The organism is Gilliamella sp. B2824 (assembly GCF_026536245.1).
Classification (GTDB): domain Bacteria; phylum Pseudomonadota; class Gammaproteobacteria; order Enterobacterales; family Orbaceae; genus Gilliamella.
This window is the reverse complement of sequence record NZ_JAFNON010000005.1, coordinates 57,672-115,342: the sequence shown is the minus strand read 5'-3', so window position 1 is coordinate 115,342 and position 57,671 is coordinate 57,672. Positions and strand designations below refer to the sequence as shown.

42 protein-coding genes, 1 tRNA gene and 1 pseudogene are annotated in these 57,671 nt (G+C 33.9%); 32 read left to right on the top strand and 12 right to left on the bottom strand.

The window, feature by feature from the left end:
* Positions 1-225 precede the first annotated feature (225 nt).
* On the bottom strand, positions 226-777 hold the full coding sequence (gene apt, locus J3U56_RS06465; RefSeq protein WP_267367115.1) for an adenine phosphoribosyltransferase: 552 nt from the start codon (positions 775-777) through the stop codon (positions 226-228).
* 1,271 nt (positions 778-2,048) lie between these two features.
* Between apt and J3U56_RS06460 the strand changes: the two genes are divergently transcribed.
* From J3U56_RS06460 to J3U56_RS06445, 4 genes are all read left to right on the top strand, one after another.
* On the top strand, positions 2,049-3,494 hold the full coding sequence (locus J3U56_RS06460; RefSeq protein WP_267367114.1) for a sensor histidine kinase: 1,446 nt from the start codon (positions 2,049-2,051) through the stop codon (positions 3,492-3,494).
* 2 nt (positions 3,495-3,496) lie between these two features.
* Complete coding sequence (locus J3U56_RS06455) at positions 3,497-4,180, top strand: response regulator transcription factor (protein WP_267344070.1); 684 nt, start codon at positions 3,497-3,499, stop codon at positions 4,178-4,180.
* 714 nt (positions 4,181-4,894) lie between these two features.
* Complete coding sequence (locus tag J3U56_RS06450) at positions 4,895-5,662, top strand: transporter substrate-binding domain-containing protein (protein ID WP_267344071.1); 768 nt, start codon at positions 4,895-4,897, stop codon at positions 5,660-5,662.
* A 140-nt stretch (positions 5,663-5,802) separates the two neighbouring features.
* The gene (locus tag J3U56_RS06445) at positions 5,803-6,453 is read left to right on the top strand and encodes a DUF421 domain-containing protein (protein WP_065634602.1); all 651 of its coding nucleotides are present in this window, start codon (positions 5,803-5,805) and stop codon (positions 6,451-6,453) included.
* A 104-nt stretch (positions 6,454-6,557) separates the two neighbouring features.
* Here the strand turns inward: J3U56_RS06445 and ispE are convergent, their stop codons facing one another.
* Positions 6,558-7,397 (bottom strand): 4-(cytidine 5'-diphospho)-2-C-methyl-D-erythritol kinase, encoded by an 840-nt coding sequence (ispE, locus tag J3U56_RS06440; RefSeq protein WP_416380304.1) that lies wholly within the window; start codon positions 7,395-7,397, stop codon positions 6,558-6,560.
* Between the two features lie 9 nt (positions 7,398-7,406).
* Positions 7,407-8,027, bottom strand: a complete 621-nt coding sequence (gene lolB, locus J3U56_RS06435; protein WP_267334257.1) for a lipoprotein insertase outer membrane protein LolB — start codon at positions 8,025-8,027, stop codon at positions 7,407-7,409.
* A gap of 161 nt (positions 8,028-8,188) precedes the next feature.
* On the opposite strand from lolB, the gene hemA reads away from it, so the two are divergent.
* The 8 genes from hemA (at position 8,189) to J3U56_RS06395 (ending at position 22,732) form a co-directional block, all read left to right on the top strand.
* On the top strand, positions 8,189-9,460 hold the full coding sequence (gene hemA, locus J3U56_RS06430; RefSeq protein ID WP_267334258.1) for a glutamyl-tRNA reductase: 1,272 nt from the start codon (positions 8,189-8,191) through the stop codon (positions 9,458-9,460).
* A gap of 396 nt (positions 9,461-9,856) precedes the next feature.
* A complete protein-coding gene (locus J3U56_RS06425) occupies positions 9,857-10,096 on the top strand; it encodes a zinc ribbon domain-containing protein (protein WP_267334259.1) in 240 nt (79 codons plus the stop codon).
* Between the two features lie 101 nt (positions 10,097-10,197).
* A tRNA-Leu gene (locus J3U56_RS06420) sits at positions 10,198-10,284 on the top strand.
* A gap of 676 nt (positions 10,285-10,960) precedes the next feature.
* A complete protein-coding gene (locus tag J3U56_RS06415; RefSeq protein WP_267367110.1) occupies positions 10,961-12,475 on the top strand; it encodes a hypothetical protein in 1,515 nt (504 codons plus the stop codon).
* A gap of 762 nt (positions 12,476-13,237) precedes the next feature.
* Entirely contained in the window at positions 13,238-14,629 is a 1,392-nt protein-coding gene (locus tag J3U56_RS06410) for a hypothetical protein (protein WP_267347662.1), read from the top strand.
* Between the two features lie 1,479 nt (positions 14,630-16,108).
* Positions 16,109-17,497: a hypothetical protein gene (locus J3U56_RS06405; protein ID WP_267367108.1), complete on the top strand. Its 1,389-nt coding sequence runs from the start codon at positions 16,109-16,111 to the stop codon at positions 17,495-17,497.
* A gap of 942 nt (positions 17,498-18,439) precedes the next feature.
* Positions 18,440-19,921, top strand: a complete 1,482-nt coding sequence (locus J3U56_RS06400) for a hypothetical protein (protein ID WP_267367107.1) — start codon at positions 18,440-18,442, stop codon at positions 19,919-19,921.
* A 1,431-nt stretch (positions 19,922-21,352) separates the two neighbouring features.
* Positions 21,353-22,732, top strand: a complete 1,380-nt coding sequence (locus J3U56_RS06395; protein WP_267367106.1) for a hypothetical protein — start codon at positions 21,353-21,355, stop codon at positions 22,730-22,732.
* A gap of 542 nt (positions 22,733-23,274) precedes the next feature.
* Here J3U56_RS06395 and J3U56_RS06390 read toward each other — a convergent pair.
* Positions 23,275-24,156 carry a LysR family transcriptional regulator gene (locus J3U56_RS06390; RefSeq protein ID WP_267332890.1) on the bottom strand — a complete coding sequence of 294 codons (882 nt, stop codon included), beginning with the start codon at positions 24,154-24,156 and terminating at the stop codon, positions 23,275-23,277.
* Positions 24,157-24,360: 204 nt separating this feature from the next.
* On the opposite strand from J3U56_RS06390, the gene J3U56_RS06385 reads away from it, so the two are divergent.
* The 8 genes from J3U56_RS06385 to J3U56_RS06350 all read left to right on the top strand — a co-directional run bounded on the left by J3U56_RS06385 (position 24,361) and on the right by J3U56_RS06350 (position 32,821).
* Positions 24,361-25,323 (top strand): aldo/keto reductase, encoded by a 963-nt coding sequence (locus J3U56_RS06385; RefSeq protein WP_267367105.1) that lies wholly within the window; start codon positions 24,361-24,363, stop codon positions 25,321-25,323.
* A gap of 86 nt (positions 25,324-25,409) precedes the next feature.
* Entirely contained in the window at positions 25,410-26,111 is a 702-nt protein-coding gene (locus J3U56_RS06380; RefSeq protein WP_267367103.1) for a hypothetical protein, read from the top strand.
* A 203-nt stretch (positions 26,112-26,314) separates the two neighbouring features.
* Positions 26,315-27,142, top strand: coding sequence for a MetQ/NlpA family ABC transporter substrate-binding protein (locus J3U56_RS06375; RefSeq protein WP_267367102.1), 828 nt, complete (start codon positions 26,315-26,317; stop codon positions 27,140-27,142).
* Between the two features lie 233 nt (positions 27,143-27,375).
* Entirely contained in the window at positions 27,376-28,311 is a 936-nt protein-coding gene (locus J3U56_RS06370) for a hypothetical protein (RefSeq protein WP_267332886.1), read from the top strand.
* 337 nt (positions 28,312-28,648) lie between these two features.
* Positions 28,649-29,437 (top strand): acid phosphatase, encoded by a 789-nt coding sequence (locus tag J3U56_RS06365; RefSeq protein WP_267332885.1) that lies wholly within the window; start codon positions 28,649-28,651, stop codon positions 29,435-29,437.
* A gap of 173 nt (positions 29,438-29,610) precedes the next feature.
* Positions 29,611-30,537: a hypothetical protein gene (locus tag J3U56_RS06360; protein WP_267347668.1), complete on the top strand. Its 927-nt coding sequence runs from the start codon at positions 29,611-29,613 to the stop codon at positions 30,535-30,537.
* A 280-nt stretch (positions 30,538-30,817) separates the two neighbouring features.
* Positions 30,818-31,717 (top strand): endonuclease/exonuclease/phosphatase family protein, encoded by a 900-nt coding sequence (locus tag J3U56_RS06355; RefSeq protein WP_267367101.1) that lies wholly within the window; start codon positions 30,818-30,820, stop codon positions 31,715-31,717.
* Positions 31,718-31,915: 198 nt separating this feature from the next.
* Complete coding sequence (locus tag J3U56_RS06350; RefSeq protein ID WP_267344084.1) at positions 31,916-32,821, top strand: endonuclease/exonuclease/phosphatase family protein; 906 nt, start codon at positions 31,916-31,918, stop codon at positions 32,819-32,821.
* A gap of 22 nt (positions 32,822-32,843) precedes the next feature.
* Here J3U56_RS06350 and J3U56_RS06345 read toward each other — a convergent pair whose 3' ends face one another.
* Positions 32,844-33,806, bottom strand: a complete 963-nt coding sequence (locus J3U56_RS06345) for a hypothetical protein (RefSeq protein ID WP_267367100.1) — start codon at positions 33,804-33,806, stop codon at positions 32,844-32,846.
* Between the two features lie 508 nt (positions 33,807-34,314).
* Here J3U56_RS06345 and J3U56_RS06340 point away from each other — a divergent pair.
* The 5 genes and pseudogenes from J3U56_RS06340 to J3U56_RS06315 all read left to right on the top strand — a co-directional run bounded on the left by J3U56_RS06340 (position 34,315) and on the right by J3U56_RS06315 (position 43,602).
* Positions 34,315-35,829: a hypothetical protein gene (locus J3U56_RS06340; RefSeq protein WP_267367099.1), complete on the top strand. Its 1,515-nt coding sequence runs from the start codon at positions 34,315-34,317 to the stop codon at positions 35,827-35,829.
* Between the two features lie 939 nt (positions 35,830-36,768).
* Complete coding sequence (locus tag J3U56_RS06335; protein ID WP_324101573.1) at positions 36,769-38,682, top strand: enterotoxin; 1,914 nt, start codon at positions 36,769-36,771, stop codon at positions 38,680-38,682.
* Between the two features lie 513 nt (positions 38,683-39,195).
* Positions 39,196-40,284, top strand: coding sequence for an RNA ligase RtcB family protein (locus tag J3U56_RS06330; protein WP_267367098.1), 1,089 nt, complete (start codon positions 39,196-39,198; stop codon positions 40,282-40,284).
* Positions 40,284-40,897: pseudogene (prfH, locus tag J3U56_RS12170) on the top strand (peptide chain release factor H). The gene J3U56_RS06330 and the pseudogene prfH overlap by 1 nt, the downstream one beginning before the upstream one ends.
* A 356-nt stretch (positions 40,898-41,253) precedes the next feature.
* On the top strand, positions 41,254-43,602 hold the full coding sequence (locus tag J3U56_RS06315; protein ID WP_267367094.1) for a TonB-dependent hemoglobin/transferrin/lactoferrin family receptor: 2,349 nt from the start codon (positions 41,254-41,256) through the stop codon (positions 43,600-43,602).
* A 65-nt stretch (positions 43,603-43,667) separates the two neighbouring features.
* Here the strand turns inward: J3U56_RS06315 and J3U56_RS06310 are convergent, their stop codons facing one another.
* The gene (locus J3U56_RS06310; protein WP_267367093.1) at positions 43,668-44,411 is read right to left on the bottom strand and encodes an SDR family NAD(P)-dependent oxidoreductase; all 744 of its coding nucleotides are present in this window, start codon (positions 44,409-44,411) and stop codon (positions 43,668-43,670) included.
* Positions 44,412-44,553: 142 nt separating this feature from the next.
* Positions 44,554-45,873: an MATE family efflux transporter gene (locus J3U56_RS06305; protein ID WP_267367092.1), complete on the bottom strand. Its 1,320-nt coding sequence runs from the start codon at positions 45,871-45,873 to the stop codon at positions 44,554-44,556.
* A 1,153-nt stretch (positions 45,874-47,026) separates the two neighbouring features.
* On the opposite strand from J3U56_RS06305, the gene rhlE reads away from it, so the two are divergent.
* Both rhlE and J3U56_RS06295 read left to right on the top strand, forming a co-directional pair.
* On the top strand, positions 47,027-48,331 hold the full coding sequence (gene rhlE, locus J3U56_RS06300; protein ID WP_267344091.1) for an ATP-dependent RNA helicase RhlE: 1,305 nt from the start codon (positions 47,027-47,029) through the stop codon (positions 48,329-48,331).
* A 26-nt stretch (positions 48,332-48,357) separates the two neighbouring features.
* The gene (locus J3U56_RS06295; RefSeq protein WP_267347683.1) at positions 48,358-48,699 is read left to right on the top strand and encodes a YggL family protein; all 342 of its coding nucleotides are present in this window, start codon (positions 48,358-48,360) and stop codon (positions 48,697-48,699) included.
* A gap of 67 nt (positions 48,700-48,766) precedes the next feature.
* Here the strand turns inward: J3U56_RS06295 and J3U56_RS06290 are convergent, their stop codons facing one another.
* Positions 48,767-50,359, bottom strand: a complete 1,593-nt coding sequence (locus tag J3U56_RS06290) for an ABC-F family ATPase (RefSeq protein ID WP_267332873.1) — start codon at positions 50,357-50,359, stop codon at positions 48,767-48,769.
* A 249-nt stretch (positions 50,360-50,608) separates the two neighbouring features.
* Between J3U56_RS06290 and J3U56_RS06285 the strand changes: the two genes are divergently transcribed.
* Complete coding sequence (locus J3U56_RS06285) at positions 50,609-51,466, top strand: carboxylate/amino acid/amine transporter (RefSeq protein WP_267367090.1); 858 nt, start codon at positions 50,609-50,611, stop codon at positions 51,464-51,466.
* Positions 51,467-51,471: 5 nt separating this feature from the next.
* On the opposite strand, the gene J3U56_RS06280 is transcribed toward J3U56_RS06285, so the two are convergent.
* On the bottom strand, positions 51,472-52,425 hold the full coding sequence (locus J3U56_RS06280; protein WP_267344093.1) for an AEC family transporter: 954 nt from the start codon (positions 52,423-52,425) through the stop codon (positions 51,472-51,474).
* Positions 52,426-52,444: 19 nt separating this feature from the next.
* The gene (yaaA, locus tag J3U56_RS06275; RefSeq protein ID WP_267347687.1) at positions 52,445-53,215 is read right to left on the bottom strand and encodes a peroxide stress protein YaaA; all 771 of its coding nucleotides are present in this window, start codon (positions 53,213-53,215) and stop codon (positions 52,445-52,447) included.
* A 75-nt stretch (positions 53,216-53,290) separates the two neighbouring features.
* Between yaaA and J3U56_RS06270 the strand changes: the two genes are divergently transcribed.
* The 3 genes from J3U56_RS06270 (at position 53,291) to rnz (ending at position 55,091) form a co-directional block, all read left to right on the top strand.
* On the top strand, positions 53,291-53,518 hold the full coding sequence (locus tag J3U56_RS06270; RefSeq protein WP_065633582.1) for a YccJ family protein: 228 nt from the start codon (positions 53,291-53,293) through the stop codon (positions 53,516-53,518).
* 147 nt (positions 53,519-53,665) lie between these two features.
* On the top strand, positions 53,666-54,085 hold the full coding sequence (locus J3U56_RS06265) for a hypothetical protein (RefSeq protein WP_267367088.1): 420 nt from the start codon (positions 53,666-53,668) through the stop codon (positions 54,083-54,085).
* An 88-nt stretch (positions 54,086-54,173) separates the two neighbouring features.
* Positions 54,174-55,091, top strand: a complete 918-nt coding sequence (rnz, locus tag J3U56_RS06260) for a ribonuclease Z (protein WP_267367086.1) — start codon at positions 54,174-54,176, stop codon at positions 55,089-55,091.
* Positions 55,092-55,344: 253 nt separating this feature from the next.
* On the opposite strand, the gene J3U56_RS06255 is transcribed toward rnz, so the two are convergent.
* A complete protein-coding gene (locus J3U56_RS06255; RefSeq protein ID WP_267367085.1) occupies positions 55,345-55,905 on the bottom strand; it encodes an NAD(P)H-dependent oxidoreductase in 561 nt (186 codons plus the stop codon).
* A gap of 107 nt (positions 55,906-56,012) precedes the next feature.
* Here J3U56_RS06255 and J3U56_RS06250 point away from each other — a divergent pair, with 107 nt between their 5' ends.
* On the top strand, positions 56,013-56,360 hold the full coding sequence (locus J3U56_RS06250; RefSeq protein WP_267367084.1) for a winged helix-turn-helix transcriptional regulator: 348 nt from the start codon (positions 56,013-56,015) through the stop codon (positions 56,358-56,360).
* Between the two features lie 45 nt (positions 56,361-56,405).
* On the opposite strand, the gene argE is transcribed toward J3U56_RS06250, so the two are convergent.
* Positions 56,406-57,563 carry an acetylornithine deacetylase gene (gene argE / locus J3U56_RS06245; RefSeq protein WP_416379705.1) on the bottom strand — a complete coding sequence of 386 codons (1,158 nt, stop codon included), beginning with the start codon at positions 57,561-57,563 and terminating at the stop codon, positions 56,406-56,408.
* Positions 57,564-57,671: the final 108 nt, after the last annotated feature.

The following is a 57,671-nucleotide window of genomic DNA, read 5'->3' as shown; positions in this document are numbered from 1 at the left end:
TAACAAGGTTATTTTCAACAATTGATATTGCTTTTGATATCTATTCCAATAGCATAATAATCCCTTTGGAATCGATAGCCAGTCCAGAATGTTGCATCGATAAGTGTTTTTTTGAGCAGGTGCAATAGATAAAAAATTATTTTGATTTTCTACGATAACATTGATGAAAAGATGGGACGCTACAAGTGCAATAGGGCGAAAGTTTCGCCCTACTATAAAGGTGGATTACTTTCCTTCAAAATCAATGAGTGTAAAACAATTGATTCCAGCTTGAGTTAATTTGGTTTTGCCTTGTAAATCAGGTAAGTTAATAACAAAAGCGGCATCTTGCGCAATTCCACCACATCGTTGTATTAATTTTGCTGTCGCTGCAACTGTGCCACCCGTAGCCAACAGATCATCAATAATCAATACGCGCTCTCCCGATTTGATCGCATCGGAATGAATTTCGAGCGTATCGGTACCATATTCAAGTTGATATTCTTCTTTAAATACATGACGCGGTAGCTTATTTGGTTTTCTAACCGGCACAAAACCAACACCTAAAGCTAATGCAATGGGGGCTGCGAAGATAAAGCCTCGCGCTTCAGTACCCACAACTTTATCGATTTTTTTATCTTTATAATGATCAATTAATAGATCGACAGACGCCTTAAACGCGATAGGATCTTCCAATAAACTGGTAATATCGCGAAATAAAATGCCTTTTTTAGGATAGTCTGGAATAGTGATAATACTGTTTTTAATCAGTTGAAGTTTTTCTTGTATATGAGTCATGTTAGATGTTCTCTACATTTTTCTATAACAATGGCTAATCTTCTATTATATACCTTTGCGCTCAATGCTGGCAATAATCAATGAGTCTTTAGCACTTTAGTAACTACCATTTTAGTTGTATCTAATTATCAATATTTAATTCAGTAAATATTATGTAAAGTTAGACGTTTTTTTGAAAGTTTATTCGAATAGTTGATTTAATTTGACTGCTACTTAAACACTTAGTTAAAGTAATAATCCTAATTATTTTATAATTAATTTTATTTTATTATATTGAAAAATATAAGCAATTTACTGGTTAAATAATTGAGTGATATTTTTTTGTAAAATTAACTTACGAATTAATAAATAAAAACTAAACACTATTTTTCTTTTTCTTTTTCTTTATAAATAATTTATACAACACTTATAGCTATTTATTTTTTTGTCATGATCACCTATGATAGATGAATCTATTAATAGCTTGCTATTATAAGAGTGATTTATTATTTTTCTTTGTGGTTCAATACATTGTCATAGATCTAAATTAGTTGTAACAATTAGATTATCAAGTTATATCATCAACTAATTGAAAATGTGTCAAATTTAATAAAAATTGACTACAATCGAAAATGATATGTAAATCTAACGAAATGATTTCAATATTATCATTGATTTTGACATAACTTCTCGTAATTTGATTAATATAATGAGCAGTATAAATGCATTATTTGTATTGATGATATCAAAATGTATGTTACAAATTATCAGTAATTTTTTTAACAAATATTCAAAGTAATATAACTAAAATTTAAAATTATTGTTAATAATAAAAACATGTTCCAATAATTTTTTGTAAATGGCTTTTTTACAATTTTTTGCAATTAAATACAATAATTAGACAGTTTAATTAACAAAAAGATGATAATTGCACAAATTTTTCACAGAAAAATTATAAGGTTAATTATCAAAATAAGTTGTTGCTTAGCTTTTAATGGTTATTTTTATCAAGAAAAAAACAAGGTTAAACCCAAATTTGTTTGATGTCGGTATTGCTTAATTCAAATAAGTGATAGGTTTATAAATTTAGCTTTAGTAATTGAACTTTAATCTCCATTACTCTATGAGTATCTTAAAAAGATTAAAAATTTCATAGTAGTTTTAGGTGTTGAACACCTGTGGAAGTTATTTTTTATTTGGTAATTTGAATTGAAAGTGGTGTGACGTTTATCGTAAAAACATCAATGAAAACAATGTTAATTTAAACAGTTTGCTATTATAAAAATTAATTTATGAAAACATTAACAGCAATTTTATCAATTTTTATATTTATTATTGCTATTAGCTATTTAAGTTGGTGGAGTACTGAAAATAAAGGTGTTATAACCCCAAATAACCGACAAAAACTAGTGCAGGCTTGCTTTGAAAATATAAATACTATGATTGAATCTTGTTTTAGTCAATACTCGATGTATTTTAATCGTTTTAATTTGGATTTAAAAAATGAAAAAAATGATATTCAATGTTTGCTGGAAACTCAAAATAGTATACAAAACTACTTGAAAATTGAGAAAAATAAAATTAGCTGTTTAATTACTTCAAATCATAAACATTGGACTAAATTAACAGAACCAATCAAATATGAAAAAGCTACTTTAAGTAATCGCAGTATCATATCAGAATTATTTCCAGCTAAGTTTGGCTGGTACCAAGATTATAATCATATAATCTATTGGTTAATTAAGGATAATACCATAATAGGTTCAGAATTTTATTCAATAAATAGAGACATTGCTCCCCCTTTCTTTGCTGATAAAGTATTAATAGCTAATCATTTTATTTTATTTAATTATGATAAGCAGAGCCATTCAAAAGAAAAACTATATAACAATAATATCAAAATTAATTTTGATTATCTTTCCCCATATTGGAAAGTACTCCATTATTTTGAAACAAAATCTTTAACTTACTTTTATGCGTTTTTTGTTTTTTTGATTATTTTGTTTACTATATTACTTATTCTTACAATCATATATTTTTATCGAAAATACTTTCAAACTTTATGTAGGGCTGAGCCAAAACTAAATTTAGCAGATCAACTTTCCCACGAGTTTAAGATTCCTTTAACTAATATCATTCTATATAGCGAAATATTAAAAGAAAAATTAAGTAATGAACCCTGTCAACTAATTGATTATATAGATGTTATTATTTGTGAAAGCAAACGGTTAACACGGTTAGTTCAAAATGTTTTGACTTTTAATAAGATGATAAAACTGAATATAAAGCCTGTAAATATAACAAAGCTTGTTCGACAAGTTTATTCTACATTTAAACCAGTTTTTGACAGTAAATCATTACAATTCAATTTAATTATAAACTCTAAAAAAGAGTGTTTTATTGATACTGATGAAGATAGTGTTGTGCATATAATCTGCAATTTTCTAAATAATGCTGAAAAATATGCATCGGATGGTAAAAAAGTTGATTTAGTATTAAATAAACAAAAAAATAAAATTATGGTTACTGTTCGTGATTATGGTAAAGGTATTCCTAATCATTTATTAGAGCAGATGTTTAGACCATTTTACAGCATAAATTTATCATCTGCAGAAGGATTATCTGGCACAGGTATTGGACTTACAATTGCTAAGCAATTAGCAAATAATTTGAATGCAACTATTGAAGTAACTAATCAAAAACCAGGTGTTGCTTTCTCATTGATTTTGACGGAGTAAACATGAAGATTTTAATTGCTGAAGATGATAAAAATATTCGTACGGTAATTGCGGATATTTTAGAACAAGAAGGCTATAAAGTTATAGAAGCCGCCAATGGTAAAATTGCTTTGAAATTATTCAGGCAAAGCCTGCCTGATTTTATTATTTTGGATATCATGATGCCAGAACTTGATGGTTATTCGGTTTGCCGTGAAATTCGTAAATCTGACGAAGATATTCCAATTTTATTTTTGTCAGTTAAAAATGAAGAGATTGATAGAGTAATTGGCCTAGAACTAGGTGCAGATGATTATATGGGTAAACCATTTGGCGTTCATGAATTACGGGCTAGAATTAAAGCTATAGTTAAACGTTGCTTGAAATCCAAGCAATCTAGTCAACTCGTTAATGATTTTTTTCCTTTTGGGGATTTAAAAATCTATCCCATTGAATTATGTGCTAAGCGTAATGATCAGATTATCGAACTTTCATTACGTGAAGTCAGAATATTAGAATGCTTATATCAACATAAAAATCAAGTTGTTACTAGAGACACGTTATTTGATTATGTTTGGGGATATGATTACTCGCCAAATAGTCGAACTATAGATCAACACATTTCAAAATTGCGCAAACAAATTGAAATTAATCCTTTAAACCCTTGTTTGATTAAAACAATTCATGGTATTGGTTATAGGTATTAAAAGGGTTGGTCCTGTGTGCTATTCAATAGATCTAATATGTTTGGGAATTTATTTTATGAATTCTTCCTAATTTTCTATATTCAATTTTTGTCTATTTTTAGTTCTTGCAGGTATAGAGCGGCATAAATAAACTTCAAGAAATCAGACTATAATGTTTTTTGTATCTATCTTATATATTTTAGTTTGAATAGATTGTAGACATTTAAATTTTTACTGTTGGATGTTAAATCATTCTTTTCAATGTACTTGTTATCTTTTTTGGGGAGAGGGATGTTTTACATTTAGGGTAACTATGTTTTTTGAGAAGAAAATAGGGCAGTCATTAAGTTTGTCCTAGTTATGCTGTTTAAACTTCAATAAGCTCAATTTTTGCTTCTTTTGTTTGTTATATTGCTATAAAAACAGCAATTATCGATAGTTAGCATTGTTTTTCAAAAAAATCTATGGTGATCATAACTTTTGCTTTATGTAATTTAATAATCATAAAATAATCTAGCTGACTATCAAAAACTCACAGTTATTCATCCAAAAGTCTAAAAACAAACTATTACAAGGTGAGAAATTGATTGCTAAATGGCTTAATATCCAATCTAATAGTAAAGTTGAAGTAAATTAACTATTGAAATTAAATCTTTTTAGATGAAATTAATTGATTTAATTTGTCTTATTTATGTTTTTATTTGGATCTAACAGGTTATTAAAAGGAATAATTAGATGAAAAAGTTAACTGCCATTATGGCATTATTGCTTTGCTCAGGACTTACTCAAGCTCGTACTTATGATGAAATCATCAGCTCAAAAACAATTAGAATTGGTGTGCCTGCTGATTATGCACCACTTGCTTTCTATGATAATCAAAATTCGTTGGTTGGTTTTGATATTGATATGGCAAAAGATTTAGCTAAAAAATTAAATGTTACACCTGAATTTTATATTACAAGCTGGCCCACACTTTCCCAAGATTTAGCTGCTGATAAGTATGATGTTGCAATGGGTGGCGTGACCTACACCAAAGATCGTGCAGCTAAATTTTTACTATCTGACCAAGTCGTTCCTAATGGTAAGATTGCGTTAGCCGCATGTGATATGGCACCTCAATTATCAAATTTAGACGCCATTAACCAACCTAATGTTAAAGTTGTCGTTAACCCTGGTGGGACCAATGAAAGCTTTGTAAATCAAAATATTCATACTGCACACATCATTCGTGTAAAAAATAATATTGATAATCTTCAAGCGTTACGTGATAAAACCGCTGATATGATGGTGACAGATCTGATCGAAGGTCATTATTATGAAAACAAAGAGCCTAATGTCTTATGTTTAGCGACAGTTAAGCCATTCGAAGGTACCGAAAGTTATAAAGCTTACATGGTACAGTTGAATAATAAAAAATTAATGGATGAAATTAATAATTGGTTACCAAATTCAAATAAAGAACAGCTTGCAATAAAATGGGGTGTCATTACGCATCTTAATTGATCATTAAATTTACTTCTTTCAGTTGATAGCGAAGGTTATAAAAATAAAGTGAAATTCGGCTTTAAAACTCTGTTTTAAGCTGAATAACTTTTTCATTGATTGTGTAATTTTGGCAATATCATTATAGGGGTGATACAAGTATGAATTATCATGATTTTTTAGTTATTGCATTTAAATTATTGGTTGTTTTTATTTGTATAATTTTATTTTTAAAAATAACCGGAAAAACTTCGTTATCTCAAATGTCGAGTATTGATTTTATCGGTAATATGATTTTAGGTGGTATTGCAGGTGGTATTATTTATAATCCTAAATTAACAGTGTTTGATTTTTTAGTGGTGTTGTTGATGTGGACAACTATTATGTATACCTCTAATTATCTGAAGAAAAGAAGTCAAAATGCAAAAGCTTTTATTGTCGGTAATCCAATTATATTAATGGATAAAGGTAAAATTAAGTTAGATGCTTTTGCTGGTGTAAATATTGATTTTGCTAGCTTTGCAGTATTATTAAGGATGAAAAATATTTTTACTATTAATGCTGTTGAAAAAGCAATTCTTGAGCCTAATGGTCAGCTAACTATTGTGAAAAAAGGTGATAAGGATATATCTGTTATTGTTCTTGAAAACGAAAAACCAAATGATGAAGCGTTACAATCGATTGATAAAAATGAAGATTGGTTAAAAGCCAAATTGAACGAGCAAGGCTATACCAGCTATGAAGGATTATATTGCGTTGAATATTATGATAAACATCTATTTATTATTCCCGTTGAATCGGTCAAGCAATAAAAATTAACAATGGTGTTTTTAAACCGAATTTTTTTGAATAAACCTTAACCTTATTGTGAAAGTTAAGGTATTTTTAACCGATGCTTTTCTAAAATTATAGATAACTATTGATATAACGGTGAGGTATTTAGCGATCGCGTAATAAAACTTTCTACCGAAAACTTATTAAGTGTTGATTGTATTTCTTGCGCTTGCTGCTGCGAGTGACATAAGCTAAATACACAAGCTCCAGTACCTGTCAGTTTGGTCGGCGCAAATTGCGATAGGTAGCTAATAATTTGATGTACTTTAGGATAACGTTTACCGACAATATTTTCGCAATCGTTGCTGAACGCCTCGAATGGTTGAGAAAGCAGTTGCTCAATAGTGCGAACAGGAGTATCACGTTTTAGTCCGGGATCATTAAAGATTTCGACTGTCGAAATCTCAATATTGGGGTAAGTAATTAAATACCAATTTTCTTGATAATCAACAGATTGTAGCTGGTCACCAATTCCCTCAGCAAATGCCGCGTGCCCATAGATAAAAATAGGCACATCTGCGCCAAGCTTTCGTCCTAGAGTAATTAATGTTTCCGTTGGTAAAGCGAGTTTCCATAACTCATTGAGCGCAACTAATACTGTGGCGGCATTTGATGAGGCGCCACCAAGCCCCCCACCCATAGGTATTTTCTTGTTGATGGTAATATCAATGCCTAGATCGAGGCGTTGAGTATAGTTTTTTAAACACTGTGCAGCAATAACGATTAAATTTTTATCATAAGGAACGTTATCAAAAGGTGTTAATAAATTAATTTTATTATCTTTACGCAAGTTAAAAGTGAGGCTGTCGCATAAATCAATAAATTGAAACAACGTTTGTAAATTATGGTAATTATCTGGGCGGCGACCCGTTATATATAAAAATAAATTCAGCTTTGCAGGCGATAACCACTGTTTCATTATGATTACCTACTATCGTAAGATCCAGTTACTAATTTTTAAACGAATAAGCTCATCATTATGATTTAGCTCAATTGACGATGGTAGATCAATTTTTTTATTTCTAAAAGTATACGTTGAGTAACTCGCAATCTTTAACTGCCATTTATTATTATTCTGTATAAATTCAGTCGCGGTTAATCTGCCTGATTTATCTAATTTATCGGCAGAACTATTATTAGAATAACCTTTTAACCAATTATGAAGGGAGTTTAGTGGAATATTAACGTTAGACACCTTACTCATCAAATCTTCGATATTATTGCCATTATAGTTATTACCATCTTTATCAATAAGTTGTGCATAATTAGGTTCTACTTTTAGGCTCAAGATGCTAGTTCCAACAGGTGTGGTCAATTTTATGTCGAAACGATCATCTGATTGTTGGTTAATTAAAAAGCGACCATAACTACGGGTTTTGTTGCTGAAATGAGCAATACTTCCATTAACTTGAAACGTATTTATCTGTTCAAGATCGTGCTGATGATTTTGCCATTGGTTTACAATAGATGTCGAGTTTTGTTGTTGGCTGACTTGGCAAGCAGTCATAAACAAAGATAAAACGATAATAAATAGATAATTGATTTTAGTCATGAATTAGCCCATTAAAATTGCCTAATATAAATTTATTATAACTGAAAATCGTTAGAATAAGAAAAAGTAACTGTAATTAACCTTTATTGTTTTTTTATGTATAATAAAAATAATAAAACGCTTAATAATATCGTTATATCACTCATAATAGAAACAAAGCAATGTCAATTACAATATTAGGTGTTAACCATAAAACTGCACCACTTTCATTAAGGGAAAAAATCGCTTTTCCCAATGAAATTGTGGATAAAGCATTATATAGCCTTTATCAACATCCTTTAGTTGAAGGGTGTGTTATTGTGTCTACGTGTAACCGCACAGAAATCTATTTAAGTTACGAGCATGATACTGATTTTCTAAAATTAAAACAGTCTGTTGAGATTTGGTTAGGTCAATTTCATCATGTTGATATTGCTCAGTATCAAAACGCCATTTATTGGTATGAAGGTCAACAAGCGGTTGAACATTTGATGTCGGTTGCAAGTGGCATCGATTCCATGATTATTGGTGAGCCACAAATTTTAGGACAAGTAAAAGCTGCGTATATGCAGGCGCAAAAAAATCATTGTTTGTCATTAACATTAGAAAAATTATTTCAAAAAATTTTTCATGTTGCCAAAACCGTTCGTAGTGAAACCAATATTGGTGCTAATACTGCTTCTGTTGCTTATGCTGCTTGTTTAATTGCTAGAAACCTTTTTACTGATACTCCACAATTAAATGTGATGTTAGTTGGGGCAGGAGAGACCATCGAGCTTATTTCTCGGTACTTAAAGCCGCACGGTTTTAATCATGTTATTGTTGCAAATCGTACCCGTGAAAAAGCATTAAAACTTGCCTCGCTAATTGATGCAGAAATTATTTCATTACCAGATATTGCCAATCGACTTAAAGATGTTGATATTGTAATCAGTTCAACGGCAAGCCCTTTACCTATTATTGGTAAAGGCATGGTTGAGCGGACATTGGTAGCAAGAAATAACCGCAAAATGTTATTTATAGACTTAGCTGTTCCTCGTGATGTAGAAGAAGAGATTAATCAACTTAATCATGTTCATCTTTATACCATTGATGATCTCCAAAAAACGGTTGAAAGTAATTTACAGCAGCGCTCAATTGCGGCCAAGCAGGCGCAATATATTATTCAAGAACAAGCTGAACAATTTATCGATTGGCTTAAAGCTAGGCAGGCTGTTAATTTTGTTAAGCAATATCGTACTAATGCCGAACATATTAAGAAAGAATTAGAATATAAAGCACTTAATGCCATTAAGCAAGGTGCCAATATAGATGAAGTCTTTGCTGAATTTTCGCATAAATTGACGAATAAACTTATTCATGCACCAACGCAAACCTTGTTACAAGCAGCGACACATGATTGTGATGATTGCTTTAAAGTATTAAGTAAAGGTTTAGGTTTGAAAGATCATTAATTAATTTCTGATCTTGATTGATAAATATCATCAATCTTCAAATTCGGTTATCGTTGCTGACTAAACTTTGAATTAAATTTTCTTATGATTTTATTGAGATGATCAAATAAAAAGTAACTATTGCTAACAGAGTTAGTAATGGCTGAATTATATTTTGTTAAAAATAATTTTTAATATCTAACATATTGATTAAGATAGGAAATATGTTTTTTTGCCTAAACTAATTATATCTTTATTAACAATAAGACCTAACTATTATATTAAATCACTTAATTTTATTTTTATTGTCTATTGCTTCACGGTGTCTTGTAATCGACTTAAACTCGGAGTAGCATTTTCAACATTGTATTGAAAATAAAATTTTTAATTTTTTAATCATTCAAACGAGATGTTGCTATGAAAATGTGTATTGCTTGTGGCATGCCAATGACAACTATTGGTGATTATCCATTGCACGATATGTCTAAAAATTATTGTAAACACTGTGCACATCAAGATGGTAGTATGAAAACGTTTGACGAAAAATGGCAAGAAGTCACATTACGTTATGCAAAAAATCACAATATAGATTATTCTGTTGCTAAGCAAACCGCTTATATAATCTTAAAAAAACTTCCAGCATGGAAACGTCGGTAATAGTTGGAATTTTAGGCAACTAAAAAAGTTTGCAAGAATAACTGTTGCAGATATTGTAAAGCTTAGTATAATGCCAACGTTTACTTCTTTACACATTAAGTGCCAGTGTGGCGAAATTGGTAGACGCAGCGGATTCAAAATCCGCCGCCCTTAAAAGCGTGTCGGTTCGAGTCCGACCACTGGCACCAAGCTAGCTAACATCGCTCCAGTTAAAAATTGATTTATATTTAAAAACTATTTCGAATAGGTCTATCAATTCGCTTTTTTTATCAATCAACTTTCACAAGTATTAAATCAAATCAAGTACAATATCGAATATACAGACCGGTAGATTGGTTTCAATAATGGCATGCATCGGTAAAATGGCTTTAATGCCTTTATATATTAAGGTTAATAAGCATGACAAGAACGTTACTGACTTAAGTCTATTTTTCTACTTTCTCGCAATTTTAGCTAAATAACGTATAAGCAGAAATTAATAACTTTCATATAGTAATAACATTCCCTATTCATTTACCATTCTTTACAAATAATCGCCGTTAATCGGTAGTTAAATTTTACTAAGGTGCTATACTTTGACCGGTAAATTAATCGTTTAGTTTTTTTGAGCACTAAAATGGAAAAGTGTAAATAAAACATAAATTTGCTTGAAGGATTGCGCATTATGCTTTATAATATCAAGACACAAGACACAAGACACAAGACACAAGACATTGGCAGCCTTACGTCAAAAATCTATATCAACACACTTTAGCTGATTTATTACACCTAAAGCTTAATATAAAACTTAGTTTAGTATTCGATTTAGTCTCTCGTTTTTTGCTCAAATTAAAGTGTGATTGCGTATCTAATTTAGGGCAGAGGTTGCTATCTGGTTTAGTATCGCACGTTCGCCAACCCAGCTCCCAACATCATTGTCGACGACAGCTATTATTGGTTAATTGTCCGCCATATATTGTTTTCAATATAAAACGCTATTTAGCTTTAATACCTTTGTTATTATTACCTTATGCCACTACGACTCAAGCATTGTCGGCAACGACGGCGAAAGTCATTCATGGTAGCGAACCCTATTTAACTTTTGACAATGGTAAGACTAAAGTTAACACGACTGAAGGGTTGTTCGGTATTACGTTATCCGATGGTACCCGCATTACTCCACAAAATAATATTTCAACCTTCGATAATCCAATAGTGTTACCTAAAGAAAACCAAAGCTTTATTGATATTGCTATGTTGGTGCCCCCCACTGCTGATGCTATCGCTTTGAACACCTTAATTGGGGAGCCTTACAATTATTGGGGAGATGATGATGGTGATGGTCAGGGTACTAATGGTGTTACTGCTAGCGGTAATTTAAGCGTACGTATTACCGATAAAGCCAATCATGCTGTGAATCGTAGTGCTACTTTAGATATCTGTGATGCGCCTTATAAAGTGGAATTAACCACTACTGCTGGTAGTTTAACCACCCAGTATGGGCTACCAAATAGTCGTAATTTCAGCAGTGGTACTGCCGCCTATTATATCAATCCTAAAGCCGCACCAAAAATCTGTTATGCCAAACCGAATCTGAGTATGGGCAACGACACCTACGCCGGTCCCGCTAATATCTGGAATCCGAGTAAAGGCTTCCTGGTGCAGTCCACTGAGCCATCACAGTACATGCTCAACTTCCCGACTACCGGTGCTAATAATCTGTATTTTGATTTAGACATAGGTGGTATTAGCGGTTCAGCATTGACATGGCCAACAGTCAGCCAAGGCGGTATTACCGCCACCGTGACGCCATCGCCCGATAATACTAATAACATTCGCGTCACCCTCACAGGTCCGGCGGCAACAGCATCGCAACAAGAATCAGCCACATCGGGTAGTGTCGCTACTCCTACCTTGCCGCAGACTTTTGTGATAGAGGGGAAAGATAGTCGTAATAAAACGGTATTAAGTTATGGCTTTGAGTTAAAGCAGTGGTTCGTCAACCGCGGAGATAAATTTGATACTTATCCTAACACCTCATCCTGGTGTAGTAGTTTAGGCGGTGGTTACCGCCTGCCGCAGGTCAAAGACTTAACTAACGCGGTGTGTTCGGGAGCTAATTCAAACATTTTTTGCGAAGGAGCAGTGGGCGCCACGCCGTCATCGAATTGGAATGGTTACCAGCGTAATATTGGTGTGGGTTTGTTTACCGAATGGGGCATGATGAGTGATTATACCGCTGCCAGCTTCGTCAAACTCATCTACTGGACAAGTGACTGGACAAGTCGCCGATACGGTTCGATACTGTTGCAGTACCAGTTCGTTGTCTTTCCGGTCTACGGCAACATTAATAGCAACCAACCTAGAAACGACGCCTACGGGCTTTGCGCCTATCCTTAGTTCTTAATCCTGAAGTCGCGGGCATTTAATAAGGCGTAATAAAGTTTTTAAGCAACAAAAGGTCAGTTGCAGCGGCAGGGCAGCCCAGGCCGACTGAATCGGTGAGCAAAAATGGACGGTACGAGTAATTTGGGGGAAGGGCACATAAACCCCTCTTTACTCGGGCGTTTTCACCGAAAATAAAACGTTACAAACCAAGCAACGTCCGAAATTTTATCCCATTTAAATTCCATAAAATCTATTCAGAACTTTAATAAACAAGCGGGTGATATATTTTCGAATAGAAAATAATCCGTTATATTTCAAAGATATCTGACTATTTAAAGGCTATTAGCGCTTATTATTTATGGTATTAATTTACATTTCTTTACAAATAATTCGGCTGAATGAGTGGCTTTTTTTTATCATAACCTTATAATTTCAAAAAATTAAGCTTATTTAAGCTTGATTTATAGCCATTTAACATAAAAAAATCAAATAAAATAACAGATTAGTTGACGGATGGAACGCCATGCAGTATAATTATAGACACCAGACACCAGACACCAGCGCTGGCAAAACAATGTTTTAAAAACTCCCCAATCTCTCTTTAGGTTAAAGCTTAATTCAACTCTTACTTCTACACCTAACTTATTTCATCAAAGCAAGGTAACTTACCCTCGTTTTTTAGCAATTAGTGTAAGCAAAAGATGCACATTTAGTTTAGCGTTATGCTATCGCTTACTTAAAGCGATAAATTTAAGGTTAATCTTACGTCCAACCTTGTTTTTTACGCAAACTCAAGCATCAGGCCCGTTATCTAAACTGGCTTTAGCATCGATGCCATGGTTACTATTGCTGTATGCCACTACGACTCAAGCGTTATCGGCAACGACGGCGCAAGTCATTCATGGTAGTGCGCCCTATTTAACTTTTGATAATGGTAAGACTAAAGTCACCACGACTGAGGGACTGTTAAGTATTACTTTATCCGACGGTACACAATACACACCTTCAACCAACCCTTCAACTGTAACACCAATCGTCTTACCTGATGCAGATCAGAGTTTTGCTGATATAGGGATGTTGGTTCCTACTGATACTAATTCCGTCGATTTAAATACTCTTATTGATTCAAATTATAATTATTGGGGAGATGATGATGGTGATTCTGATGTTACAGCTACAGGCAGTCTAAGTTTGTCTATTGTTGATAAAAATAATAGAACTGTATCACGAAATACTGTACCAATGTATTGTAACGCGCCTTATAAAGCTACATTAACTAGTACCGAAAGCACATTGACCACTCGTTATGGCTTTCCTAATAGCATTAAGTTCGGTGCAGGTAATGTTAGCTATTATTTTAATCCTAAAGAATCACCAGGGGTTTGTTTTGCTAAACCGAGTATTTGGGTATATAACATAGGTATCTATGCAGGTCCCGAAAATATCTGGCATTATAATAAAGGTTTCCTAACTCAAACAGCTACACCATCATCTTATGGTTCAAATTTCCCGACTACTGGAGCTAATGGTTTGTTCTTTGATTTAGAAATTAGCAATACTGATCAGGCATTAACTTGGGAGCCGGTTTCTCATAGTGGAATTACAGCGACGATGACTAATTCAACGAATACTAGTGTTCGCGTTACCTTAACTGGTCCTGCTGCAACCTCATCACAATGGAATTCTCGAGTGCCGGATAAAATAGCTAAACCATCTTTACCCCAGACATTCGAGTTAGTTGGTCGTGACAGTAGTGGTAACGCTGTCGCTAAATATGGATTTGAATTAAAGCAGTGGTTTGTCAATCGTGGAACCGTTATGGGAAATTACAACGACCAACTATCTTGGTGTAAAAATATAGGTTATGAACTTCCTAATATAAGGGATTTAACCAATGCTGTTTATCCAACAGATGACGATATAATTACTGCTACGCCTGTATCATCGGGTAATTATTTCCAACGTCAAATTGGGGCTGGTTTTTTTTCTGAGTGGGGCTATATGCTATATTACACTAATGCTAACTTTTATTGGTATTATTGGACTAACGACAAATACTCCCATGGTGACTACTGGTATTATGCGCACGCCGACTACGGACTTATTCATTGGGTAACGCCTGCAGGTTTCTACTACGGGATTTGTGCTTCAGAACTCAAACCTTAGTTCTTATTTTGGGGGAGAGAGTAAAATAGCGTAGGTTTTTGTAACAAATTTATAGTGTCGAAACTTAAACCATTCGCCTTGATTGAGGCGAATGGTTTGTGTGTTTATCGCAAAAAAGTTGAGTAGCGGGGTTTTGAGGTCCTAAATTCCGCTTAAAAATTATTAAATGATCAAAACCACGATTTTAAAGACTAAAATAAATTTTTTAGGAAAAATAATCTTAATTTTAAAGATTTATAATGGAAATATATTCATTTAAAACAGTAACTAACTGATTATATTTTAAATCTTCCTTACAAACGTTAACGTTATTGAGTGAAAAAAGTGTTGCATTGTGTTTCTTCAGTTATTTTACTTTTTACATCGTTTTAGATGAACGACTAAAAATCAACCTGAATCAATAAAATTAATAAATTAATCAAATGATTAATTGATAGAGTTGTCACATGGGGATTATAATTTTCTACAGATCAAAACGATAATTTAAATTTGTTAAAGTTAAGATCACAAAATACATTTTCCACAGAATTCTATTTTTACACGAAGATAAGTAAAATATCACGAGCTTTCGTGCGATCGTTTTTCCTATTCTTGCGTCAATCTTTTTATCAAACCAAATTATCCTGACAGATCTTTTTAGTGCTATTGCTTGTTTTTTTGCTTGTAACTTCCTATTTTAGCCAAGCGTTAACGTCTAGAACATCAAATTAATTCTTAAATTATGGATAGTACATAAGAGGTAATAAAGGCTAAGCTGCTAATATAAAATTGCTGCGGAAAGGGTAACCCGAACCGACAGAGTTAGTTAGCAAAAATGGATGGTGCGAGTAATTTGGGGAAGGGCACATAAACCCCTCTTTACTCGGGTGTTTTCACCGAAAATAAAACGTTACAAAACAAGCAACGTCTGAAATTTCAACCCATCTAAATTCCATAAAATCTATTCAGAACTTTAATAAACAAGCGAATGATATATTTTCGAATAGAAAATAATCCGTTATATTTCAGAGATATCTGGCTATTTAAAGGCAATGAGAGTTTATCATTTATATTATTCTTTACATTTCTTTACAAATAATCCGGCTGAATGAGTGGTTTTTTTTTATCATAACCTTATAATTCCAAAAATTAAGCTTATTTAAGCTTTATTTAAGTTTCATTTAAGTTCATTAAGCTTAAATTATGACCATTTAACATAAAAAAATAAAATAAAATAACGGATTAGTTTACTAATGGAGCACCATGAAATATAATTATAGCCCCCGGCGATGGGAAAACAATGTTTTAAAAACTCACCAATCTCTCTTTAGGTTGAAGCTTAATTCAATTCTGACTTCTACTCTTAACTTATTTCATCAAAGTAAGGTAACTCACCCTCGTTTTTTAGCAGTCAGTGTAAGTAAAAGATGCACATTTAGTTTAGCGTTATGCTATCGCTTACTTAAAGCGATAAATTTAAGGTTAATCTTACGTCCAACATTGATTTATACGCAAACTCAAGCATCAGGCCAGTTATCTAAACTGGCTTTAGCATCGATGCCATGGTTATTATTGCTGTATGCCACTACCACTCAAGCGTTATCGGTGACTACGGTACATGTCATTCATGGTAGTGAACCCTATTTAACTTTTGATAATGGGGTAACTAAAGTCACCACGACTGAGGGGCTGTTAGGTATTACTTTATCCGACGGTACACAATATACACCTTCAACCAATCCTTCAACTGTAACACCAATCGTCTTACCTGATGTAGATCAGAGTTTTGCTGATATAGGGATGTTGGTTCCTACTGATACTAATTCCGTCGATTTAAATACTCTTATTGATTCAAATTATAATTATTGGGGAGATGATGATGGTGATTCTGATGTTACAGCTACAGGCAGTCTAAGTTTGTCTATTGTTGATAAAAATAATAGAACTGTATCACGAAATACCGTACCAATGTATTGTAACGCGCCTTATAAAGCTACATTAACTAGTACCGAAAGCACATTAACCACTCGTTATGGCTTTCCTAATAGCATTAAGTTCGGTGCAGATAATGTTAGCTATTATTTTAATCCTAAAGAATCACCAGGGGTTTGTTTTGCTAAACCGAGTAATTTGGTATATAACATAGGTATCTATGCAGGTCCCGAAAATATCTGGCATTATAGTAAAGGTTTCCTAACTCAAACAGCTACACCATCATCTTATAGTTCAAATTTCCCGACTACTGGAGCTAATGGTTTGTTCTTTGATTTAGATATTAGCAATACTGATCAGGCATTAACTTGGGAGCCGGTTTCTCATAGTGGAATTACAGCGACGATGACTAATTCAACAAAAACTAGTGTTCGCGTTACCTTAACTGGTCCTGCTGCAACCTCATCACAATGGAATTCTCGAGTGCCGGATAAAATAGCTAAACCATCTTTACCCCAGACATTCGAGTTAGTTGGTCGTGACAGTAGTGGTAACGCTGTCGCTAAATATGGATTTGAATTAAAGCAGTGGTTTGTCAATCGTGGAACCGTTATGGGAAATTACAACGACCAACTATCTTGGTGTAAAAATATAGGTTATGAACTTCCTAATGTAAGGGATTTAACCAATGCTGTTTATCCATATGACGATATAATTACTGCTACACCTGTATCATCGGGTAATTATTTCCAACGTCACATCGGGGCTGGTCTTTTTTCTGAGTGGGGTTATATGCTATATTACACTAATGCTAACTTTTATTGGTATTATTGGACTAATGACAAATACTCCCATGGTGACTACTGGTATTATGCGCACGGCGACTACGGACTTATTCATTGGGTAACGCCTGCAGGTTTGTACTATGGGATTTGTGCTTCAGAACTCAAACCTTAGTTCTTATTTTGGGGGGGAGAGTAAAATAGCGTAGATTTTCCAAAACTTTATGATGTCGAAACTTAACCCATTCGCCTCGATTGAGGCGAATGGGTTGTGTGTTTATCGCAAGAAAGTTGAGTAGCGGGGATAGAAGGTCCTAAATTCCGCTTAAAAATTATTAAATGATCAAAACCACGATTTTAAAGACTAAAATAAATTTTTTAGGAAAAATAATCTTAGTTTTAAAGATTTATAATGGAAATATATTCATTTAAAACAGTAACTAACTGATTATATTTTAGATCTTCCTTACAAACGTTAACGTTATTGAGTGAAAAAAGTGTTGCATTGTGTTTCTTCAGTTATTTTACTTTTTACATCGTTTTAGATGAACGACTTAAAATCAACAATCTTAACCCATCTAAATTCCATAAAATCCATTCAGAAATTTAATAAACAAGCGGGTGATATATTTTTGAATAAAAAAATAATCCGCTATATTTTAACTATATTTGACTATTTAAAGGCTATTAACATTTATTATTTATAGTGTTATTTACATTTCTTTACAAATAATTCGGCTTAATGAGTGACTTTTTTTTATCATAGCCTTATAATTCCGAAAATTAAGCTTATTTAAGCTTGATTTATAGCCATTTAACATAAAAAAATCAAATAAAATAACAGATTAGTTGACGGGTGGAACGCCATGCAGTATAATTATAGACACCAGACACCAGACACCAGCGCTGGCAAAACAATGTTTTAAAAACTCACCAATCTCTCTTTAGGCTAAAATTTAATTCAACTCTTACTTCTACACTTAACTTATTTCATCGAAGCAAGGTAACTCACCCTCGTTTTTCAGCAATCAGTGTAAGCAAAAGATGCATATTTAGTTTAGCGTTATGCTATCGCTTACTTAAAACAGTAAATTTAAGGTTAATCTTACGTCTAACCTTGTTTTTTACGCAAACTCAAGTATCAGGTCAATTATCTAAACTGGCTTTAGCATCGATACCATGGTTATTATTGCTGTATGCCACTACGACTCAAGCATTGTCGGCAACGACGGCGCAAGTCATTCATGGTAGTGCGCCGTATTTAACCTTTGATAATGGGGTCACTAAGGTCACCACGACTGAGGGGCTGTTAGGTATTACCGTCTCTGACGGCACGACTCAAACCACCTACACACCGGACAATAATACTTCAACCGCAGATAATCCAATCGTTCTCCCAGAAGCTAATGAACACTTTAGCGATATTGGTATGCTGGTCCCTGCCACTGTTAACGCTATCGCCTTAAACGATTTAATTGGTGAGCCTTACAATTATTGGGGGGATGGTGATGGTGATGGTCAGGGTGCTAATGGAATTACCGCGACCGGTAATTTAAGCGTGAGCATTACCGATAAATTGAATCGAGCCGTGACGCATAGTGCCAACATAGATAGCTGTATGGCACCTTATAAAGTAGAATTAACCAGTACTGATGGTAGTTTAACCACCCAGTATGGGGTACCAAATAGTGGTAATTTTAGTGGTAGCACGGCTGCCTATTATATCACCAGACCTAAATCCGTGCCTAAAATCTGTTACGCCAGGCCGAATCTGAACCCTCTTTCCCAACTCTTCGCCGGTCCGGCCGATATTTGGAATCCAGAACGAGGTTTTGTAAAGCAAGCAGCTGAGCCATCACAGTACAAGCTTAACTTCCCGACTACCGGTGCTAATAATCTGTATTTTGATTTAGACATAGAAGGTATTGATGGTTCTACATTAACCTGGCCAACTGTCACTCAAGGTGGTATTACCGCTACCATGACACCATCACCCGCTAATCCAAATTTCATACGTGTCACGCTTACTGGTCCAGCAGTAACAAAAGCCCAACAGGATTCAGCATTACCGGGTAGTGTGGCTCCACCTAGCTTGCCGCAGACTTTTGTGATAGCGGGTAAAGATAGTCGTAATAAAACGGTATTAAGCTATGGTTTTGAGTTAAAGCAGTGGTTTGTTGTCCGCCCATTAGGCGTAGGCGATATCACAGTTGATAACGCCTTATCCTGGTGTGGCAGTTTAGGTGGTGGTTATCGTCTGCCACTGGTAAAAGAGTTAACTAACTCAATTGGACGTTCTGATTGGTGTGGGGCGACTTCTGTGTGTAGTGGTGGGAAGTCGCCGTTACCGACACTCGGCATACCGCCATCCAGTGGTAATTATTTTCAGCGTAATATCGGTGCTGGTCTCTTTACTGAATGGGGAGATATGTACTACTGGCTTTACTATCGCTCTGCCGGTTTCAACAGGGGCGGCTACTGGGCTACCGCTAGCGATGGTTCGGACCTGTTGTTCGGTGCTTATGCTGGCAATGGCGCCGTTAACTTTATTGGCAATGCCAAAAATACTACCTACAACTTGGTTTGCGTCTATCCTTAGTGCTAGTACTACATAATAGGTAATAAAGGATAAACTGTTAATGTAAAGTCGCAGCGGCAGGGGCAACCTGAGCAGACCAAGTTGCCGATTCCAAAAAAGAGCAATCGAACGCTGTATAAATAAAATTAACATTAAGAGAAAGTGGGATTCTTGTCTTGATAAAAGAAATGCTTTTAAAAGCATTTCTTCAATCGTTTTATGTGATTAAGTAATTATTGTCGTATAAGTTTGAATCAATAATTTAATTTATGAAAAATTTGATCAAATTATTATTCATGGTGATTTTTAGGAAAATTTCATGAATTAATGCTCTCCAAATGTAGCCCTCTATCATTTGTACATACGAGTCAATAACGAATGATGATTTAGATAACAGCGGTGGATTTTAAATCCGCCGCGGCTACTAATCTCGCTACTATGGCATTTGAAGTATAAAGAAGTAAACGATTAGCTATACCAATACCACCAACTACAATGTTAAATAAAAAATCAAAGCAATCCAATATTGAGCAAACAAGCAAAACGGTAACAAATGATGAATTAATCATTCAATCATGATCTAAAATTATTGCTCATTATCAACAGACAAATAAAATAGGGGTTAGTAACAGAAATTATAAATAAGGCTATAACCGTGTAACATTAATTATTTTATCTTCATGGCAACCGAACAGATATTCCTCTATTGCTATTAATACACTTAGAACTAGACGATTATTTTAATTTCACCAATGAATGGTAAAGCACATGATCATTAGTAAACTAGCGCACAGACTTTAATTGTAAAAACCGCTCCGACGGTAGATTAAACTACCAATACAGTCAGCACAGTTTGTAAGTTAAATGATCTGTTACTTTGTTGGTCATTTTAAGTGAATCCCGTCTTGTTGCAAGCTTAAGGTGTGAAAATAGACAACATAACAATTATGTAGATGCTGGTTGCTTTTTAGCAATAAAGAATAATATTGAAGAGCCTAAAATGCTTGATATAGTTAAATTTCTAATTTTTTCAGTATGTAATAATAAAAAAGCATCCTTAACTTTGACCGGAAAATATTATATTTATATAAATATTATTGAACGCTTTAATCTAAAAAGTTGATTACACTAATCACTTAATTTTGATTACTACTAAATAATTATCTAAAATTTACATTTCTTTACAAATCTATTGTGTTAATAGGTGATTATTTTTTATTAAAGAATTATACTTTTCAACAAATGGATTTAGATATTTTTATAAATAATGGAAGGTAAAAAAACTTAAATAAAACAATAACAACTGACGGATGAAATGTTATGCAGTATTATTATGGCTACAGGCATTATCAGATCTATGTTTTAAGTTCCAAATTCTTTTCAGTATTACTTTTATCTTGTTTATTTTCTTTAATATCACGTTTGTTTTTTAAGCTTTTTTTTGTAGTTGTATTGATATTATTGTTTTGCTCATTTAATGTAAAGGCACTTTCGGCTGTTACTATTAAAATCATTCAAGGTAGTGAACCGTATTTAACCTTTGATAAAGGTAAAACCAAAGTTACAGATGCTAATATTTTGTCTGTTATTACCTTTTCTGACGGTACTACCATGAGTTCAACAACCAATACTTCATCTTCTGAAAACCCTATAGCCTTACCCAAGGAAGGTGAAACCATTAAAGACATTTCTATGATGATTCCCATCATCAATAGGTCTATAAACTTAAAAACTATAATTGGACCTCCTTATAGTTATTGGGGAGATGATGATGGTGATGGGCAAGGTGCCGACGGTATTTCTGCTACAGGAAACATAAGTGTTAATGTTACTGATAAAAATGGTAGTATTGTCAATGCTGATACGGCGTTAGATATTTGTAAAGCACCTTACCTTATTGATTTTGATACAAGTGGTGTTTGGAGCTTATCTACCAAATATGGAATTCCTAACATAGCCACGTTATACATGCGCCCTGTCAAATATTATATTAAGCCTAATTCTGCTCCGGCAGTGTGTATGTTAGTACCGAGTTTATTTGCGTCACCGGCTAATACCGAGGTATGGCGTTGGTCAAAAGGGTTTTATGCTCAATCTCGCGATCCGGCAACTTATGAACGCAATTTCCCAACTACAGGGGGAAATAATTTGTTTTTCGATTTAGAAATTTCTGGTATTGATGAAAACGAGTTAACTTGGCCTCCAGTTACACATGAAGGAATCACGGCCACTGTGACCCGATCTGAGCATAATGAACTTTGGCTAAATCCTACGCCCAAAGTTGTGACGCGAGTAACCTTAACGGGTCCGGCTGCAACGACTACACAACAAAGCTCTAATTCACCAGGAGCAATATACCGACCACAATTGCCACAGACATTCGAACTCGTTGGATATGATCGTAATAACAAGCCGGTGATAAAATATGGTTTTATATTAAAACAGTGGTTTATTGCACGTGGTAAAAAACTTTCGAATATGGCAAATAATCAAGCTTGGTGTAATAGCACTGGTTATCGCGTGCCACGTGTTAAAGATTTGACCAATGCCATTCCAGACCCAAATAGTCCTGCAGAGAATCAAGGATTTGTAGGTGCCAAACCTGAATCACACGGAAACTATTTTGAACGCCAAATTGGTGCAGGGTTTATGTCCGAATGGGGAGTGCTTGATTTTTACAACGATGCAGTATTTAGCGGCGCGATGTTAATCACCAGTGAATTTAGTGATGCCTCTGGAGTGTGGCCGTGGATAGTCAATATGGCAGGTGGAGGCGTTTACCCAAAAAGAAGCCAAGATCCTATCTTTACTGTTATTTGCGCTTACCCATAGCGAGGTGAACTAACCGTTAGCGATAATACTATATTTAAATCAATAAGCTATCAAAATATCATGTCTTTTATTAAAGACAGTTAAATCAAATTATGGGCTTTTGCCGTTATGAACGACAAAAGCTTTTTTTATATGAGAATGATGACATTAAATAATTGTGAACAGTATGTTTTTCAAAAAGCGTTATTGGAATAGTGATAGGTTAACTTATGTTAAAAAAGCATATTTTATGCGATGTTATCGTCAACTTACCAGCAAGTAAAATTGCAACTTTATGTTCTCAAGTTTTGAGTGTTTATAAAATCATGTTAGTTGTGTATAGGTAGCTTAGACAAGCTTTTTAACTGAATTTATCTGTTTTAATTTTCATTCAAATTCCATAATGGTATAGATAGATTGATTTAGTTGATCGTTAATCGATAGCAATAAAATTGAAGTTAAGCGCGATCATATTTAATAACACAAAAATTTTTATTTTGTGTGATAGCGGTTATACACAGTTTTAAGCCATGTATTAATTTATTGAGCACCTAAAAATTTGATTAAAATTTTAATGCATCTAACACTAATTTAAATACTTGAGAATGTCCTTTGCGACTAGGATAATAGATATAAAATGGTTCATAAGTGATAGCAAAATCCTCCAATAATTCTATTAAATTGCCTTTGGCCAGATCGTCTTCTACCGTTGGTCTACCTATCCATGTGATGCCTAATCCATCTAAAGCCACTTGTTTACGTAAATTACTATTGCTTGATAATTGAGAAGAAGGTTGGTATTTAATAATATTGCCATTGTCATTGAATTCCCAAGCTAATTCTGTTGCATGTTGAGCAGAAATTTTCTTACCGATTAATTGGTGCTTATCAAGATCTTTAATTTGCTTAGGTAGAGGTCTGTTTTTTAGATAATCAGGACTGGCAACGACAGCCATCGTTAATGGCGCAGAGATTTTTACTGCAATCATATCATTAGCAATATCATTACCCAAACGGCACCCCATATCAAAACCTTGTTTAACTATATCTACCCAATTATTGTCTGCTTCAATTTCGATCTTGATTTGAGGATAACGGGGTAAAAATTGACGTAGTTTAGGATAAATAATACTCTCAACAGCTAAATGTGGTGCATTAATTCTAATGGTTCCAGACGGCGTGCTTAGAAAATCTGATAATGCACTAACTTGCTGATTTAACGATTGAAATAGTGGGGCTATTTGCTTATATAACTGCTCGCCAGCTTCGGTTAATGACATACTTCGTGTGGTTCGATTAAACAAACGTAGATTTAGCTTGGTCTCTAAGTTGCTCATACTATGGCTTAACGCTGAAGATGAAATACCTAATGCCTTTCCTGCTTTTACAAAACTAGAAGCTTGTGCGACGACAACAAAATAGTGCAGTTCGTTAAAATTATACATAAACACGCATGTGATTAATGAATTTATTTCATCATACTATAAATGAATACCATATTTATCTCAATAAAACCTGTGCCTAAAATAAATCATCGACATTAATTTATTTGCGTGAATTTATATTCGAAGGTTATTCATTGTGGCGTGAATATTAATGTTATTAAACATCAATGTATTTAAAACTAATGTGGAACAAGAGGGGCTTTTATGGATTATATAAAACTTGGCAATTCGGATATTAGCGTATCACGTTTTTGTTTAGGCTGTATGAGCTTTGGCGATCCTGCCAGTAAAATGCATGCATGGACACTTAATCCAACAGAGAGTGAGTCAATTATTAAGCATGCCTTGGATTTGGGGATTAACTTTATTGATACTGCAAATATTTATTCAGCGGGTACCAGTGAGGAATATGTTGGGCGAGCAATTAAAAATAACATAGCTCGAGATAAAGTCATACTCGCAACAAAAGTCTATTTTAATCCAGGTAACTTATCTAAAAATGCGATAGAAACAGAAATCAATGGATCATTAAAACGTCTTGGCACCGATTATGTTGATTTATATATCATACATCGCTTTGACTATAACACCCCTATAGAAGAAACAATCGAGGCATTACATAATTTAGTAAAAGCAGGTAAAGTTAGAGCATTAGGGGCTTCAGCCATGTATGGTTATCAGTTTTTCAATATGCAACTTGCTGCTGAGCAAAATGGCTGGACTAAATTTGTTTCAATGCAAAACCATTATAATTTACTTTATCGTGAAGATGAGCGGGAGTTAATTCCAATTTGTAAACAATTTAATGTTTCGTTAACGCCATATAGTCCTCTAGCGGCAGGCCGACTTGCTCGCTCACAATGGCATACAGATACCTTACGTAGCCAAACCGACAAAACCGCTGTTGATAAATATGATAGTACAGAAAAAACAGATATGGGTATTGTCGAGCGAGTATCGGAAATTGCTGAAAAACATCATGCCTCAATGACTCAAATAGCATTAGCGTGGCAATTTGCTAAGGGCATTACCGCTCCAATTATTGGTGCGACTCAAACAAAATATTTAGACGATGCGGTTGGCGCATTACAAGTATCATTAAGTCAAGACGACATTGATTATTTACAAGCGCTTTATATTCCTCATCGTATTGTTGGTGCAATTTAAAAGCAAACTAAGCAAAACAAGTTGTTATAGTTTAAAAATATCACTTATTATAGACCGATATATTTTCAAAACTTGTTTTGCTAATAATGTTAAACGATCAAAATCAATCTTTAAGACCGACTCTACTCGCTATTGAATCTCATCGCAAATGGCAGAGTTATGCCGAATATTGTAAGTTACGTGAACAGGGATTGCGAAAGCAAGCTTTTTCTGCACTTGATATTTTTTTAGCCGATAGCCTGCAATGGTGTTTTAATGAGCAGAAGGAGTTTGTAGCCTTTGTATTCAATCTTTGTGAGGACGATCTTGAGCTTCAACTTATTTATCTATGCTACCCGCTAATGAGCAAATTGATAAAACCGACACTTGATAAGTGGTGTAAGCAAGAAAAAGTCAATAGCCAGCCTTTTCGTTGGTATGGAAAATTCTTTTGTGACAGTTCTTATATCTATCACGCACTTCAAATCGATCCTTGTGATGACAAAGCAAGAAAATGGATTATCACTAACTTGCTAGAAAAAATTGACTTTGCAACGCATCATTTACCTGACTATTATATTGGCGATCCTTTATTGGCAATTGAGTGGGGAAAGGAAGTACAGCAACATATCAATTTATTAATTGACAAAAAAGCCCAACCGTTTTGGCAAAAAGAGTTAGAACAATCACTTATACTTGTTAATAATTATATTCAGTGGCAGGCAAGCCATCATCCTGATTTTGAACAATGGGGTAAAGAAAATAAATTACAAGTCGATTCAAACGATGAAACTTATTATTATCAATAATAGTTAAGCAATGCTCAGAGTGCAATGAGGATTAGTTGTTTTTAGTTTATCATCATTACCAAACTTAATATAACTAGTTTGAATATAGTTATAATTTTTTTGTATTATCGCTATTTAAAATAGCTGCCTATAATGTGATAACTAAAATAATAGATATTGATTGCAATTAGTTAATTTAACTAGTTAAAAAAAGAGGAGTGATAATGAAAAAACTTTTTAATATATTAGCAATAATAGTGATGGGGTTTATTTTATTTGGTTGTGAACAAAAGTCTGAAACGAATGCTAATAATTTAGAAAAAAAAGAGATTGTCGTCGGTTTACCGCCAAGTATGCATAATATTTTAATGGAAAGGGTGGTCAAGCCTGAATTAGAAAAAAAAGGTTATACGGTCAAGTTAGTCAATTTTAGTTCATTACGAGACTCCAATACAGCATTGGTTGAAGGTAGTATCGATATGAATGCTGCTCAGCATCAAGCTTATTTAGATGTTTATAATAAAGAAACGAATAACGATCTAGTCTCGTTAGTGCACATACCTTCTATTTCAGCAGCGCTATTTTCACAAACTCATCGATCTTTAGACGATATTGCTCAAGGGCAAACTATCGCTATACCAAATGATCCTTCGAATACCGCTAGAGCATTGTTATTACTGCAATCTTTGGGTTGGATAAAATTAAAACCTCAAGCGCAATCGGGCACTGTCAGTGTTAATGATATTGCTGAAAATAAATATAACTTAAAATTTAAAACATTATTATCCGAAATTATTCCTCGAACGCTTAGCGAAGTTGATTATGCGATTATGCCCGGCGGTGTTGCTTGGTTAAGTAAAGTGCCTGCTGATAATGTGTTATTACAAGAAAAACTGTCACCTAATTTAGAGTTAATGGTGGTTGTTAAAAAAGAAAATTTAAATACTCAGTGGGCTAAAGATGTGAAACAACTTTATCAATCTGATGAACTTAAAACGTTTATTAATGAAGATCCTGATGCTAAAGGTCGATTTATTTGGCCACAACAATAATAGAAAATTGTTATCAGGTGACCCAATATCCTAATTAATTGATTAGGATATTTTTGTCGTTATTGTAAACTATGATTGGTTATCTTATGTAGATAAATAATCAATATAAAATTTTTCTTAATTTTTTTCATGAATATTAATTAAAAGATTTCAAATCTATTAATTTAATTGGAATTATTGACTTTATTTTGATAAAGTTACTGTTCGTTTAATAGACATGAAATTTGCAAATAATGGAAAAAATTAAATATATTTTAGTATTTTTTTGTAGCATTGCTTTAGCGGGATGTTTTGAAAAAACTACCTTAGATCGTTTGATCGATAATCCAACAGCCAGCGACATTAAATTAATAATTGATGGTACAGAATTAACTATTCCTGCTAAGTCAGAAGTTAATTATAGTTTCGAGTATGGTAAACATACGATGACTTATAATAACGATTCAATCAATTTTATTATAAAGCCCGCTAAATTCGGCGGAACTACAATTATTAATCCTACCCAAAGTAACTATATTTTACATACTAATGTTTACGTTACCTCGGCTATGAAAGAGAGCGAATCTGATAAAGTTATTGAACAACAAATTAATAATATTCCCATCATTATTAATGGGGAAGTTACCGAAATACCGCTTACCGCAAAACTAATTAATGATGTATTTATTGATCAACAGGATTATGATTGGGATTATGGACTTGATCAGGATTTACCTGAAGAAATAACGCGAGAAATGTCAAAAAATTATGCTTACTCTGAGACACTTACAAAACTTTATCGTGAAAGTGAATATATCAAACTTTTAAAACAAGATGATATTGAAGAAGAAATCAGTTTTCCCTATCAACCTAAAAAATTTAGTGAAATCAGTTCTACTCATTTTTTCCCAACAGTTGATCTTAATGCAATAGAATGTGAACCAGGTCGAGAATATATTAAAAATCTTTACGATCAATGGCAGCATCTTTTTACCCTTAAAGGGGGGGATTTTGTAAGTAAATATAATAAGTTAATGGACGATAGTGATTTTGATAAGCAAAAACAATTAGAAAATATTTGTAACAACCAGATTGATCCTAATCGTACCTATCATACAGCTATGACAGATTATAATTATAATATCCTCAGAGATGCTAGAGATTTTAACTTTTTTCTTATTAAACAATAATATTATCTAATTGCTTTGTTTAAGATAAGCTTTATCTAAGCTATTTAATAAATAAGCATAAAATTATTTTTAATAGTTTTATGCTTTAATTTTTTGTGTTTTCTTTTATTTTTGTAACACATTGTTTTATCGATTTTAATTTTATGATTAAAAAAACAATTCCTGTACTTCTTCACCAGAAAGTCATTTTACTTTGGCTATAAAATAGTTATAAAAAATTGATTGAGCTCTCATTTTTCATTTTCTTCCTTATGTAATATTAACATTACCTTTAAGAGGTAATAGTACTGGTTAGTCTAGAAACTAAACATAATCGTATACTAAGGAGAGCCTATTTATGTATAACGCCAATAAATTGTTTAAATTGACTATGATTAGCTCGGTAGTGAGTTCATTTTTTATCTCATGTCAGGTATGTGCTTTTCAAAAAGGTTCGACTGAAGACTTTTTAGGGCATGAAGTTGGTATTACTTATCATACCGCCGAACAAGCTGTAAGTAGTAAAGATTATTTACCTCCTTTCCCTGATAAAGATAGCCCTGAATTTGAAGCCGACAAAATCGCTTACTTACAAGGTTATCAATTAAAAGATACACCGCGCTGGCAACAAGCAACGTCTGATGCTGATTTACATACAGATAATGTCGCTAAGATATTTTCAATACCATTAGGTATAAAAATCTCACCAAAAACAACACCGACACTTTACAAAATGTTTGGTGATTTGCTAGTTGATTCTGCCGATAATGCCACAAAAACAGCGAAAGAATTTTATAAACGAACCCGTCCATTCGTTTATTTTGGCAACCATCCTTGTCAACCTCAAGATGAAGAAGAGCGATTACTGCAAAATGGTTCATTTCCTTCTGGGCATACTTCATACGGTTGGACACTAGCTTTAGTTTTGGCACAAATATCACCAGATCATGCGGCAGCAATAATTAAACGTGGTTATGAATTTGGACAAAGTAGGGTGATTTGCGGTGCTCATTGGCAAAGTGATGTTACTGCCGGTAGAATGGTTGGTGCTGTTGAATACGCTTTTTTACAAACGCTTCCCAAATTTCAAACGGATCTAAAACAAGCAATGGCAGAAGTTAATTATCAATATAGTTTATTAAAATAGTTTTAGATAGATAATTTTGTTGATATTGTTAGCTATACTTCAATTGGTGATGTTAGATAACTCTATGTTTAACATCCGTTAATTATCATTTTTTTGACAAAAATAAATATCAATTTTTGCATAGGATATGATAAAGTGTATGCTCGATTTAAATATTAATAGAAAAGAATGTGATGAAAAAAATACAATATACGTTATTACTTACTTGTAGTTTAGGGTTGGTTGGTTGTTTTGATTCTAACCCTATTGAATCAGGCTCAGTAGACCGTTGGATAGATAATCCAACTGCTAATGAAATCAAAGTGTCTATAGATGGTAAAGAGTTAATTGTACCGGCTAAATCTGGTATAAATTATACATTTGACTATGGAAAACACAGTTTATCTTATAATAATCAGACACTTAACTTCATGGCTAAACCTGCAATAGTATCTAATTCAGGATTTATTAATCCCACACAAAGTAATTATATTTTGTTAACGACTTACTATACGAACAACCAACAAGTCTACGAAAAAATGATTGCTTCAAAACTTAAGAATGTTCCTATCATTATTAATGGTGAACAGACTGAGATTGAATTACCAATAAATGTGGTTAATGACGTATTTATTGAAAGAAATAAAACGCCTTGGGATTATTCTATTGATGAAGCATTACCTGACTCGGTTACTGTAAAAGGTGAAAACCAATATCAATCTCAACGACGTAAACTCTACCGCGAAGATGAGTTTTTGAAAACGTTAGATATCCCAGAAAATGAGAAGGTCAGTTTTCCTTATCAGCCTAAGAATTTTGCAGATTTACCAAAAGTTGTGATGCCAACCATTTCGTTAGATTCGATTACATGTAAAAAAGGGCGCGAGTTTGTTGACACACAAGTAAAAGATTGGAATAAGTTTTTCAATTCAACAGGGAAAGAGTTAGCCAACGTTTATAATCAATTAACTTCAAGTGAAACATTCCAAACTAAACATGCAATCCTAAGTGAATGTTCAACTAATGGTGAAGATAAAAATAGAACTTACGCAACAGAAATTGATAAGATAGATGAAACAGTCAAACCACAAGAACAAGTTAATCTATTTATCACACAATAATAATGTCTTTCGTCTAGTGTAAAAATTAGATAATACGTTACTTAATTCTGATTAATAAGACATAGAATCGATTCTATCAATTTTATGTCTTACATCTCCTCAATCAAACTCTTATCACTTCGTTAGTTAAATATAATAATTGATTTGCCATATGACAAAGTCAAGTAACATTATACTCGTTGAAATTATTGAGCTATATCACATAAATTACATAAAAATCTTGGCGGTCTCAAGATTCAGGATAATATCTATCCATGTATAAAAAAACAAGGAATCGGTTATGAATAAACATAAATTAAAATTAGCTGCAATTATTGGCAGTATTATTTTAAGTACATCGACTGCTTTTGCCTCGCTCGAGGATGTGAAGAATTTAAAAATTATTAGCTACAATGTTTATAATGGGATGAAGTTAGACGAAAGTGAAGGTAAACAAAAATTTATTGATTGGGCAAAAGCACAAGATGCTGACATTATTGCTTGGCAAGAGATGAATTTTTTTACGCGTGAAAAGCTTGAAAAATTTGCAGCAAGTTATGGACATAAATATGCTGTACTTTTGAAAGAAAAACCAGATGATGCCGCTTTTTTCCCTGTTGCAATTACCTCAAAATATCCTATAGTTAATGTCAATAAAGTCGTTGATAATATGTGGCATGGAGCTTTATATGCCGATATTGGCAATTATCATTTTGTTATTACTCACATGAATCCATTTTGGACGGCAAAAAGAATCGATGAAATAAACTTAATTATTGATTCAATTAAGTATAGTCGTGATCCCAATGGCAAATGGATTATAGCTGGTGATTTGAACTCTTTTTCACCTGCTGATAAACAAACCTACGATAAAAGTAATCTGTTAAATGATATTAAAGAAAAGCAGAAACAAAGACCAATATTAGAAAATCTTGTTAATGGACAATTAAGTTATACCGTGCAACAAAACTTATTGGATGCAGGTTTTATTGATGCCTTGAAAATTAAAAATAAACAATTTATCGCAACAGCGCCAACGAAAGTATTTTATGATCAAGCTTCAACGCCACTACGTTATGATTATATCTATATTTCTCCTCCTCTCAAAAAGGATGTTATTGACGTTAAAGTGCTAAAAGATGATTTTACAGATAAATATTCTGATCATTACCCAGTGCAAATGATAATTAAAAATAAATAGTTTTAACCAAGTTCGGTAAAGCCATGCATAAGCTGCATGGCTTATCGTGTTATTTTTATATGGACGTTTTTTTATTATTGATAAACACTAAATTGTGATTGCGATCGCAATGTATCAATTTGAATTTAATTAATATCAGCTATAACGTTAAATAATCAATATGAATGAATTTAACTAAAAAAGCAGTAGGATAAATATATGAAAAAAATTTTTTTTGTGTTCAGTTTTCTGGGATTGTTTTCACTGTCTTCAAGTGCACTTGCTACAGATGATTTAGTGGTTTCTCAATATCAAAGTTCACCGAATAAAGTGTATGCCGATAATGCTCAACCGCAGATTACTGTTGCTAATTTTAATATTGCAGGGGGACTTAGACATCACAAGGTCGATTTAGACTTGGTTGCTAAAGCAATTAAAGCGATGGATGCTGATATTGTCACACTTGAAGAGGTTGATCAAAATACTACCCGTAGTGGCGGCGTAGATCAAGCTAAAATCATCGCTGAAAAAACAGGAATGCACTATCTATTTGGTAAAGCTACCGATATGAAAGGCGGCAATTATGGTAATGCTATACTTTCGAAATATCCTATTGAAACAAGCAAAACCTTTTTGTTACCGTCTGGCTCTTTTGAACAAAGAGCATTGATGTTAAGTAAAATTAATGTCCCTGGCTTTGATTCGCCTATTTATGTATTTAATACCCATTTTGATTGGCATGAAGAAGATGAAGTAAGAATGGCACAAGCAAGGTTTATTAATAGTATTGTGTTTGATGATTTAGATTTAGATACTGAATTTCCTAATTTGGCTTCTGGTATTATGTTGTTACTCGGCGATTTTAATTCAGTTAAAAATGATAAAGTGATAAAAGAGCTTGAAAAATACTGGTCTTTGGTTAAAAAAGATTATGTAGATACTCGCACTTGGCCAGCAGGAAATCCAGGATTAGATTTAGATCATATCTTTACCAGTCGCAATCAAATATGGAAAGTTGAACAATTAACGATTCCTAATGATGGTAACGAATGGAATGGTATTAAATGGCCATTAGTCAGTGACCATATTCCCGTTATAGCAAAATTAAAATTAATTGAACAATAACCCGTGGGCAATATGCCCACTTTTACTTCGATGATCTACCTAATTTAGCAATCAAATAAATATAGACTAGCTCACTGAATAATTCGACTAGTGTTTGGGTGACAATTACTGCCGGTAAAATTGGCATGATGTCTGCAATAGCCATTGCTATTGGCAATATCACTAACGCATTGCGTGTACCAGCACTAAAGGCGATAGCTCGACTTTCTGTGATGGAGACACGAAAAAAACGACCAACAAACCACCCAATAAAAGGCGCAAAAATAGCAAATAGTAGATAAAATGGAATAACTGATATGACTTGTGACAAATTCCCTTTAAGCTGAGGTAAAATCGCTATAATTACAATAAATAAGGCTAAAGCGGTGGTGGGGACCGGTAGTATATTCAATAGATTGACTGTTTTTGTCATAATTTGACTTCGACTTGCACATATCTGGATTATTACAGCAATGGTAAGTGGAAGTAAAATTAGCCATACAAAAGCATGAATAAATGGTGTAGGTTCAATGAGTCCTTTAACCTGTTCACCAATAAATATATTTAGATAAAAAGGTAACAAAAACAGTTGAAGCAATAACAGTAATGGTGTCGCCATTAACAGTGATCGGGCATCAGCATGACCAATATGTGCAAAAGTGACAACGTAATCAATGCAGGGGGCTAACAATACAAATAAGATACCAAGCTTAATCAAAGGTTCATTGGGTATAAAAATAGACAATATCCCTACAAATAGTGGTATAACAACAAAATTAGCAATGACTAAAGCAACAATAAATCGCTTATAAAGCAAAAATTTTGTTATATCGCCAATTGGAACTTGTAGAAAAGTCACAAATAGCATGACCCCTAAGGCAGGAGTAATGGCTGTCGCAAAAACTGAGGTTCCATTTATACAAAAAACAACAATCATTGCGATAAAAACCGATAAAAAATAAATAGCTATTTGTTGTTGCTCTAATTTTTGTTTGAGGCTTTGCATATTAATCAAATACTTTCATCAATTCAAAATTAACCTTTAGCATACTGTTGATCTTCAATTAAATAAATGGGATTGTTTTAACAAGAAAAATATTTATTATTTTTCGAAAAAACGATCTTAATATAGAAAATATTGATCATTCTATTTGAACAAGTTACGTTTAATAAAATCAGTTCATTGATCTGCTTAACAAAACTTAATAAAAAAGGTGTAGCATGTTTTTTAGGTGTGGTTATAATTCTTGTATTTCAACTAGATATTGTTGGTGTGGTTTTAAATAAAAATTCATTAAAATCAAACAATTGCTTGACAAAGGGATATTTATGAAGTATACTATAAATGGAACAGCACACAGCACACAGCACACAGCACACAGCACACAGCACACAGCACACAGCACACAGCACACAGCACACAGCACACAGCACAAATTAATTATTTAACTTTACTCTTTTATACACCGCTTAAATTAGCTAAGACTTCAATCTGTTATCTACCGTCTTATTTTGTGCGTAAAACTATATTTTTGAGTTTATTATCGACATTATTGTTTAATTATTCATTTACAGCGCAAGCGCTATCAACCAAAACCGTGAATATAATTCAAGGTAGTGCTCCATATATTGAATTTAATGGTAATGAAATAAACGATTTGACCGAATTACTTAGTATTCGTGTCGGCAATGATGTTTATGTCAGCGATGAACAAGGCAATATGAAAAAGAAAAATGATGATGGAACCCTAACTGATATTACATCTATCACGTTTGCTAATGTTGACGATATATTTAAAAATGTATCTACTCTTTTACCTGCGGATAACACTTTGCATGCATTTAATGATTTATCAATCATCCCATCATCAATGCATAAGGATATCGATGGTGATGATAATTTTACTTTAACTGGTAATTTTAAAGGGGAGTGGAAAGATAAAGAGAATGTATCATTAGATAACAAAATAGTTAAATTACCTGATATTTGTAAGTCACCTTATACACTAACTTTAACTACTACAGAAAATCCTTCAATTAGTACTTTATATGGTATTCCATCTACTAAAATTTATGGTAATGGTAGTGCAAAATATACGATAGATATTAATCCAGATACTCCAGCAAAAGTTTGTTTTGCTAGACCTGGTAGTTATTTACAACCACCTGATCTAGCCGAAGATATTTCTGGTCCGCCTAATATGTGGAATAAGGAGTATGGTTTTTTAATACAGTCGACAGATTCCAATAGTTATAATCTTAATTTTCCAACAACAGGTGGGGATAAATTATATTTTGATATGATAATTATTGGTTCGCCAAATGTATTAACTTGGCCCGATGTGACAGTTGGAGGTATAACGGCAACTATGAGTAATATTACACCTACAACAGTAAGAGTGACGCTATTAGGACCAAGTGCAAGTAAAGAACAAATGTTAATAGCAAATGCAGCTACTAATCCGACAGGCCCTGTTGATAAACCAATTTTACCTGCAAAGTTTGAGTTAAAAGGTATGTTAAATGGTGAGGTTGTTGTGAAATATGGATTTGAAATTAATAAATGGTTTATTACTAAGGGAAGGCGTGAATCAGCAGTTCGTTACGAGTTGGGTAAACCTTCCTCTTGGTGTTCAACAACAGGATATCATTTGCCTCAAATTATGGAATTGACCAATGCATCAAGTTGGGATAGTAGTAGCGACTATGAACCTTATCCGCCTCCCGTTCAAACACCAAGTCCGGATAATTTTTATAAGCGAATGATTGGTGGTGGTTTTTTAACTGAATGGGGTGATTTGGTAGATGATTATACAAGTAGCGGTTCGGCTTTTGCAAAAAAAGGATTTAGTTTTTATTGGACAACTTTCTTTACGCCTAAAACAAATGATGAATATAAATATTATGCATATGCTGTTGCTGCATATGGGGCAGGAGCTGTTGTTCCTCAAACCGTTGAGCTTTATTCTTCGCCAGGGGGTTCATCTACTCAAGACGTGGGCGTTGGAACTGTATGTGCTTACCCTTAGTTTCATGGGCGACAAAATTTAAATATAAAGTGACATGTTAGCAATATTAAAACCTAGATATGTCGTTTTATCTCAATCAGATGAAAGCCAGCGTAGCTGGAAAAAAATCACTCCGCTTCACCGAAGGTGAAGCGGAGTGAATAAAATTTATACAATCAGGTTCAAAACTTCAATAAATTTAAATTAGAATGTATTTTATCCCTATTAGATAACTATTAGTCGTATGCTATCCTCATCAGGTAAAGCCAATTATTTATTGTTAAGATATATTAGAAAATTTAAGTGTTCAGTGTAAAATTGACTTTAGATTCGAGTGTTAAAGCGAATTGAGTATAGGGTGTTTTATAGTTAAATCTTTTTCTGGGGTGATGATTAAGCTGATTTTCAATGACATTAATCTTTTTATCGCGGTTATTATCAAAGGTCAGTTGTACTGTGATTTAAATCAACCTAAATACGCGGTCAATAGACAATCGTCTATTCATTAATTTATCCGTTCGAATATAATGAGTGGTGTTATTGTGTTGTTATACTTTAATGCTTAATCTTAATTTTTTAAATTAACTATCTGTTTTAACCCATTACTATTGGTTAATTTTGGTAATTAACTATTCCAAACTATTCTTAATTATTAGAATTGTGAGCTTTATCACATCGTATAATAAAAGAAGTGCAAAGTTAATTGGTACAAAATACTTTCGTTAAAATTATCAATTTTGTTTTTAACCATAAGTTAAATCGAATTAAATTAGATAAAATCACTATTTATTAACGCCAGTCTGTTATTTCGTTTTGAACCAAACAAAAGTCATTTATACCAAATTTTAATAACCAATAAACTGCAATAAAGATCACAATTTATGGTTATTTTACTGCCTATACTGATATTAATACTTCGGTTAATTTTTTTCCGAATTTTATATTTATCAGGAGGTAGTAATGAAAAAATATGTCAAAAATTGGATCACAATCGGATTACTCACTGCATTTTGCCTGCCTATTGGTTCGGTATGGGCTAAAGAGTATCAATTAACGGGGAAAAATACACAAATCACGCTATCTGATAATGATAATCACAAAAATGTCACATCTTTTAATATTACTAACCCTATAACCCATGATTCAATCAATGTTAATACGCTATTTGAGATTACTTTGAATTCCGGACAAAAATTGACCGATAAAGATTTCCAATTAGATAATTTGCAACAAAAAGACAATCAAATTTATATAAATTTAAGTGGTCATGATATTGCGATTCAAACCCTATTGATTCTCAATGACGATAAACATTTTGCCAGTTATGAGCTGCAAATCACCCCTAAAAAACAAGCACTTTCAATGTCAGCCGTTTCTTTAATGCCATTCCATTCACAAGCGCCATTTATTTATGGTTCTGTTGTGAGTTCACCTATTATCAGTGATACCTTTTTTATCATTCCCGAAAATCCATTAACCAATACGGTTGCCTATGAAGGCGGTGTTTTGCAAAAAATTCCGCAAGCGATCCCGTTACAAGTTAATCATACCTTGAGTTATAAAACCTATATTGGTACCTATGAAAATGGGCAATTAAGACGCAATGTAAATGAATTTATTAATCACGTTCGAGAACGACCATATAGCCCATATTTGCATTATAACTCTTGGCTAGATATCGGTTTTTTTAATCCTTATACCGAAAAAGAAGCTTTACAACGCATTGATCAATATGGTGAGCAATTGGTTGAAAAACGTAAAGTCAAACTTGATGGTTATCTGTTTGATGATGGATGGGATAATTTACAAGGAAACTGGGGATTTAGTGCAAATTTTCCTAATGAATTTAATAAATTAAAAACTGCATCTGAAAAATATGGTGCGGCACTTGGTATTTGGTTGTCACCTTGGGGAGGATACAATAAACCACGTGATACTCGTGTTGCCAATGCGTTAAAACTAGGTTATGAGACAATGGATGGTAAACTGGCTTTATCTGGCCCTAAATATTATGCTAATTTCCATAAACGGATTTTAGAATTAATCAAAAATCAAAATATTACGATGTTTAAACTTGATGGGACAGGCAATGCGGATAAAGTGATTGCTGGTAGCCAATTTACTAGTGATTTTGATGCGGCGATCCATTTAATTGAAGATATGCGTAAAGCGAGTGATCATTTATATATTAATTTAACAACCGGAACCCAGGCTACGCCATCTTGGCTGTTTTATGCCGACTCCATCTGGCGAGGAGGCGATGATGTCAATTATTATGGGCCAGGCAGTAAAGTTCAACAGTGGTTGACTTATCGTGATGCAGAAACTTATCGATCAATTGTACTTAAAGGTCCATTGTTCCCATTAAATTCTTTAATGCTGCATGGCATTGTGTATGCTAAACAAGCAAAAAATTTGCAACAAGAAACCGAAAATGACTTTGCCGATCAAGTTTGGAGTTATTTTGCAACTGGAACGCAATTGCAAGAAATGTATATCACCCCTGAACTGATGACAACAAACAATTGGGATACGTTAGCGTCGGCGGCTAATTGGGCAAGAGATAACCAAAAAGTGTTATTTGATACCCATTGGATCGGTAAAGATCCCACAAAATTAGGGGTATATGGTTGGGCTGGATGGACGCAAGATAAATCCATTATTACTTTACGTAATCCGTCAGATAAACAACAAGTGTATTATCTTGATTTACAGAATGATTTAGAGTTACCAGCAACGGCAAACTCGAATTTTACCATTCAAATTGATTACAATAGTCAATCACATGCACCAAAACCAGCTGTTATTGATAAAACAGCGATGATCACCCTTGAACCATTTGAAACCGTTGTGATGTCTTTAACGCCTCAATAGTAATAATATGCCTTGTATGCGACTTACAAGGCATTAAAAATTGTTTTAAAACAGACGTGTTAATTGATGATGTTTTAACTATGATTTAGCGCATATGGTTAAAAAATGTTATGATTAGGCTATTTACAATAGTAAAAAAGCTCATTATGATACGCGCCATTATTAACTGCAAAGGAGAACTGATTATGATTTATTTAGATGACCTTTGCAGGCTTATCGCACAATAATTGGGTGATTAACTTTTCCATTCTTGCTTCAATTCATTCTGCTGATCTTAGCCTGCCAATTAGATGCATACCTATAATTTAAAACCAATCTTAGTTTATTGATGTAAATTAAAGAGTTTTACAACCTAAAAATGATTTGATAGTTAATTTATCGCTTTTATTGGCGACAAAACAATAATGTTTTGACCATGGTGGTTTTTCTTACTGGTGTGGTTGTTATTTATCTGTTATATCGCATTTAAATTATAGGCACTAAACAATAAAAATATTTTTAATGGATTGATATATGGACAATTCTATACAGATACTATCTGAAAAAGTGTCATTAATTGCTTCAAACAAAACATGGATTGATGGTTTAGCTATTGAGCAACTAGAGGTAACGGCTGCATTACCCAATATGGTTAAAGTGGTTGGAATGCCTGACCTGCATCCCGGAAAAGGTTACCCGATTGGTGCGGCTTATTTAAGTCGTGAAATAATTTATCCTGCATTAATTGGCAGTGACATTGGTTGTGGTATGGGGTTTTGGCAAACCGATATTAGTATTGCTAAGTTAAGCATAGATAAATTAACACGCCAAATAGGCAATATTGATCAACCCGATATGCGACATAAATATAATCTTGGTACGATTGGCGGTGGGAATCATTTTGCCGAGTTACAAAAGGTTAGCAAAATTTTTAGCGAGCAACTTTTTGAGCACTACCAACTTGATGCTAAAAAATTATTTTTGCTAGTGCATAGTGGTTCACGGGGATTAGGGCATGCAATTTTGCAAAACCAAATATCACGATTTGGTTATCAAGGTTTAGCAGATCAAAATGCACCCGCACTTGAATATTTAGCAAAACATGATAACGCTGTCGCATTTGCTATGCTAAATCGTCAAGTGATAGCTGAACGGTTACTCAATAACCTCAACAGTCACGGGCGTGAAATACTCAATGTTTGTCATAATTTTTTGCAACAAGTGACATTAGACCATAACGACTATTGGTTGCATCGTAAAGGTGCATCTTCAGCGCTGGATGAGCTTGTTATTGTACCAGGCTCTCGTGGGGATTATAGCTATTTAGTTAAACCGATACCGAATGAAGCGCTACTCTTGTCACTAGCTCATGGGGCAGGGCGAAAATGGCGCCGAGCAGACTGTGAAAGCAAACTCGATACTCGTTACACAATTGCTGAATTAAAACGAACAAAATTAGGTAGCCGTGTCATTTGTGAGGATAGTCGTTTAATTTTCGAAGAGGCACCACAAGCGTACAAATCAATAGATAGTGTGATTGAATCGATGCAACAAGCCAATATTGTAACAGTTATTGCTCAACTTACACCAATATTGAATTATAAAACACAAGGAGGTCACTAATGGCATTACTGCTTTTTTCGTCTGCCAGAGGGCCTGATGAATGCTCATTGATGGTTGCAAAAGCCATAAAACAATTTTTTATCGAAGCGAATAAATTATCGTTATCGATTGAAATGTTAGAAAGTATATTGGACGACAAGCCCAATACATTTCGTTCAGTATTGATTTCTGTTGAAGGTTGTCTAAGTGAACAATTAATCTCACGTTGGCTTGGCACCGTACAGTGGGTGTGTCAAAGTCCTTACCGACCACATCATAAACGTAAAAATTGGTTTATTGGTATTACTTGCTTACCTAATCCTGTTCCAATACAAGATAGCTCTATTGCGTTTTCGACAATGAAATCTTCCGGAGCAGGCGGGCAGCAGTGAATAAAACGCAGTCAGCTGTACGTGCAACACATATTGCAACCGGTATGACTGTCAAAGTTCAATCAGAACGTAGCCAACATGCCAATAAACGTTTGACAAAACTGCTATTGGCTCATAAATTGGCTGAACATAAAGAAGAACAATATCAACAACAAAAAGAGATTCGTCAGCGATTTCATGATGTTATTCCTCGAGGCAATAGTCGCTTAGTGTTTTATGGTGAAGCGTTTTGTGACAAATAAAAATGATTTTATCTAATTAATCATTGAGTTTTTGTTATTTTTTAAGCATTCTAAAAAAATTATTAATTTTATTATTATCAATAAAACAAAGGCGCTAAATCAGTCTCTTTTGACTAAAAAGCGAGCTTTAGTGCCTAGTCTTTCTGCTTTTTTAATGGTAAATCAAATTTTTTGTAACCTTTGTATTGAATAAAACTATTACAAAATAAATTCATGTTTTTCTTTGTATTCTTTCATAAAACACATATACTTTGCAGTCCACCTAATTGATAATGATTATCATTACTAATTGTGTGGTTAATGTTATTTTATCTATTTAATTAATTATTCAGTATTTTTTATGAAAGGAATTTAATATGATTTATAAAAAGGTAGGTTTGTTACTATTTCTAACCAGTTTTACTGTTCAAGCTGATCAGTCAATCAATGAGAATAATGAAACAAGTAAAAATGAAGAACAAGAAAAGCAATATAAAAAAACTAAAGCTGACAATCAAAGTAGTAGCGAAGATATAAATGATGTTATTACTGTGATTGCTAGTGCAAATAAACAAAATGAACTGAAAAAAATAAATAGTGTTATTGCTGGTCGTTCAACGCTTTCTTCGGGTTTAATAGAACAAAAACAAGCTGACAATGTTGCGGAATTATTAAATACATTGCCTGGCGTAAGCTCGGCCGGTTCAGTAAGGCAGGGTGGGCAAACATTAAATATCTGGGGGTTTGGTAAAGTTGAGGATGTTAAAATTATTGTTGATGGCTCACAAAAAGGATTCCAAAAATATCAACAAGGTTCAGTTTTTATTGAGCCTGAACTACTTAAACAGATAGAAGTTAATAAAGGTCCCCATGATGTGAAATTTGGTAATGGGGGATTTGGTGGGGTTATTAGAATGGAAACCAAAGATGCAATTGATTTGCTTGAACCCAATAAATTAGCTGGCGCATTAGTTAAATATAGTTTTCATTCTAATAACCATCAAAATATGGTTACCTCTGCTGTGTATGGCAGAACCGAAAATGATATGTTTGATGGACTCGTTTACTATACTAACCGTAATAGCGGTAATTTTAAACGTCCAGATGGGTCAAGATTTGAGTTTTCGAAAGATGACATGGACTCTTATATGGCAAAACTTAACTTTAGGCCCAATGAAGAAAACACATTCACTGTGTCAGGCATTCGTTCTAAAGTTGATTCATGGCAACCATGGGCGGCAAAGTACGTTGAAAAAATGACGCCTCCGACAGCTGCACAAATTGAAAAATATGGTTATCGAGCAGCTTGGTTAAGAAAATTAGTTAAACGTGATCAAACCGATGAGTCGGCGCAATTTAAATGGAATTACCAACCAACGTATAATCCTTTGGTTAATTTTACTTTACACACAACCTATTCCAAAACAAAGCAAAATGATAATCGACCAGAAAAATACAATCCAGTAGCTGCGCTAGGAACAATGGGAAATAGAAGTTGGACAAGTTATACCGATAAAACTGTAGAACTTGAAAATATTAGTATTTTTACTACTGGTGCTATTGATAATGCATTAAAAATTGGTGCTCAAGTGCATTTACATGATCGTGATACGTTGATGTATTATAAGAATTACGCCAATAAGCCTAATTATCATAATGGTTATTTCCAACCAGCTTATATGCCTTCCGGTAAACAACAAAATTATAGTTTTTATATTCAAGATGAACTTTCTATTGATAACTTTGTCTTAACACCAAGTCTTCGCTACGATTATGTACGTAATCACGGACAAAAAAATTATGCATCAGCTTATAATGATCCTGATCCTCGCTTTGGACATGATTATTCTCCGGTTAGTTATTCTGGTTGGACACCAAGATTTGGGGCTTATTGGCAAACAACTGAAAATGTTGGGTTCTTTGGCGATATCAGTTATGCTTGGCAAGCACCAACAATTGATGAAACTTATGAGGTTCAATTTACACCTAAAAATGGTGGATCAGGTAAGATTACAGCGACCAGCCGAAATCTTAATAAGGAGCGTAACTTATCAATTAGAGTAGGGAATATACTCGACTTTAACAACTTATTATTAGAAAACGATAAATTACAAGTTCGTAGTACCCTGTTTAGACAGCGTGTCAAGGATGAAATTTTTGTTACTCGAGGATTTAATAACTCAATTTGTGGTCCGGGTAGGGCGTGCCCGCTAGGACAACCTAATTATCGTAATTTACCGGGTAAATTAGTGGTAAACGGGTTTGAATTAGAAACTTTCTATGACAGTAAATATTGGTTTGCAAGTGCCACCTACTCAATTCAAAAAGGAGAAAGAGATACGGCGCCTCAAGCACCATGGATGCATCATAAAACCTATGTCGCAACAATTGCACCACGCACGGCAACATTAACAACGGGTTTTAAAATCCCAGAATGGAATCTTCGAGCAGGTTGGAATGCGCAATTTGTTAGAAAGCAAGATCGCACAGGGCATGAAGATAGAAATCATGACGGTTTTGCTGATCTTGGTGCTTATTCTTTATCACCTTCGTCGGGTTATTCACTACATAACTTATTTGCCACTTGGCAACCAACCTTTTTACCAAAAGCAGAAGTAAGATTTTCTGTTGATAACCTATTTAACAAGGATTATCGGCTTTATTTAGGCGAAAACACCTATGGGCTTGCACGTAATTTTAAAGCGAGTGTTTCATACCGATTTTAAATTTTGTTAAAATTTAAATACTGCCAGTTTACTGGCAGTTTAACCAAATTGGCCGTTAAATCTGTTTACCACTTACCAGCAGTTGAGCCGCCATCAACAACCATAACTGTGCCTGTTACAAAATTGGAATCAGTTAAGTACATCACCGCGTTAATAATGTCTTGCACATGTCCGATCCGATTGACAGGCGCCATGGATTTTAAAACTGTTTGAACTTGAGGATCCGTTGGGTGCATTGGAGTTTGGATAATGCCTGGCGCAATGCCGTTAACCATAACCTGACTTGATGCTAATTCTAACGCTAAGCCTTTTACAGCACTATTAATACCACCTTTGATCATAATCGGTAGTAAAGCCGGAACAGTCAAATTGGGTTGCATAGCAATGGCAGCAGTGATATTGATGATATGCCCAGATTGATTTGCCATCATATGTTTAGCGGCAGTTTGTGCAGGGTAGAAAAACCCTTTAAGGTTTGTATCAATAATAGTGTTTAAATCATCTTGCGTATAATCAATAGCGGGTTTAGAAATAAATATGCCTGCATTATTGACTAAAATATCGACTTTACCAAACCTTGCGATAGCGTGTGAAAAAAGTAACTCTGCTGTTTGCGGTTTTGCAATATCCCCAGCAACAAGTAATAGATTGTCGGGCTCACCTAAGTTTATGGCAGCCTGTTCTAAACGGGCTTTATCTCGACCATTTGCAACGACATTGAAACCTCGTTCAAGGTAGGCTTTAGCAATCGCAAAACCAATTCCACTTGAAGCGCCTGTTACAATAACGGTTTTGTTTCCTTTATTCATTTAATTTAATGCCTGTTTTGTCTCAAAAATGCGGATAATTATATAAGAGATGGATTGAAATAGGAATTCGATTGCAGAAAGTAAGTAACGATATTTACCTGTAGGCAACCAATAAAATCCATTTGCTGCTGGTCTGTTTAAATCAACGCATAAGATATTGTTTCGATCGATTAATCCAAATCACTAGAAATAAGGTGCGCCCTAAACTGAACAAAATATAGGAAAACCACAAACCATTATTTCCCCAAATTGGCACAAAAATAGATTGAGCAATCAACCAAAGTAAAAGGGCAAGAATCATGGAATCTCGAATAGCAGAGGTATAACTAATTCCCGAAAAAATGCCATAATAGATCAATCCACCCGCGACGACAATCGGGAAAATGATTAACCATAATTGATATTGGAGGCAAAGATCAATAATGTCGGTTTGATTGGTTAATAATTTTATTATGGTGGTATCTAACGCAAACCAAATTGTAATTAAAATTACAGGGCAAATAATACATGCTTGTAGTGACCAACGTAAGGTTTGATTGTATAGGACTATATCTTTGGTTCCTTTAGCTTTACCACTAAACACACTTGACGCATTAGCAAAACCATCAAATAAATATGCCATTAAATAATGAATTTGAAACAATACCGCATTGGCTGCTAACACGTTAGTACTAAAACTTGAACCAATTGAAATAAAATGATTGGTAACTACCAACAGGCAAATAGTTCGAATCATTAAATTGGTATTAACCAACATGACTTCTTTCAATGATTGCCAAGAAAAAACCGATTTCAAATCAGTTTTTTGGTGTGATTGGGGTAAATAGCGAACAATAAATCCGATCCCTAACAACGTACAAATCACTTGCGCACTGAACGTTGCCAACGCCACGCCTTGAATATCGAAATGAAACCCCCATACCAAAATGGCTGCCATAAGAATATTGAGCACATTAATTAACACCTGCAAAAACAGTACAGCTTTTATTTTTGATATCCCCATTAACCAACCAACAAGGACATAATTGATGAGTACAAACGGCGCACCCCAAATTAAAATCGAAAAATAAATATCGGCATAATGTCTAACCTCATGATTAGGTTTGATGACTTGCATCGACACGCTAAAAATGAATTGCTGAAAAATAATAAATAATATGCCCAACACAATAGCAATAAACAGGGGACGGATCAGCGAAGAGCGCAGTAATCGTGGATCGTTTAATGCTTGAGCTGCAAATCCTGTGGTACTCACACGTAAAAAGCCAAACAACCAATATAGCGTATTAAAGATAACTGCACCAACCGCTATACCAGCAATAAATGCTGGATTAGATAGATGACCGACTAAAGCGGTATCGACCACACCTAATAATGGGGTTGTGATAGTTGCAATGATAAAAGGAATAACCAATGCTAAATAATCTTTAAAACTAAGCTGGCTGTTTGATTGTATTGTCATAAATTCAGAAACCTAATATAGATTCTAGAAGTTGTTTCAAATACGCATGTTAACATCACCTAATTGTTCAACAATTTGTCCTTGATAAAAAACAGTACTCGATCATATAGATAGGTGATTGTCGTTAAATCAGCGAAATAAAGCTACTGGTTAAATGTAATTGTTTTTATAAATCGGTCAATAACGATAATATTTGCGTTTATGCGAACAATACAAATACGCTGTAATTGGGCCGCCACGCATTTTGTCAACGAATTGATAAACAAAAATATAATTTAAACCAATGTGCTTTGACAATTATCCTAAATATTTTACGTTAGTTAAACGGCTAGTTTTAGAGTAATAAGTTATATAAAATTACCTATAACAAGGATGGTTTTTAATCACTTTACAATATTAACATTCAATTGCAATCGTATAAAAGTGTGAAATTAAAATCCAAGCTTCAAGGATAAATGATATATGGAAAAACTGGTTAGAAATCGAAATTTAGTTTTATTATCTCTGTTTTTTTTACTTTATGGCGTAAATGTTTTGTTCATTATTTACGTATTAAATATGGACTCTCGTTGCCCCGATTATTTATTGAGTATTGAGTTGGTATTGGTGTGCACGATGTTATTAATCCAGCTTCTTTTATTTTGTTCTATACTATTTGATATAATTATTTTACCTGATCATGATCGTTTTTCTTCTTATATTGGGTTGTTTTACGGATTAGTCGTTTGTTTCATCGCTTTTTTTCTTGCTTTATTTGTGCTTTCAATGCTAAGTGTTGGTTTGGATGTTTTAGCTTTCGCTTTAGTCATACCATTTCATTTCTGCCTAGGCGTTATAGGTTATTTTGTCCTACTTCTCATTAAACTTTTTAAAAGTCTTTACTTGACGTATAAACAAAAAAATAGACTTGAGCATTGAATTACTGTCCTTTTTACTAGTCTACTATTGAATAAAAAAGGACTAGTTCTATCTCGTTTTGATTTATCTATCTAATTTCAATTGAAAAAAAAGAATTGTTCCTGATATAAGCCGTGAAAGCTAAACAGTGTTAGGTTTTCCTTAATGCATGGTTAAATAATCAAACATTTAATATTGAATTGCTTTATAATACACATGAATAATTCATTTTTTACGTTTATTTAGGAATCCTTTCATGTCATTTGACTCTCTTGGCTTAGATGCCAAGATTTTACAAGCTATTGAAGAACAGAACTATACCGATCCGACCCCTATCCAACAACAAGCTATTCCGGTAATATTGTCAGGTAAAGATTTAATGGCCAGTGCTCAAACTGGTACGGGTAAGACGGCAGGTTTTGGCTTACCGATTTTGCAGAAATTAGTCGAACAGCAAGCAAAAACAAATAATCGATCTGAACCTAAAAGGGGCAAACGTCCTTTATATGCCTTGATCTTAGCACCAACTCGTGAACTTGCTGCGCAAATTGGGGAAAATATTCGTGACTATAGTCGCTATCTAGCTGTTCGATCATTAGTGGTGTTTGGTGGGGTAAGTATCAATCCACAAATGATGAAACTTCGCGGTGGTGTAGATATTTTAATCGCCACACCCGGACGATTATTAGATTTAGTTCAGCAAAATGCAGTTGACCTTTCAACCGTTAAAATATTAGTTCTGGACGAAGCTGACCGTATGCTTGATATGGGCTTTATTCATGATATCCGTCGTGTGATCGCAAAGTTACCAAAAAAACGTCAAAATTTATTGTTTTCAGCGACATTTTCGGATGAAATTAAATCATTAGCCAATACGCTTTTGCATTCACCCGAATCGATCGCTGTAGCCAAAACTAATAGTGCATCAGAACAAATTACTCAATATATTCATCGAGTTGATAAACGCCGTAAACGTGAACTTCTTTCTTATTTGATTGGCAAAAATCAATGGCAGCAGGTGTTAATTTTTACCCGGACGAAATATGGTGCTAATCATCTTGCTGAACAGCTCACCAAAGATGGTATTAAAGCTTCGGCAATTCATGGTAACAAAAGTCAAGGAGCAAGAACCAAAGCCTTAGCGGACTTTAAGTCGGGACAAATACGAGCGCTGGTTGCTACCGATATCGCGGCCAGAGGTTTAGATATTGAATTATTGCCTTATGTTGTTAATTATGAATTACCTCAAGTGGCAGAAGATTATGTGCATCGAATTGGTAGAACAGGACGAGCTCAAAATCAGGGGCAGGCGATATCATTAGTTTGTATTGATGAGCTTGCTCAATTAAAATCAATTGAGAAATTGATTAAAAAAACCATTCCAGAAATTTTTACTCAGGGATTCGAAGTCGATCCTCGAATTAAAGCCGAACCCGTAAAAAAAGTGACAGCAAAACAGGTTCCGGCAAAAAGAAGACGTGTTAATCAAACGCGAACTTCAAAAAATAATCAGAATAGTATGACGCAATCTAGCCATCATACATATTCTAAAACTCACTAAATTTTCTAAAGTAGAAGGATATTATTATGGCTAAAGTTAATCGCAGTCGTCGTTTAAGAAAAAAATTGCATATTGAAGAGTTTAAAGAGTTAGGTTTTACTGTCAGTTGGTCTTTTGACGAAGGGACGAGTGAAGAAACCATCGATTCTGTTGTCGATCAATTTATCATTGAAGCGATACAAGCAAATGGTTTGGCCTACGAAGGCAGTGGGTATTTAAGTTGGCAAGGTATCATTTGTACGCAAAAATTGGGTAATTGTACCGAAGAGAACCGTGACGTTGTCACTAAATGGCTTGAAAACCATGGTTTAAAAAATGTCAAAACTAGTGAATTGATTGATATTTGGTGGGATGAACTAGATTTTTAATCATTTAATTCGATAAATAATAAAATAGCCACTAACGTGGCTATTTTTTATTAATGAAACAATATTATTATTCAATCCCTTGGCTACGCAAGTAATCTTCATAATTACCGGTATAATCAATCACTTTTTCTGGGGTGATTTCGATAATACGAGTTGCAAGTGAGCTAACAAATTCACGGTCATGCGAAACAAAAAATAGCGTTCCTTGATAAAGCTCTAATGCCATATTTAACGATTCAATCGATTCCATATCAAGATGATTGGTTGGTTCGTCCATGACAATGATATTTGGACGTTGCATCATTAATTTACCAAATAGCATACGACCTTTTTCACCGCCAGATAATACTTTAACTTGTTTCTTTATATCATCTTGTGAAAATAGTAAACGCCCTAAAATACTTCGAACCGCTTGTTCATCATCGGTTGGTTGTTTCCATTGACTCATCCAGTCAAATACCGTTAAGTCTTCTTCAAATTCATATTCATGATCTTGGGCATAATAACCAATATTGGCATTTTCTGACCATTTAATATCACCTGATTCAGGTGTTAGTTCGCCCATTAACGTTTTAAGTAAGGTTGATTTACCAATACCATTAGTCCCCAAAATAGCCACTTTTTCACCGACCTCAACCATTAAATTAAGATCTTTAAATAGTGGTCCGTTATCAAATCCTTTGGTGAGATTTTCAACGACAAGTGCATTACGGAATAATTTTTTATCTTGCTCAAAACGGATAAATGGATTTTGCCGACTAGAAGCTTTAACTTCTTCTAATTTAATTTTTTCAATCTGCTTTGCGCGTGATGTCGCTTGTTTTGATTTTGATGCGTTAGCACTAAAGCGACTAACAAACGATTGTAATTCATTAATTTGTGCTTTCTTTTTGGCATTATCGGCTAATAAACGCTCTCTGGCTTGCGTTGATGCCGTCATGTAATCATCGTAATTACCTGGATAGATGCGCAATTCACCATAATCCAAGTCTGCCATATGGGTACAAACCATATTGAGAAAATGGCGATCATGCGAAATAATAATCATGGTACTTTCACGTTCATTAAGGGTATCTTCTAACCAACGGATAGTGTCAATATCAAGGTTATTGGTTGGTTCATCTAATAATAAAATATCGGGATTAGAAAACAGTGCTTGTGCTAAAAGGACTCTTAACTTCCAACCTGGCGCTATCTCACTCATTAATCCATAATGTTGTTCAATGGGAATACCAACGCCCAATAATAATTCGCCTGCGCGAGCTTCAGCACTGTAACCATCCATTTCGGCATACTGCGTTTCTAAATCGGCAACTTTAAAACCATCTTCTTCACTCATTTCGGGCAGAGCGTAGATGCGATCACGCTCTTGTTTAATTTGCCACAGTTCAGTATGGCCCATAATGACAGTATCAAGAACCGTGAATGTTTCAAAGGCGAACTGATCTTGACGCAATTTACCTAGTCTTTCATGTGGATCTAAAGCAACATTACCTGAAGTGGGAACTAAATCACCACCAATAATCTTCATAAAAGTCGATTTACCACTACCATTGGCACCAATAAGACCATAGCGATTACCATTACCAAACTTAACAGAAATGTTTTCAAATAAAGGTTTACTGCCAAATTGCATTGTGATGTTATTTGTACTTAACACTTATTTATACTCTCGAATTGTTAAGGCTATTTTGCTCAAAGCCATGTTGTAAAATAGCCAAAATATAATTTGGCGCACATTATGCCATAATTAATCGTTATTGAGGATTATTGTTTAGTGTTTTATATCTCCCTTTTATTGGTTATTTAATGTGGTCAATGATGGTAAACATTTAAGTTTAAATTCTGTTTACATTCAAGGCGCGGATTGATACCATGCCTGCCTGATCATTATTACTTTAGATTAATTATGCTATATCTTATTATTGTGACAATTGTCTGGTCGTTTTCTTTCAGTTTTATTGGCATTTATTTAAGTGGACAAGTGGATACTTGGTTTGCTGTGGTAATGCGTGTACTTTTAGCATTTGTTACTTTTATTCCTTTTTTTCGTATCAAAAATATTTTGCCAAAACAGATGGTATCGTTAATGGGGGTTGGCGCATGTCAATTGGGCATTATGTATTTTTTTTATTATAATTCTTTCCAATATATTTCAGTCCCAGAAGTATTACTCTTTACTATTACTACCCCTATTTATGTCACAATTATTTATGATTTATTGCAGCGCCATCGGTTAAGACTGTCGTATTTATTAACGGCTGTTATTGCTGTTGTTGGTGCAGCAATAATTCGTTATGATCATATTAGTAGTCAATTTATTATTGGATTTTTATTGATTCAAGGCGCGAATATTGTGTTTGCATTAGGGCAGGTTGGTTATAAACGAATCATGGAACTCTATCCACTGCCGCAACATCACGCTTTTGCGTGGGTCTATTTAGGCGCGATTATAGTTGCAAGTATTGGCTGGTTAATATTTGGCAATTCATCTAAATTGCCGACGAGTAGCATACAATGGTGGATTATTGTATGGCTTGGAGTTGTGGCATCGGGGTTATGCTATTTTTTATGGAATTATGGTGCGACAAAAGTCGATTCTGGCACCTTAGCCATTATGAATAATGTGGTTATACCAACAGGTATTTTAGTGAATGTTGTTATTTGGCATCAATCGATTGATTGGGGCCGTTTTTCACTAGGTAGTGTCGTTATTGTTTTTGCTTTGATTTTGCATCATAAATTCAAAAAATTAGAGGCAAATTAATTTTTCTAAGCAAGCTGTAACATTATGGATAGAATTAACGGTGTTGTCATGGATGATAATGCCGTTGATATCAACAAACTTGAAGCAATTGGACCTTGTAATACAGCAAATTGCCTTGCCATCATATAACAATTGATGGCAATCGACACAGAACTTAATAGCACAACGACTTGTAATTCTAAAGTTGGTAGCCCAATGAGTTTACCTAAAATATAGGTAACAATGGGTAACACCGCTAATTTTAATGTACAGATTGCTGTCGTAATCAAAATATTATCGCGAAGCTTATATTCGGCAAGCCCCATGCCTAATACGATTAGCGAAAGTGGTGCAGTCATATCGCTAACCATTTGGCTTGATTGGTTAATAAATTTTGGCAAAGGAATTCCAGAGTAATTTACAATAAGACCAAAAAAAATGCCGATAATGATAGGGTTTTTTGATACTTTTTTAAACGCTTGCAGTATGCTCTTAAACGATAGTTTACCTATTTGGACAAATTCAATCGATACACTAGCCAATGTCCATAAAATTAATGCATTAAATATAACAATGATGGCAACGATTGGGATAGCACTATCGCCTAACAACATTTTAATAATGGGGATGCCGACAAAAACCGTATTTGTGTAAATGCCGCCCATTGCAAACATCGTACTTTCACTGCCATTTAATTTAAATAATTTAGATGCAATAACGCAACCAATAGCAAACACTATAAATGTACCACCAAAAAAGACTAATAATAGCTTAATATCAATATGCGAGTGCTCAGAAAAATGACTCATTATCTGAAATAGCATAATTGGAAACGCTATATAAAATGTAAATTTGGTTAAGCTATCAGTCACTGTTTTTTGCCATTTACCCAATTTAATGGCTAAGTAACCCAATAAAATTAAAATAAATAGAGGCAGCGTTGCTAAAAATTGTAACCATAAGGTAAAAAGGAATTCCATTTGATCATTCTACATTAAGTTAATGCTTTCGCGTGAAGTACCATTCTAATTCAGTTGAACGTTTGGCATCAAACTGATAGCCTTCCAAATTAAAATTTTTAATATCCTCGCTGTTATCAATGCTATTTTTTATAATAAAGCGACTCATTAATCCACGTGCTTTTTTAGCATAAAAGCTGATCACTTTATATTCATCTTTGCTTTTATCTAAAAAAACGGGTTGAATAATTGTTGCTTTTAATTGTTTTGGTTTGATCGCTTTAAAATATTCATTTGATGCTAAGTTGAGTAACGTTGGTTTTGGTGTTTTAGCTAATTCTTTATTTAGGCTATCAGTTAATTGTTCACCCCAAAATTGATAAAGATTGGTATTTTTACCATTTTTTAAGCGAATTCCCATTTCGAGGCGGTAAGGTTGAATTAAATCAAGCGGCCTTAAGATACCGTACAGTCCCGACAAAATTCTTAAATGAGACTGAGCAAATTGTAACTCTTTCTCATTAAAATCCTGAACATGAAGTCCTTCGTAAACATCACCTTTAAATGCCAAAATAGCTTGCCTTGCATTTTCAAGATTAAAATCACTATGCCAATTTTGAAAACGTTCATAATTAACTTCAGCTAAGTTAGAACTTATAGCCATTAATTTAGACAAATCTTCAACGTTCAATTTTTTACAATCCATAATGAGTTTTTCTGATTGATGTAAAAATTGCGGTAAAGTATTTTGTTTGGTAATAAGTGGACTTTGATAATCAAGTGTTTTTGCAGGGGAGATAACTGTAAGCATATATTCATCACCTATTGAATTTTGTCTGATTTAGGTTTATTTTACACATAATCTTATCAAAGAAGGAGCAATAAGATGAATTTAATTAAAAAAGATATACATGAAATTCGTGCGTGGGCTAGTGTTCGTGAAACTTCAATTGAAATTGCAGAAGCTATTTTTGAATTAGCCAATCACGATGAAAAGTTAGCTGAACAAATTTGGTCAGAAGGGAGTGATGAGGTTTTAAAACTTGCTTTTTCTAAAACTAAAGCAGACAAGCTATTTTGGGGTGAGCAGACTATTGAGCGAAAAAATATTTAATATCTCATCATCAATATCGTTATTCATCAATAAGATTGCATAAATCAATTGATGCTGTACCTTCATTATCAGATATGAACAATATGTTAGGTATGTGATGATAAATAATCAAAAATGAGAATAGTTACGTTAATTGTAGTGTTAACATTGAATTTATCATCCTTTAGTATTTTTGCCTCTACAACTGCTGACTTGGCCGATAAAATGATAGCCCAGCTTGACGAGTGTGAGGCTTTTTCACAATCAGATCGATTAGTGTGTTTACAAAAACAGGCTAAACAAAGCCAACTTGCTTTACAGCAGGCGGAGCAAAACGCTTTTAATTTACTTTCAAAATGGGATGACGATGAGCAGTTTACGCTTTTAGCTAAACGCAAATTGACTCTATCTAACGAAGCGTTTGCTCATTATCGTGATGTACATTGCCAATATTTCAAATCTTTAGGCGGTGGTGCAATAACTAATGCACTTGAAATGCGGCGTTTAACTTGTGTAACCAAACTTAATTATCGCCAAGCCGATCACCTTGGTCATGAACTTTCTGATCTGAATTTAAAAAATAAATAAACCAAGGTTACTATAATAAATAGTTGAATAGCCAACAGTTGAGCTATTCTTATATTGAGTACAAAAACAAAAATAATAGATAGATTTTATGAACATAACCTTTTTAGGCACCAGTGCCGGCTCACCAACGGCTGAACGTAATGTTAGTAGTATTATGCTAGATGTTAGGCAAGAACGAGGGCGACTCTGGCTTTTTGATTGTGGTGAAGCCACACAAATGCAGATGCAAAAAGCGAAATTTAGCTTGGCTAAATTGGAGGTGATTTTTTTAACCCACCTGCATGGTGATCATCTGTTTGGCTTACCGGGTGTGTTAACCAGTCGTTCTTTACTGCAGAATCAATCACCTCTAACATTAATTGCCCCAAAAGGGATCAAGCGATTTATTGAGACAGTAATTGAAGTCAGTCAATCTTGGTTAACTTATCCACTAAATATTATTGAATTAGAAGCGGATGGCACTGTTTTTGACGATCATCGGTTTTGCGTTGAAGCTAAATTATTACAACATCGTGTACCGTGTTTTGGTTATCGAATAATCCAAAAAGATCTACCTGCAACGTTAGATATTGATAAATTACAGCAAGATGGGATTCATATTGGTTCGTTTTACTCATCCTTGAAGGAAGGAAAAACCGTCACGCTTGAAGATGGGCGAGTAATTGATGGGCGTGATTATCAAGGCGATATTCGAAAAGGTAAAAAACTGGCAATTTTAGGTGATACAATACCTTGTGATGCGTCAGTTGAATTGGCTAACGATGTTGATTTGCTGGTGCATGAAGCTACACAGGAAGATGCCTTAAGTGAGAAAGCCCTTGAGCGTGGGCATTCAACTACTGTTCATGCAGCCACAATTGCAAAACAAGCTAACGCTAAACGCCTAATCATAACGCATATTAGCCCTCGTTATAACGCAAAAGATAATCAAAAATTAGTGGATGAAGCGAAAACAGTATTTGCGAATAGTGAGATCGCGACTGATTTTGCCACTTTTCAAGTTTAATCTGGTTTACCGTTATTGCCGGATTGTTCGCTACTGCATCAATTTGGTAATAAAGGGCAATTAGATCTAAAAACCATAGATATTTTTAAATAATATTTAGGTGCCTTGGTTGTTTTATTTTTCTGTTTAAAAATAGAATCATATGTACCAATTTCAATGAAAAATTCGCTACATTGTTGGTAATTTAAGTTATATTTTTAACCGTTAATAGCTTTATTTAATGATAGGCATGAATGTACTTTAATTAAATAATTTAAATTAGCATTCCTAAATTTTTCATCCAAATTACATAATTGTCTGCACTTTTTTCGATATCGTTTTGTGTAATTTTATCTGGGTAGTCTGGCTCATTATTTGCGCCATAAATCGCAAAAAGGGGCTGATAATCAGCTTGAACATAATTCATTGTTAATTCGAATGGTCTTAGAATTTGCTCGAGCGTATATTTATACTGTCCAGATTCGCAGTAATCAGCTTTTTTTATGCCCGCTGAAACCGCTAATCCTACTTTTTTATTTGTTAATTTGTTTCCTGAAGAACCAAATGCCCAACCATAAGTCATAACCTCATCGAGCCACTGTTTTAATAATGGCGGACAATTAAACCAATATATTGGAAATTGAATAACTAAGTTTTGATGATTTTCAATTAAGCTTTGTTCGAAACTCGGATCAATTTTATAAGAGGGATAGTGTGAATAAAGATCATGTAAGGTTATTTGATCATGATATTGATTTAATTTATTAAACCAGCATCGGTTAACCTTTGAAGAAGCTAAATCTGGATGAGCAATAATCACTAAAGTCCGTTTCATTGTCAATATTCCTTATCTATTTATAATTGAGCCATAATAGTCTTGATACCATTATTTTTAAAGTACGGTAATTACAGTTATGTACTATCGTTAGGGAGAGTGTAAACATGGAAAATCATCATTGTGCCGAAGATCATTTTGAGAATAGTGGATTTAATTACACACTTTCAATGATTCGAGGTAAGTACAAGATTGTTATTCTTTATTGGTTAAACGAAAATCAACCATCAATGCGATTTAATGAACTTAAACGGAGTATCAATAACATTTCGTTTAAAACGCTAAGTAATACTTTAAAAGAGATGGAAAGGGATAAATTGATTTTCAGAAAAGAATATCCGCAAATTCCCCCTAAAGTGGAATATGGGTTATTAGACCGAGGTAAGTCTTTGGTACCGATTTTAGATAGGCTTTGCCAATGGGGAAATAACCATAAAAATGACACATTAGCATAATTCAAGATAACTTTATTCGCCGACGGAGTCGGCGTGTTTCTATGGTTAGATGCAAAAATCTTTAATCAAATTTTCAATCGTTACTTTTGTTGGTTTTATAAAATCCATTGAAATAAATTCGTCAGGTTGGTGAGCTTGTTCAATCGAGCCAGGTCCTAAAACAATGGTTGGCGCAATTTGATTTAAATAAGGCGCTTCAGTACTGTAATTGACAGTTTGTGCTTGATGACCCACTAAATTTTCAATGTGCTGCAATGCAGGGTGATCTTTTTTACATTCGTATCCTGGAATGGGTGATACTTCATATTCTACTGAAATACGATTAGGGTATTTATCCATAACGGGTTTTAATGCTTCACATAGCGCATTATATAATGTGTCAACATCATTATCTGGTAATACCCGAATATCAATAATTAATTCACAACAGCCACAAATGCGATTAGCCGCATCACCGCCATGAATCACACCTAAATTCAAGGTAGGATAGGGCACACTAAAGCCATCATTATGATATTGTTCTTTGAATTTTTGTTTAAGGATTAATAGACGTTCAATAGCTAAATGCATCACTTCAATTGCATTAATGCCTTTGTCCGGATCGCTTGAGTGCCCAGACTTACCAATAACTTTAATTGAATTGGATAAAAAACCTTTGTGAGCTCGGATAGGAATTAATGATGTGGGTTCGCCAATAATTGTGCAATCAGGTTTTAATTGAGTTTGTTTAGCAAAAAATGAAGCACCAGCCATTGAGGTTTCTTCATCTGCGGTGGCTAGTACATAAATTGGTTTGGTGAGTTTTTTTAGATCAATATCTCGCAAAGCATCGAGAATGAAAGCAAAAAATCCTTTCATATCAGCGGTACCAAGTCCATATAACTTATTATTTTCTTCAGTTAATTTGAATGGATCTTTTGTCCATTGCCCATCATCAAATGGCACTGTATCACTATGACCACTTAATAATAAGCCACCTTGAGTTTTATTGTTACTATTTGAATACGTTGCGAGCATATTAAACTTATGACGCGTATTTGGGACAGCTTGAATTTCGATAGTAAATCCAAGCTCTTCAAACCAATTGGCTAATTTATCTATGAGTGGTTTATTGGAATAATCTAATTTAGCATTGGTTACATTACTAATGGTTGGAGTCGAAATAAGTTCGTTATAAAGTGTTAAAAAAGAGGGAAGTGTCATAAAAATCACCTTGTGAAAAAAATCTTAATGTCGAATAATCGTTCTCGCAAGCATACCACTTACATTATCATTTTCCTATATACAACTAAATGGTTTCATTAATTATTT

Excerpts from the sequence above, each read along its gene's own strand:
- argE (WP_416379705.1), bottom strand. The coding sequence starts at position 57,563 with ATGACACTTCCCTCTTTTTTAACACTTTATAACGAACTTATTTCGACT.
- J3U56_RS06335 (WP_324101573.1), top strand. The coding sequence starts at position 36,769 with ATGAAAAAATATGTCAAAAATTGGATCACAATCGGATTACTCACTGCA.
- J3U56_RS06255 (WP_267367085.1), bottom strand. The coding sequence starts at position 55,905 with ATGAAACGGACTTTAGTGATTATTGCTCATCCAGATTTAGCTTCTTCA.
- J3U56_RS06295 (WP_267347683.1), top strand. The coding sequence starts at position 48,358 with ATGGCTAAAGTTAATCGCAGTCGTCGTTTAAGAAAAAAATTGCATATT.
- J3U56_RS06330 (WP_267367098.1), top strand. The coding sequence starts at position 39,196 with ATGGACAATTCTATACAGATACTATCTGAAAAAGTGTCATTAATTGCT.
- J3U56_RS06350 (WP_267344084.1), top strand. The coding sequence starts at position 31,916 with ATGAAAAAAATTTTTTTTGTGTTCAGTTTTCTGGGATTGTTTTCACTG.
- apt (WP_267367115.1), bottom strand. The coding sequence starts at position 777 with ATGACTCATATACAAGAAAAACTTCAACTGATTAAAAACAGTATTATC.
- J3U56_RS06460 (WP_267367114.1), top strand. The coding sequence starts at position 2,049 with ATGAAAACATTAACAGCAATTTTATCAATTTTTATATTTATTATTGCT.
- J3U56_RS06285 (WP_267367090.1), top strand. The coding sequence starts at position 50,609 with ATGCTATATCTTATTATTGTGACAATTGTCTGGTCGTTTTCTTTCAGT.
- J3U56_RS06385 (WP_267367105.1), top strand. The coding sequence starts at position 24,361 with ATGGATTATATAAAACTTGGCAATTCGGATATTAGCGTATCACGTTTT.
- lolB (WP_267334257.1), bottom strand. The coding sequence starts at position 8,027 with ATGACTAAAATCAATTATCTATTTATTATCGTTTTATCTTTGTTTATG.
- J3U56_RS06370 (WP_267332886.1), top strand. The coding sequence starts at position 27,376 with ATGGAAAAAATTAAATATATTTTAGTATTTTTTTGTAGCATTGCTTTA.
- J3U56_RS06310 (WP_267367093.1), bottom strand. The coding sequence starts at position 44,411 with ATGAATAAAGGAAACAAAACCGTTATTGTAACAGGCGCTTCAAGTGGA.
- J3U56_RS06360 (WP_267347668.1), top strand. The coding sequence starts at position 29,611 with ATGAAAAAAATACAATATACGTTATTACTTACTTGTAGTTTAGGGTTG.
- J3U56_RS06270 (WP_065633582.1), top strand. The coding sequence starts at position 53,291 with ATGAATTTAATTAAAAAAGATATACATGAAATTCGTGCGTGGGCTAGT.
- hemA (WP_267334258.1), top strand. The coding sequence starts at position 8,189 with ATGTCAATTACAATATTAGGTGTTAACCATAAAACTGCACCACTTTCA.
- J3U56_RS06380 (WP_267367103.1), top strand. The coding sequence starts at position 25,410 with ATGTTAAACGATCAAAATCAATCTTTAAGACCGACTCTACTCGCTATT.
- J3U56_RS06375 (WP_267367102.1), top strand. The coding sequence starts at position 26,315 with ATGAAAAAACTTTTTAATATATTAGCAATAATAGTGATGGGGTTTATT.
- J3U56_RS06280 (WP_267344093.1), bottom strand. The coding sequence starts at position 52,425 with ATGGAATTCCTTTTTACCTTATGGTTACAATTTTTAGCAACGCTGCCT.
- J3U56_RS06455 (WP_267344070.1), top strand. The coding sequence starts at position 3,497 with ATGAAGATTTTAATTGCTGAAGATGATAAAAATATTCGTACGGTAATT.
- rnz (WP_267367086.1), top strand. The coding sequence starts at position 54,174 with ATGAACATAACCTTTTTAGGCACCAGTGCCGGCTCACCAACGGCTGAA.
- J3U56_RS06305 (WP_267367092.1), bottom strand. The coding sequence starts at position 45,873 with ATGACAATACAATCAAACAGCCAGCTTAGTTTTAAAGATTATTTAGCA.
- rhlE (WP_267344091.1), top strand. The coding sequence starts at position 47,027 with ATGTCATTTGACTCTCTTGGCTTAGATGCCAAGATTTTACAAGCTATT.
- J3U56_RS06365 (WP_267332885.1), top strand. The coding sequence starts at position 28,649 with ATGTATAACGCCAATAAATTGTTTAAATTGACTATGATTAGCTCGGTA.
- J3U56_RS06445 (WP_065634602.1), top strand. The coding sequence starts at position 5,803 with ATGAATTATCATGATTTTTTAGTTATTGCATTTAAATTATTGGTTGTT.
- J3U56_RS06315 (WP_267367094.1), top strand. The coding sequence starts at position 41,254 with ATGATTTATAAAAAGGTAGGTTTGTTACTATTTCTAACCAGTTTTACT.
- J3U56_RS06450 (WP_267344071.1), top strand. The coding sequence starts at position 4,895 with ATGAAAAAGTTAACTGCCATTATGGCATTATTGCTTTGCTCAGGACTT.
- yaaA (WP_267347687.1), bottom strand. The coding sequence starts at position 53,215 with ATGCTTACAGTTATCTCCCCTGCAAAAACACTTGATTATCAAAGTCCA.
- J3U56_RS06250 (WP_267367084.1), top strand. The coding sequence starts at position 56,013 with ATGGAAAATCATCATTGTGCCGAAGATCATTTTGAGAATAGTGGATTT.
- J3U56_RS06425 (WP_267334259.1), top strand. The coding sequence starts at position 9,857 with ATGAAAATGTGTATTGCTTGTGGCATGCCAATGACAACTATTGGTGAT.
- J3U56_RS06390 (WP_267332890.1), bottom strand. The coding sequence starts at position 24,156 with ATGTATAATTTTAACGAACTGCACTATTTTGTTGTCGTCGCACAAGCT.
- J3U56_RS06345 (WP_267367100.1), bottom strand. The coding sequence starts at position 33,806 with ATGCAAAGCCTCAAACAAAAATTAGAGCAACAACAAATAGCTATTTAT.
- J3U56_RS06355 (WP_267367101.1), top strand. The coding sequence starts at position 30,818 with ATGAATAAACATAAATTAAAATTAGCTGCAATTATTGGCAGTATTATT.